At 32.2% G+C, this 57,671-nt stretch carries 51 protein-coding genes, 2 pseudogenes and 1 riboswitch (1 of these 54 running past the window's edge); of the genes and pseudogenes, 9 read left to right on the top strand and 44 right to left on the bottom strand.

What is annotated here, in order from left to right; translation table 11 throughout:
- Positions 1 to 846, top strand: the end of a protein-coding gene (gene pepF, locus ACFVR2_RS22455) for an oligoendopeptidase F (protein ID WP_387367024.1). It extends 966 nt beyond the left edge of the window; 846 of the gene's 1,812 nt are visible here — the last part of the coding sequence; the start codon falls outside the window, past its left edge; the stop codon is at positions 844 to 846.
- 53 nt (positions 847 to 899) lie between these two features.
- On the opposite strand, the gene ACFVR2_RS22450 is transcribed toward pepF, so the two are convergent.
- From ACFVR2_RS22450 to ACFVR2_RS22430, 5 genes are all read right to left on the bottom strand, one after another.
- Complete coding sequence (locus ACFVR2_RS22450; RefSeq protein WP_387367021.1) at positions 900 to 2,288, bottom strand: amino acid permease; 1,389 nt, start codon at positions 2,286 to 2,288, stop codon at positions 900 to 902.
- Positions 2,289 to 2,554: 266 nt separating this feature from the next.
- Entirely contained in the window at positions 2,555 to 3,202 is a 648-nt protein-coding gene (locus ACFVR2_RS22445; protein ID WP_387367018.1) for a nitroreductase family protein, read from the bottom strand.
- 11 nt (positions 3,203 to 3,213) lie between these two features.
- Positions 3,214 to 5,049 carry an ABC transporter ATP-binding protein gene (locus tag ACFVR2_RS22440; protein ID WP_387367015.1) on the bottom strand — a complete coding sequence of 612 codons (1,836 nt, stop codon included), beginning with the start codon at positions 5,047 to 5,049 and terminating at the stop codon, positions 3,214 to 3,216.
- The gene (locus ACFVR2_RS22435) at positions 5,030 to 6,769 is read right to left on the bottom strand and encodes an ABC transporter ATP-binding protein (RefSeq protein WP_387367012.1); all 1,740 of its coding nucleotides are present in this window, start codon (positions 6,767 to 6,769) and stop codon (positions 5,030 to 5,032) included. The genes ACFVR2_RS22440 and ACFVR2_RS22435 overlap by 20 nt, the downstream gene beginning before the upstream one ends.
- A 148-nt stretch (positions 6,770 to 6,917) precedes the next feature.
- Positions 6,918 to 8,699, bottom strand: coding sequence for a M3 family oligoendopeptidase (locus ACFVR2_RS22430; RefSeq protein ID WP_387367009.1), 1,782 nt, complete (start codon positions 8,697 to 8,699; stop codon positions 6,918 to 6,920).
- Between the two features lie 628 nt (positions 8,700 to 9,327).
- Between ACFVR2_RS22430 and ACFVR2_RS22425 the strand changes: the two genes are divergently transcribed.
- Positions 9,328 to 9,888, top strand: coding sequence for a 3D domain-containing protein (locus tag ACFVR2_RS22425; protein ID WP_025671360.1), 561 nt, complete (start codon positions 9,328 to 9,330; stop codon positions 9,886 to 9,888).
- Between the two features lie 11 nt (positions 9,889 to 9,899).
- Here the strand turns inward: ACFVR2_RS22425 and ACFVR2_RS22420 are convergent, their stop codons facing one another.
- Positions 9,900 to 10,274, bottom strand: coding sequence for a hypothetical protein (locus ACFVR2_RS22420; RefSeq protein ID WP_387367006.1), 375 nt, complete (start codon positions 10,272 to 10,274; stop codon positions 9,900 to 9,902).
- Positions 10,275 to 10,426: 152 nt separating this feature from the next.
- Here ACFVR2_RS22420 and ACFVR2_RS22415 point away from each other — a divergent pair, with 152 nt between their 5' ends.
- The gene (locus tag ACFVR2_RS22415; RefSeq protein ID WP_387367003.1) at positions 10,427 to 10,561 is read left to right on the top strand and encodes a hypothetical protein; all 135 of its coding nucleotides are present in this window, start codon (positions 10,427 to 10,429) and stop codon (positions 10,559 to 10,561) included.
- Between the two features lie 346 nt (positions 10,562 to 10,907).
- On the opposite strand, the gene thrB is transcribed toward ACFVR2_RS22415, so the two are convergent.
- The 8 genes from thrB to ACFVR2_RS22375 all read right to left on the bottom strand — a co-directional run bounded on the left by thrB (position 10,908) and on the right by ACFVR2_RS22375 (position 23,011).
- A complete protein-coding gene (gene thrB, locus ACFVR2_RS22410) occupies positions 10,908 to 11,816 on the bottom strand; it encodes a homoserine kinase (RefSeq protein ID WP_387367000.1) in 909 nt (302 codons plus the stop codon).
- A complete protein-coding gene (thrC, locus tag ACFVR2_RS22405; protein WP_387366997.1) occupies positions 11,813 to 12,871 on the bottom strand; it encodes a threonine synthase in 1,059 nt (352 codons plus the stop codon). The genes thrB and thrC overlap by 4 nt, the downstream gene beginning before the upstream one ends.
- Complete coding sequence (locus ACFVR2_RS22400) at positions 12,864 to 14,168, bottom strand: homoserine dehydrogenase (RefSeq protein WP_387366994.1); 1,305 nt, start codon at positions 14,166 to 14,168, stop codon at positions 12,864 to 12,866. The genes thrC and ACFVR2_RS22400 overlap by 8 nt, the downstream gene beginning before the upstream one ends.
- A 132-nt stretch (positions 14,169 to 14,300) precedes the next feature.
- Complete coding sequence (gene metA / locus ACFVR2_RS22395) at positions 14,301 to 15,206, bottom strand: homoserine O-acetyltransferase MetA (RefSeq protein ID WP_387366991.1); 906 nt, start codon at positions 15,204 to 15,206, stop codon at positions 14,301 to 14,303.
- A gap of 129 nt (positions 15,207 to 15,335) precedes the next feature.
- Entirely contained in the window at positions 15,336 to 18,713 is a 3,378-nt protein-coding gene (gene metH / locus ACFVR2_RS22390) for a methionine synthase (protein WP_387366988.1), read from the bottom strand.
- Entirely contained in the window at positions 18,710 to 20,536 is a 1,827-nt protein-coding gene (locus ACFVR2_RS22385) for a bifunctional homocysteine S-methyltransferase/methylenetetrahydrofolate reductase (protein ID WP_387366985.1), read from the bottom strand. Before ACFVR2_RS22385 ends, metH begins: the two co-directional genes overlap by 4 nt.
- 81 nt (positions 20,537 to 20,617) lie before the next feature.
- A riboswitch (SAM riboswitch) is annotated at positions 20,618 to 20,721 on the bottom strand.
- Between the two features lie 112 nt (positions 20,722 to 20,833).
- Positions 20,834 to 22,699 carry a squalene--hopene cyclase gene (gene shc, locus ACFVR2_RS22380; RefSeq protein WP_387366982.1) on the bottom strand — a complete coding sequence of 622 codons (1,866 nt, stop codon included), beginning with the start codon at positions 22,697 to 22,699 and terminating at the stop codon, positions 20,834 to 20,836.
- Between the two features lie 24 nt (positions 22,700 to 22,723).
- A complete protein-coding gene (locus tag ACFVR2_RS22375) occupies positions 22,724 to 23,011 on the bottom strand; it encodes a hypothetical protein (RefSeq protein ID WP_387366979.1) in 288 nt (95 codons plus the stop codon).
- 278 nt (positions 23,012 to 23,289) lie between these two features.
- Here ACFVR2_RS22375 and ACFVR2_RS22370 point away from each other — a divergent pair, with 278 nt between their 5' ends.
- Positions 23,290 to 23,742, top strand: coding sequence for a hypothetical protein (locus ACFVR2_RS22370; RefSeq protein WP_387366976.1), 453 nt, complete (start codon positions 23,290 to 23,292; stop codon positions 23,740 to 23,742).
- A gap of 230 nt (positions 23,743 to 23,972) precedes the next feature.
- Here ACFVR2_RS22370 and ACFVR2_RS22365 read toward each other — a convergent pair whose 3' ends face one another.
- From ACFVR2_RS22365 to ACFVR2_RS22300, 14 genes are all read right to left on the bottom strand, one after another.
- Positions 23,973 to 24,248 (bottom strand): DUF3892 domain-containing protein, encoded by a 276-nt coding sequence (locus ACFVR2_RS22365; RefSeq protein WP_387367389.1) that lies wholly within the window; start codon positions 24,246 to 24,248, stop codon positions 23,973 to 23,975.
- Between the two features lie 246 nt (positions 24,249 to 24,494).
- Positions 24,495 to 25,046 (bottom strand): NADPH-dependent FMN reductase, encoded by a 552-nt coding sequence (locus ACFVR2_RS22360; RefSeq protein WP_387366973.1) that lies wholly within the window; start codon positions 25,044 to 25,046, stop codon positions 24,495 to 24,497.
- Positions 25,047 to 25,157: 111 nt separating this feature from the next.
- Positions 25,158 to 25,340, bottom strand: a complete 183-nt coding sequence (locus ACFVR2_RS22355) for a MarR family winged helix-turn-helix transcriptional regulator (RefSeq protein WP_387366970.1) — start codon at positions 25,338 to 25,340, stop codon at positions 25,158 to 25,160.
- Between the two features lie 488 nt (positions 25,341 to 25,828).
- Positions 25,829 to 26,206 carry a cysteine-rich CWC family protein gene (locus ACFVR2_RS22350; protein WP_387366967.1) on the bottom strand — a complete coding sequence of 126 codons (378 nt, stop codon included), beginning with the start codon at positions 26,204 to 26,206 and terminating at the stop codon, positions 25,829 to 25,831.
- Between the two features lie 400 nt (positions 26,207 to 26,606).
- Positions 26,607 to 27,311, bottom strand: coding sequence for an HAD family hydrolase (locus ACFVR2_RS22345; RefSeq protein WP_387366964.1), 705 nt, complete (start codon positions 27,309 to 27,311; stop codon positions 26,607 to 26,609).
- Positions 27,312 to 27,887: 576 nt separating this feature from the next.
- Positions 27,888 to 28,322 (bottom strand): hypothetical protein, encoded by a 435-nt coding sequence (locus ACFVR2_RS22340; protein WP_387366961.1) that lies wholly within the window; start codon positions 28,320 to 28,322, stop codon positions 27,888 to 27,890.
- Positions 28,323 to 28,397: 75 nt separating this feature from the next.
- Positions 28,398 to 28,841, bottom strand: coding sequence for a hypothetical protein (locus tag ACFVR2_RS22335; protein ID WP_387366958.1), 444 nt, complete (start codon positions 28,839 to 28,841; stop codon positions 28,398 to 28,400).
- A gap of 87 nt (positions 28,842 to 28,928) precedes the next feature.
- Positions 28,929 to 29,498 (bottom strand): dihydrofolate reductase family protein, encoded by a 570-nt coding sequence (locus ACFVR2_RS22330; RefSeq protein ID WP_387366955.1) that lies wholly within the window; start codon positions 29,496 to 29,498, stop codon positions 28,929 to 28,931.
- Between the two features lie 522 nt (positions 29,499 to 30,020).
- Positions 30,021 to 30,980: a formimidoylglutamase gene (hutG, locus tag ACFVR2_RS22325; protein WP_387366952.1), complete on the bottom strand. Its 960-nt coding sequence runs from the start codon at positions 30,978 to 30,980 to the stop codon at positions 30,021 to 30,023.
- Positions 30,961 to 32,184 carry an imidazolonepropionase gene (gene hutI, locus ACFVR2_RS22320; RefSeq protein WP_387367386.1) on the bottom strand — a complete coding sequence of 408 codons (1,224 nt, stop codon included), beginning with the start codon at positions 32,182 to 32,184 and terminating at the stop codon, positions 30,961 to 30,963. Before hutI ends, hutG begins: the two co-directional genes overlap by 20 nt.
- A 54-nt stretch (positions 32,185 to 32,238) precedes the next feature.
- On the bottom strand, positions 32,239 to 33,897 hold the full coding sequence (gene hutU / locus ACFVR2_RS22315) for a urocanate hydratase (RefSeq protein ID WP_387366949.1): 1,659 nt from the start codon (positions 33,895 to 33,897) through the stop codon (positions 32,239 to 32,241).
- Between the two features lie 17 nt (positions 33,898 to 33,914).
- On the bottom strand, positions 33,915 to 35,423 hold the full coding sequence (hutH, locus tag ACFVR2_RS22310) for a histidine ammonia-lyase (protein ID WP_387366946.1): 1,509 nt from the start codon (positions 35,421 to 35,423) through the stop codon (positions 33,915 to 33,917).
- Between the two features lie 107 nt (positions 35,424 to 35,530).
- The gene (gene hutP, locus ACFVR2_RS22305) at positions 35,531 to 35,962 is read right to left on the bottom strand and encodes a histidine utilization transcription antiterminator HutP (RefSeq protein ID WP_335413874.1); all 432 of its coding nucleotides are present in this window, start codon (positions 35,960 to 35,962) and stop codon (positions 35,531 to 35,533) included.
- 235 nt (positions 35,963 to 36,197) lie between these two features.
- Complete coding sequence (locus tag ACFVR2_RS22300; RefSeq protein ID WP_387366943.1) at positions 36,198 to 36,632, bottom strand: VOC family protein; 435 nt, start codon at positions 36,630 to 36,632, stop codon at positions 36,198 to 36,200.
- Positions 36,633 to 36,970: 338 nt separating this feature from the next.
- On the opposite strand from ACFVR2_RS22300, the gene ACFVR2_RS22295 reads away from it, so the two are divergent.
- The gene (locus ACFVR2_RS22295) at positions 36,971 to 37,951 is read left to right on the top strand and encodes a glycine-rich domain-containing protein (RefSeq protein WP_387366941.1); all 981 of its coding nucleotides are present in this window, start codon (positions 36,971 to 36,973) and stop codon (positions 37,949 to 37,951) included.
- 105 nt (positions 37,952 to 38,056) lie between these two features.
- On the opposite strand, the gene ACFVR2_RS22290 is transcribed toward ACFVR2_RS22295, so the two are convergent.
- The 8 genes from ACFVR2_RS22290 to ACFVR2_RS22255 all read right to left on the bottom strand — a co-directional run bounded on the left by ACFVR2_RS22290 (position 38,057) and on the right by ACFVR2_RS22255 (position 45,700).
- Positions 38,057 to 38,467 carry a phosphate-starvation-inducible protein PsiE gene (locus ACFVR2_RS22290; protein ID WP_387366938.1) on the bottom strand — a complete coding sequence of 137 codons (411 nt, stop codon included), beginning with the start codon at positions 38,465 to 38,467 and terminating at the stop codon, positions 38,057 to 38,059.
- Positions 38,468 to 38,553: 86 nt separating this feature from the next.
- Positions 38,554 to 38,898, bottom strand: coding sequence for a Na-translocating system protein MpsC family protein (locus tag ACFVR2_RS22285; protein WP_097977583.1), 345 nt, complete (start codon positions 38,896 to 38,898; stop codon positions 38,554 to 38,556).
- 390 nt (positions 38,899 to 39,288) lie between these two features.
- A complete protein-coding gene (locus ACFVR2_RS22280) occupies positions 39,289 to 40,023 on the bottom strand; it encodes an SIMPL domain-containing protein (RefSeq protein WP_387366934.1) in 735 nt (244 codons plus the stop codon).
- Between the two features lie 693 nt (positions 40,024 to 40,716).
- On the bottom strand, positions 40,717 to 41,688 hold the full coding sequence (locus ACFVR2_RS22275) for a DUF4822 domain-containing protein (protein ID WP_387366931.1): 972 nt from the start codon (positions 41,686 to 41,688) through the stop codon (positions 40,717 to 40,719).
- Between the two features lie 76 nt (positions 41,689 to 41,764).
- Positions 41,765 to 42,439, bottom strand: a complete 675-nt coding sequence (locus ACFVR2_RS22270; protein ID WP_387366928.1) for an ankyrin repeat domain-containing protein — start codon at positions 42,437 to 42,439, stop codon at positions 41,765 to 41,767.
- Positions 42,440 to 42,865: 426 nt separating this feature from the next.
- Positions 42,866 to 43,408: an RNA 2'-phosphotransferase gene (locus ACFVR2_RS22265; protein WP_387366925.1), complete on the bottom strand. Its 543-nt coding sequence runs from the start codon at positions 43,406 to 43,408 to the stop codon at positions 42,866 to 42,868.
- Positions 43,409 to 43,568: 160 nt separating this feature from the next.
- A complete protein-coding gene (locus ACFVR2_RS22260) occupies positions 43,569 to 44,255 on the bottom strand; it encodes a response regulator transcription factor (RefSeq protein ID WP_387366922.1) in 687 nt (228 codons plus the stop codon).
- Positions 44,252 to 45,700, bottom strand: coding sequence for a sensor histidine kinase (locus ACFVR2_RS22255; RefSeq protein ID WP_387366919.1), 1,449 nt, complete (start codon positions 45,698 to 45,700; stop codon positions 44,252 to 44,254). The genes ACFVR2_RS22260 and ACFVR2_RS22255 overlap by 4 nt, the downstream gene beginning before the upstream one ends.
- Before the next feature lie 328 nt (positions 45,701 to 46,028).
- On the opposite strand from ACFVR2_RS22255, the gene ACFVR2_RS22250 reads away from it, so the two are divergent.
- Positions 46,029 to 46,499: a nuclease-related domain-containing protein gene (locus tag ACFVR2_RS22250; RefSeq protein WP_387366916.1), complete on the top strand. Its 471-nt coding sequence runs from the start codon at positions 46,029 to 46,031 to the stop codon at positions 46,497 to 46,499.
- A 476-nt stretch (positions 46,500 to 46,975) separates the two neighbouring features.
- Here ACFVR2_RS22250 and ACFVR2_RS22245 read toward each other — a convergent pair whose 3' ends face one another.
- The 6 genes and pseudogenes from ACFVR2_RS22245 to ACFVR2_RS22220 all read right to left on the bottom strand — a co-directional run bounded on the left by ACFVR2_RS22245 (position 46,976) and on the right by ACFVR2_RS22220 (position 53,515).
- Positions 46,976 to 47,725, bottom strand: coding sequence for a hypothetical protein (locus ACFVR2_RS22245; protein WP_387366913.1), 750 nt, complete (start codon positions 47,723 to 47,725; stop codon positions 46,976 to 46,978).
- 189 nt (positions 47,726 to 47,914) lie between these two features.
- A complete protein-coding gene (tnpB, locus tag ACFVR2_RS22240) occupies positions 47,915 to 49,048 on the bottom strand; it encodes an IS200/IS605 family element RNA-guided endonuclease TnpB (protein WP_387366910.1) in 1,134 nt (377 codons plus the stop codon).
- Positions 49,049 to 49,082: 34 nt separating this feature from the next.
- A pseudogene (locus tag ACFVR2_RS22235) lies at positions 49,083 to 49,199 on the bottom strand (transposase); the annotation flags it as partial.
- Between the two features lie 736 nt (positions 49,200 to 49,935).
- Positions 49,936 to 50,346 carry a hypothetical protein gene (locus ACFVR2_RS22230; RefSeq protein ID WP_387366907.1) on the bottom strand — a complete coding sequence of 137 codons (411 nt, stop codon included), beginning with the start codon at positions 50,344 to 50,346 and terminating at the stop codon, positions 49,936 to 49,938.
- 53 nt (positions 50,347 to 50,399) lie between these two features.
- Positions 50,400 to 51,380, bottom strand: coding sequence for a group II intron reverse transcriptase/maturase (gene ltrA, locus ACFVR2_RS22225; RefSeq protein WP_387366904.1), 981 nt, complete (start codon positions 51,378 to 51,380; stop codon positions 50,400 to 50,402).
- Positions 51,381 to 52,045: 665 nt separating this feature from the next.
- Positions 52,046 to 53,515 carry a long-chain-fatty-acid--CoA ligase gene (locus ACFVR2_RS22220; protein ID WP_387366901.1) on the bottom strand — a complete coding sequence of 490 codons (1,470 nt, stop codon included), beginning with the start codon at positions 53,513 to 53,515 and terminating at the stop codon, positions 52,046 to 52,048.
- A gap of 246 nt (positions 53,516 to 53,761) precedes the next feature.
- Here ACFVR2_RS22220 and ACFVR2_RS22215 point away from each other — a divergent pair, with 246 nt between their 5' ends.
- From ACFVR2_RS22215 to ACFVR2_RS22205, 3 genes and pseudogenes are all read left to right on the top strand, one after another.
- Positions 53,762 to 54,841, top strand: coding sequence for a site-2 protease family protein (locus ACFVR2_RS22215; protein ID WP_387366898.1), 1,080 nt, complete (start codon positions 53,762 to 53,764; stop codon positions 54,839 to 54,841).
- A 338-nt stretch (positions 54,842 to 55,179) separates the two neighbouring features.
- Positions 55,180 to 55,356, top strand: a complete 177-nt coding sequence (locus ACFVR2_RS22210) for a hypothetical protein (RefSeq protein WP_387366896.1) — start codon at positions 55,180 to 55,182, stop codon at positions 55,354 to 55,356.
- A gap of 27 nt (positions 55,357 to 55,383) precedes the next feature.
- Positions 55,384 to 56,007: pseudogene (locus tag ACFVR2_RS22205) on the top strand (nucleoside/nucleotide kinase family protein).
- 271 nt (positions 56,008 to 56,278) lie between these two features.
- Here the strand turns inward: ACFVR2_RS22205 and ACFVR2_RS22200 are convergent.
- Complete coding sequence (locus tag ACFVR2_RS22200) at positions 56,279 to 56,716, bottom strand: VOC family protein (protein WP_387366893.1); 438 nt, start codon at positions 56,714 to 56,716, stop codon at positions 56,279 to 56,281.
- A gap of 108 nt (positions 56,717 to 56,824) precedes the next feature.
- Positions 56,825 to 57,571, bottom strand: a complete 747-nt coding sequence (locus ACFVR2_RS22195) for a VanZ family protein (protein WP_387366890.1) — start codon at positions 57,569 to 57,571, stop codon at positions 56,825 to 56,827.
- Positions 57,572 to 57,671 lie beyond the last annotated feature (100 nt).

Below are 57,671 nucleotides of genomic sequence, written 5' to 3'. Positions count from 1 at the left end.
ACTTATGAAGAAGCAAAAGAAACGATTTTAAAATCACTAGAAATTATGGGAACTGACTATGTTTCGATTATGGAAAAAGCGTTTGATGAGCGCTGGATTGATTATTCTGATAATGTTGGAAAATCAACAGGTGCATTTTGCTCTAGTCCATATGGAGTGCATCCATATATTTTAATTAGCTGGCAGGATACTATGAGAAATGCATTTGTACTTACTCATGAGCTTGGACATGCTGGTCATTTCTATTATGCAAACAAATATCAACGTGTTGTAAATACTCGACCTTCTATGTATTTCGTTGAAGCACCTTCGACATTTAACGAGATGTTATTAGGCCAATATTTATTAAAACAAACGAATGATCCACAAATGAAGCGTTGGGTCATCCTTCAATTACTAGGTACTTATTATCATAATTTTGTAACACATTTACTTGAAGGCGAGTTCCAAAGAAGAGTTTATGAACTTGCTGAAAAAGGTACGCCACTTACTGCGACAACATTCTGTGAAGTTAAAGGGAATGTTCTGAAAGAATTTTGGGGTAATTCTGTTGAAATTGATGAAGGTGCAAGTTTAACTTGGATGCGCCAGCCTCATTATTTTATGGGTCTTTATCCATATACTTATTTTGCTGGATTAACTGCATCTACTGCTATTTCACGAAGAATTGAATCTGAGGGCCAACCAGTTATTGATGCTTGGATTGAAGTATTAAAAACAGGTGGCTCGAAAAAACCTGTTGAACTTTTAAAAATGGCTGGTGTTGATCTAACAACAAGTGCACCAATCAAAGAAGCTGTTGAGTATGTTGGTTCATTAGTGTCTGAATTAGAGTCACTTTTCTAAAAAAATCAAAAAACACCTAAATTATTTTAATATAAATAATTTAGGTGTTTTTATTAGTTTTTCATTTGTTTCTTCTTCCCTTTTGTTCCATTACTATAAAGAATAAATCCAATACATCCGAATAAAATCGGTCCAAGTACGATTGGTAAATATTCTAATAATGTAGTATCTGGAGCTGGAATAAGTGTTAGTCCGATTGTTCCAACTACCGAAACCATTCCAATTAGTGCAACGATTATAGCTAGTGAATTGCTTTTAATTTTAAACGGTCTGTTTACTTTTTTATCAGTCATGCGAAGTTTAATATAAGCACTAATTAAAAATACATAAGGGATAAAAAATGCCAATGTGGACATTAAAATTAACATATTTAATGCCTTTGAAACACTTGGTACAAAAGCAGAAAGAATTAAAATAAATGTAACTGCAACTGCTTGACCTAATACTAAAATTGATGGCATACCATCTTTATTTTCTATTAATAAATTTTTAGGAAGAACCTCTTTTGCACTTTCAGCAATCATCACACTAGGATTCAAAATTAAAAATGAAAGAGATCCTACAAATGCTAATAAAAAGCAGATACCTAAAATTTGAGAGAGCGAAAAATTCAGTCCAAATTGAGTCGTTATTTTATCTGCAAATAAGTATAGTGCTGTCGCAGTTTGGTCAGATGAAATTGTAATGACAAACTGAAATGCGACTGTTGCTAGAATATAGACTAATGCAATAATAATTGATGTAATAAAAATTGCTCTCGGAAATGTTTTTTGTGGGTTTCTTACATTCCCCGCAATCGTTCCTAACATTTCTGCACCTGAAAAACCAAACATTAATGTTGATAAAAACATAATCGTTCCAAATGATAAATTATTTGGCATGATTGTACTATGTGTAAAATGAGTAGCACTTGGTTCACCGCTAAACATACTATAAAATCCGAAACCAAATATTAAAATTGCTGGAACTAATACTCCAAGTGGCGCCCCAATCGATGCAAGCCTTCCGCTCATTTTAGTACCTTTTAATGTAAGTAAAGTAACAACCCAAAAGATAATACTAGATATAATAGCTGTTTTCATAGGATGACTTGCCATTTGAGGCTGGTTAATTCCATATGCAATCGCAATTGTAGTTGTTAATAATAGTGATGGATAATACGTAAAATTAGCAATCCAAAAAAACCACGAACATAAAAATGAAGCTTTTTCTCCAAAAGCTTTTCGAACCCAAACACCCATACCGCCTTGGTTTGGATAAGTTGAAGATAACTCAGCTACAATTAATCCAATTGGAATAAAATAAATTATCGCTGCAACAATCCAATAAAATAAAGCTGAAGGACCAATTGTTGAAGCAAAAGCAATATTCCGTAATCCTAATATTGCATTTATACTTAAAAATGATAAACCCATTACACCTAATTTTTTAGTCGAATCCATGATGATACTGCACCTTTCAATGTTAATAAATCTTCTTCATATTAATCACTTGAGTAATTATACAGATATATTAATATAAATTCAAATGTTATCTTATACTAGAATAATATTTTGAATTGATGTAAAATTTCATCTTTAAATGATGGGTTATTGATAAAGTTTTGAACTTCGTTAATAGAATAGAACTTCTAGTCAAAATCCAGATATTTCTTTTGTAAAAACACAAAAAAACCCGCGAGTAATTTCCTCGCGGGCTACTTAATTTATTAATCAACGTAACGAATAATTTCTCCAACTTCTTTACGTGCAAGTTTTTTCGCAGGTTCAGATGGATATCCAAGTGAAATAACCATGTTAATTTCACGGTTTTCCTCGATCTCTAAATACGTTCTAAGTTTATCTTGAGCTAATAGGACCGGACCTGTCATTGGACATGTTCCTAAGCCTAATGCATGTGCAGCTAACATTAAGTTTTGTGATGCTAAGCAACTACTTTTAATTCCTTCTTCTTTCCAAACTTCATTTTCAACAAAGCCGATTGGATCAAATATTTTTGTTCTGAATTTTGATTCATACGGTGTTGCTAAACAAATAATTAAAACTGGTGCTTCTCTAAATGCTGTTGCATAAGGACCAAAAGATCTAACTAATAGTTTACCTTCTTTTTCTAATCCTTTTTCTTTTGCTTTTTCAGCAACTTCATGTAGAGAATCCCATGTCATCTCTTCAATTTTTTTAATTTTGTCAGTGTTTTTAATAATGATAAACTCCCAAGTTTGTGAGTTTGTATCACTTGGAGCATAACGTGCGCAGTCGATAATTTCTTCAATTATTTCATTTGAAACTGCTTGATCAGTAAATTTTCGAATGCTTCTTCTTCCGTGAATAATTTCTTTAAACGAATTGTAATCCATGCTTCCACCCTTTATTGTATATGCTGATCTTCATTCATCCCTTGATGTTTTACTAATTCATAGTAAAAACCTTGTTTATCAATTAATTCTTCATGTGAACCTCTCTCTATACACATTCCATTTTTCAAAACAAGTATTTGATTAGCATTTTTAATTGTATTTAGTCGATGAGCAATGACAAAGCTTGTTCGGCCTTGCATTAGTCTTTGTAAAGCTTCTTGAATTTTAATTTCAGTAATTGTATCAATACTACTTGTAGCTTCATCTAAAATTAAAATGGCAGGATTTGCTAGAATAGCTCGAGCAATTGAGAGAAGTTGCTTTTGACCTTGACTAATTTGCTGATCATCTTGTTGTAAAATTGTATCATATCCTTTTGAAGATTTCATAATAAAACTATGTGCATTAGCAAGCTTTGCTGCCTCTTCTACTTCTTCATCTGTTGCATCTAAACGACCATATCGAATATTTTCTCGAATTGTTCCTTTAAATAAAAATGAATCTTGTAAAACAAATGCCATTTGTTGTCTCAAGTTTTTTCTAGAATATTGACCAATACTTACACCATCTATGAGTATATCACCACTATTGATTTGATAAAAGCGTGAAAGTAAATTTACTACTGTCGTTTTACCTGCACCCGTTGGACCGATTAAAGCGATTGTCTCACCTTGTGATACTTTGAATGAAACATTTGTTAAGGTATTTGAATCCTTCCCATAAGAAAAATTAACATTTTTATATTCAACTTCACCTTGAATAACTTTTTGGTCATTAATAATGTGGGATTCATCAATCGCTTCAATATCTTCATCGATGATCGAGAATACTCTTTCAGCTCCAGCAATCGCAGAAAGTAATGTATTAAACTGATTTGATAAATCGTTTAGAGGACGAGTAAATTGTCTTGAATACTCAGTAAATACAACAATTGTACCAATCGAGATATGTCCTTTATAGGCAAAGTAGCCGCCAATACCTGCAATGATTGCAAAACTTACATTGTTTAATACATTCATGAATTTTGGAATTAATCCGGCAAAGATAAATGCCCAAAATCCTGAGTTTTTCAATTTTTCATTTTTATTTAAAAAATCTCGAATCATTTTATCTTCTTGAGAAAAAGTCTTGATGATTCTTTGCCCGGAAACTGTTTCTTCTATAAATCCATTTAACTCACCTAAGTTACGTTGCTGGATTTTATAAAGTTGGCCAGTACGGTGCGTAATCCATTTTATACCAATTATTAAAACTGGAACAATTGATAAAGTCAATAAAGTTAAGATCGGACTATACCAAAGCATAACTGAAACAGTACCAACTAAAGTTATAACACTTGAAAATACTTGGATGACTGAAGTATTTAAAGTCGAACTTACATTTTCCAAGTCATTCGTTACACGGCTCATTAACTCTCCATGTTGTCTTTTTTCAAAAAATGACATTGGTAATTTATGAAACATATTAAATAATTCTGTTCTCATTTTTGTTACAGTGTTTTGAGCAATATCGATCATCCAAAAATTTTGTAAAAACAATGATGCAGAATAACCTAAATAAATAAACACTAAAGCAACAATTAACAAACTTAAACCACTTAAATTATTTTTTAGAATATAATGGTCGATTGAATAACCAACTAATACTGGTCCTAGTAAACCGAGTACAGAGCTTGCTAAAACCATTACAAGTACGACAGCAAGTTTACCTTTCATTAATGCTAGGTAAGACCATATTCTTTTCAATGTTGAGGAAACGTTATCTGCTCGAGAAGCTTCCTTTTTCTTTTTTTCCTTTGATAATTGTAATTGTTTATATTGGAAAGGTTTAGTTAGCTCCTTTAACATTATGAATTTCCTCCTTTCCATATTGTGAATAGTAGATTGCTTTATATAATTTTGAACTCTTTAATAAAGATTCGTGTGTACCCTCTTCTACAAGTTCGCCTTCATCAATAATTAATATTTTATCTGCATTTTTAGCAGTGCTGATTTTTTGCGTGATGATTAATGTAGTACACTCGTAATTTTTTAAAGCTTCAATCAAGCTAGCTTCGGTTTTTAAATCTAATGCACTTGTACTATCATCAAGTAATAAGATACTAGGTTTTCTAAGAATTGCTCTTGCAATAGAAAGTCTTTGTTTTTGACCACCTGAAAGGTTAACACCTTTTTGACCAATTAAACTTTCATATCCATTTGGAAAAGTCAAAATTGAATCGTGAATTTGTGCATGTTTAGCAGCTAAATAAACTTCCTCATCTGATGCACTTTCTCTACCCATTAGTAAATTTTCTTTAATTGTTCCTGTAAATAGTAGTGATTCTTGTGGTACATATCCAATTTGTCCTCTTAGTTGCTTACTGTTCATTTTACGTATATCTTGATCATCAATTAAAATTGTTCCAGAATTAACATCATATAAGCGAGGGATTAACTGGAATAAAGAAGTTTTGCCTGAACCTGTTGAACCCAATATTGCAATAGTTTGTTCTGGGTAAGCAACAAATGAAATATTTTTTAGCACTTCTTTTTCAGAATTAGGATAACTGAAAGAAACTTGATGGAATTGAATTTTTCCTTCCAATCGATTTACTAGTTGGTTTCCTTCATTCTTTTCTACAAAGTCTTCTTCAATCGTTAATATTTCATCGATTCGTTCAGAAGAAGCTCTCATTCTTGAAAACGCACTAATGATAAATGAAAAAACAGTAAATGATGAAGTAATACGAGAAATATAATTTACGATTGCAACAATATCTCCAATATTTGTTTCGTGTGAGTGTACTTTACTATTTCCAAACCACAATACGATCAAAATAGAAGCATTCATAAATAGAAGCATGACTGGCATCGTAATTTCCATAGTTCGTAATGCAACAGAGGTTTTTTGTTTTAAATTTTGATTTATATGTTGAAATCGATTATTTTCATGGTCATTTCGCACAAAGGCTTTAATTAATTTCATTCCAACTAAATTTTCTCTAAGCACACTATTTACAATATCCACATTATCTTGAACATTCTTAAATAGTCTTCTACCTTTTTTTACCATCCAATTTAGGAACATAAATAAGAAAGGTAAAATTAAAAATAGAATAAACGAAAGCTTCCAATTCAAAATTAATGCCATTACGACACTACCAATTACAATTAATGGCGCTCTCAAAATAATCCTTAAACTCATAAAAACTGCACTTTGTAATTGTGATACGTCATTTGTCAATCTAGTAATAATTGATGAAGTTGGTAAATAACTAAACGTTGTGAATGAAAAAGTTTGTACTTTCTCAAATAGTGTTTTCCTTAACGTAAATGAATAGCTTTGAGCAATATGAGTAGCATAAAAAGTATTTAATACTCCTCCAATAAAAGCAACGATCGATAACACGATCATGACGATTCCCCATTTTGTAACATAAGCCATGTCTTTGTGAACTATTCCATTGTTAATGATATTAGATAAAATATATGGTTGAAATAATTCAACTACTAATTCTAAAAGTAAAAAGACTATGCTTGCGAAAATTGTTATTTTATATGGTTTTAAAAATTTAAAACTATTCACTTTAGTCACTCCCCTACTAAAGAGGTAATGATTAAAAACCCCTCCGTATTTTCTTATCTCTTTTTAATAAAACTACAAAAACCTTAATAAAAGCATTTAAAACAGGAAAAGAACTCGTAATTAAACGAGTCCTCCTCATAAAAAGTTATCATTCAGTGATCGATAAAAATTCTTCAACGTCTTTAAGAGATAGTTTTACTGCCTTCTCCCAGAAATCACGTTTTGTTAAATCTACACCTAAATGTTTTTGAGCTAATTCTTCAACTGTCATAGAAGCTGTATCTTTTAGAAGGGCAATATATTTCTGTTCATAGCTCTTACCTTCTTCCAATGCTTTTGCATAGATTCCTAATGAGAATAAGTATCCAAAAGTGTATGGGAAGTTGTAGAACGGCACACCTGTAATATAAAAGTGTAGTTTTGATGCCCAGAAATGTGGATGATACTCTTCTAAAGCCCCACAATACGCTTCTTTTTGAGCTTCTTCCATCAGTTCATTTATTTTATTTTTACTTACAACACCATTTTTACGCTCTTCATAAAAACGCGTTTCAAACAAGAAGCGAGCATGAATATTCATATAAAATGCAACACTACGTTGGATTTTGTCTTCTAATAGAGCTAAACGCTCTTGATCTGAACTCGCATTTTTAACAGCTGCATCAGCTACAATCATTTCTGCAAATGTAGAAGCTGTTTCAGCAACATTCATTGCATAATATTTATTAAGCGTATGAACGTCTTTCATCGCAAATGAATGGAAAGCATGACCTAATTCATGTGCTAATGTCGAAACATTTGAAGGTGTTCCTGAATATGTCATGAAAATACGAGATTGACCGCTCTCAGGGAATCCTGTACAGAATCCACCTGGACGTTTACCTGCACGATCCTCTGCTTCAATCCAAGAGTCTTCGAATGCCATTTTTGTAAAACTAGTTAATTCATCACCAAATTTACCAAATTGATCTAATATGAATTCTGCACCTTCAGAATATGAAACGGAAGAATCAATATCAGCAACAGGCGCATCTAAATCATACCAACTTAATTTCTCAACGCCTAGTAATTTAGCTTTTCTTTCTAAATATTCAACAAATGGAGCTTTATTGTCGATTATCGCGCCCCACATTGAATCAAGTGTTTCTTGACTCATGCGATTGATTGATAATGGTTCTTTTAATACATTATTCCATCCACGTTGTCCATATACACTTAAACGGAAACCTGCAAGATGGTTTAATATTTTAGCGAAGTAATCTGACTCATCGCCCCATGTTTCTTCCCATTTTTCGAAAATCTCTTTACGAACATTGCGTTCCTTAGAAGAAAAGAGATTTGATGCTTGACCAACAGATAAAAGTTTATCATCATGTTCGATCTGCATTTTTCCAACAACAGTATCGTACATTTGGCCCCAACCATGATATCCGTCAACTGAAAGGGCAGTAATTAATGCCTCTTGTTCAACTGATAATAATTCACTAGCATTTTGACGACGCTCATTTAAGGCGAATGAAATTTCCTTAAACTCATCAGTTTCTAAAATATTTTTCCAAACAGAATCTTCAATTTTAGTTAATTGACTATGGAATTTTGTTAAAGAAGTAGAAAATGTTGCATAAAGCTGCGTTAATGTTCCTCTTAATAAATTTGCCTTTTGATCAGCCATATTTTGAGCTTGTAAACAGCTAACAAATCCACCAGCTTGCGATAATTTCTTGCCTATTACTTCAATATTACCTATGATATCAGCTAATTCCTCGACTTCATCACTAGTTTTAGGAGCAGAAAACAAAGAAACCTGTCTCTCTATTCCTTCTACTAAATTAGTAATTTCTATTATGTATGTTGCAAATGCAGGAGATTCACTGCCTCCTTTAAAGAAAACATCTAAATCCCATGTAAGTGAATATGTATTTGTTGACATACGACCCCACCTTTTGGTTTTATAAGTACATTTGTTATTATACATTATTCAAAATATTTAGTCTAATCATACTACTTTTTACCATTTTTAAATCCTACCCAAGCTTGTTGAATTTTGATTTACACATACTTTTTGTCTATTTATGAAAATATGAAATGATAACATATTTCCTTTTGAAGATAGTTTTTAGTAAATTTTAGCAGTTTTTAGTACTTTAATTTAGGATCTGTAACACATTAAATATGAAGTAAATGTTACAAAAACTCTCGAATTGTTACATAGTTTTTAATTCTAAATTAATAAAACCGATCTTATTTGTGGTAAAAAAGTATGTTTTTCTACTCTATATAATAACTTATTGAACAGTTTTTACTGTTTAACCTTCTCCCTATTATCTTATAATTACTTCCTTAAAGTCCTTTAAAATCAAGCATCTTAGCTCAAAATATAGCGATAAACATTCTTAAATAGGTAATATGTCGAAATAAGCTGTAACTATTATGCAGAATTTATAGAATATTATAAAAAAAGGTAATATATTTGTAATATAAAATAAAACTACTGAAATCTTACTGTCACATTTCCATGGTAAAGTATTATACATAGAAGATGGACAGGAGCGGGAAATATGAAAAAATTAATGACATGTTTTGTTACTACTGTTATTCTAACAATGGGATTTACGACAAATACATACGCAGCAACTTACAAAGTTAAATCTGGAGATACTTTATCTGCTATCGCAAAAAAGCAAAAGGTAACAGTCTCTCAGATTAAATCTTGGAACCATTTAAAATCAGACCTTATTAAAGTAAATCAAGTATTGCAAATTAAACCTGCAACTAAGAAAAAAACGACAACGACTAAAAAAACAACAGCTAAAGCTGCTACACCTTATAAAGTAATTAAAATGAAAGCTACAGCTTACACTGGTAGCTGTAAAGGATGCAGTGGTAAAACAGCTACTGGTATAGATTTAAAAAAGAATCCAAAAGCAAAAGTTATTTCTGTGGATCCAAAAGTAATTCCACTAGGTTCTAAAGTATATGTAGAAGGCTATGGCTATGCAATTGCTGGAGATACAGGCGGTTCACTAAAAGGAAATAAAATTGATGTATTTATCCCAAGTCAGAAAAACGCCCAAAAATGGGGAGTTAAAACAGTTACAGTAAAAGTTTATAAAAAATAAAAAACGAGCCCTTAATTCGGGCTCGTTTTTCTATTTCTAATTCCATTTGGATTTAAGTCAAATAATCGTCGATCTAATTCATATAAGAATTCATTTCTCTTTTCCTCATTCGATTGAATCTCTAACATCTTTAATTTTACGATTAATTTTCGAATACTTTTTCTTTGAGAAATTTCCAATGCATAGATTTTGTATGGCTCAAACCAAGGTTCCTTTTCTAATAAGTAAATTTTCCCTTGAATTAATTCATCATCTTGCTCATTAAAAGGATAACCAAAAAACTTTTTTGGCAAATAATCAAAGATCCAGTCAACAACTATTTGAAAGATTAATTGAAATAATATTCGAAAAATAAAAAATAAAATTTTCAATACAACCTCGTGCATGGTTTTATCCCCTATTCCTTATACTACCAATAATTTTATCATTTCTTTAGTACAATCAAAATAACAATTTAATTACATAATCTTTTAAAAGCATATTTTCCGTTTAAGAAATAAATAATAAAATTAAATATTTGTTTTGGAGATGAAACCGAATGAATGATAAAAGATTTACGATAACTGGAACTAATATTAACGATGTGAAAAGAAAAAATGCAAGTTCTGGTTTAACTTATAATCAAGTTAAACAATTACTTGCAGAAAAATATATGAAAGAACGAGAAAAATAAAGTATTAGTGATACCTTATTCTAAATTATTGTTATTTCTCGTGATTTTCAAGTAATTTATTCACAGATCATGCTCTTATTTACTGTTTTAGTGATTTTATTTGCAGATTCGCAATTTTTATTTGCACCTACACAGATTTAATTGTAGTTTCAATCTTTTTATTTGCACTTTCACTGATTTTATTTGCAGTTCCACCTTTTTTATTTGCACTTCAGATTTATTTGCACTTACACAGATTTATTTGCACTTTCACTGATTTTATTTGCAGTTCCACAATTTTTTTGCACTTCAGATAGATCTCAAAAAATACGAAACCACTCAACTTTCCATAGTTGAGTGGTTTCTTTTAATTCGAGTGGATTGAATGTTTAACTGTTGCACCATTGTTTTCTATTTTTATTTCACTTACATCACAATTTGGAAATAAACGTGTAAAATAGTTGATTGCTTCAGGACAGCCTTCGATTGAAACAAATGCTAGTACTGTCGGACCGGCACCACTTAATACAAATCCATGCACATATTCAGGTAATTCGATTTGTTTTAGGGTGTCTAGTTCTTTTACAATTTTGCATCGATATGGTTCGTGAAACAGATCTCGTTTCATCATATCGCCTGCTAATGGCCAATTTTCTGATAATAGTGCTAAAACTAATATATTACTATAGCTGCTAGATTGGATCGCATCCTTATATGGAATCGTTGATGGTAATATATTTCTTGCATGCACAGTTTCTAATTCGTATTTTGGAATAATTGCTACTACTGATACTTTATTTAATTTCGAGTGTTGGATATAAGCTTTTCCATCTATAAAAGTCCCAATAACTAAGCCGCCATAAAGTGAAGCACCGACATTATCCATATGACCTTCTATTGAAGTTGCGATTCTAAGCTGTTCTTCTAGAGATAATTGAAGATTACAAAGTTCATTCGCTAGAATAATGCCACCTACTATTGCTGAGGCACTACTTCCTAAACCTCTTGTTAACGGGATATTACTTTCAAGCTTTAAATGACATGTTGGCAAAGATTCATGATTTGCTTTTGCAACATCAATTGCTGTTTTTAAGATTAGATTTGTCTGATCAAGTGGAATATCTTTCAAATATTCACTAAATCCCTCACAGCTATATTGATCGTGATCATATACTTCAATTGTTAAGTATCGATCTAAAGCGATACCAATCGAATCAAAACCAGGTCCTACATTTGCAGTGCTTGCAGGAACTGTTATTTGGAAAAGTTTTTTCATATCGAAACCACACCTTGTAAATGTTCTAATACAATTTTTTCTTCATTCGGTAACAATATTGGTTCAATTTTACTTGATTGAATTGCGATATCTGGATCCTTTAATCCATTACCTGTTAAAATGGCTACTACTTTTGAGCCTTTTTTGATTACACCTGACTGTACTTGTTTAAACACACCTGCAATACTTGCACATGAACCTGGTTCTGCAAATACGCCTTCTTTTGATGCAATCCATTTATATGCTTGTAAGATTTCTTCATCTGATACGCTATCGATTGCACCTTGTGATTGCTCAATTGCATTTACTGCGTGCTCCCAGCTTGCTGGGTTACCAATTCGAATAGCTGTTGCAATTGTTTCGGGATTTTCAATCTTCTTATTATTAACAATTGGTGCTGCACCTTCTGCTTGAAAACCATGCATTTTAGGTAATTGATAACCTTTTGAAAGGTTGTATTCATTAAATCCTTTCCAGTAAGCCGTAATATTCCCTGCATTTCCAACTGGAATTGCTAAAATATCAGGAGCTTTTTCCAATTGCTCACAAATTTCGAAAGCAGCCGTTTTCTGCCCTTCTATTCGATATGGGTTTACAGAATTTACTAGTGTAATTGGTTCAGACTCGCTAATTTTTCTTACCATTTGTAATGCGTGATCAAAATTTCCATCGATACTAATTATATGTGCTCCATACATGACAGCCTGCGCAAGTTTACCATATGCAATTTTACCATTAGGAATAATTACAAAACATTTCATACCAGCTCTTGCCGCATAAGCAGCGGCGGCGGCAGATGTGTTACCTGTCGATGCACAAATAATTGCTGAACTTCCTGCTTCCTTTGCCTTAGCAACTGCCATTACCATCCCACGATCTTTAAATGAACCAGTTGGGTTTAGCCCTTCTAATTTAACAAATAATTCAATTCCCCACTCTTCTGATAAGCGAGGTAAAAATAGTAATGGCGTATTTCCTTCATTTAAAGTTAATTTTGGTGTTTCTTCATTTATAGGTAAGAAACTTGAATATTTTTCGATTAATCCTTTATACATCACGATCTTCACCTGCAATTCGATAATAGCTACGTACTTCATCGACTACATCAGATGTTTCTAAATTTTCAATTACTTTTTTGTATGCTGAATATGAAGCATGGTGTGTTACTAAAATAATTTCAGCAAGACCTTTATGCTTTAATGGAACTTGAATAATTTTCTCAAAGCTTATATCAGATTCTGTAAAAATTGAAGTGATTTTTGCGAACGAACCTAATTGATCTTTTACTGTAAAGCGGAAGAAAGATTTAAAAGAAATCTCATGATCTTCTTTTAATTCTTTTGGATATTGTGGTAAAACAGCACTTGTACCGTTTACTCCTAATCGCATATTTTTCATTACTGCAACTAAGTCTGATACAATCGCAGTTGCTGTTGGTAAACTACCTGCACCCGGACCATAGAACATCGTTTCTCCTACAGCTTCACCATATACATAAACTGCATTAAATTCATTGCTAACAGATGCCAATGGATGATTGTGTGCAATTAAAGTTGGTCCAACACTAACTTCAATTCGATTATCGTTTCTCTTTGCATAACCGATTAATTTCATTGTATAACCAAAGTATCTAGCAAAATCAATGTCTTCTGAAGATACTGAACTAATTCCACGTACTTGCACATCTTCTAGTTCAACATCCATTGAAAAACCTAATTTAGCTAAAATTGTCATTTTTCTCGCAGCATCTAAACCTTCAACATCAGATGTTGGATCTGCTTCTGCAAAGCCGAGTTCCTGAGCTTCTTTTAACACATCGTCATAGGCCTTACCTTCGTTGCTCATCTTTGTAAGAATAAAATTTGTCGTTCCATTTACAATTCCCATTAGCTTAGTTACACGGTCTGAAGCAAGACCATCTACTAAACTACGAATAATAGGAATCCCACCGGCAACGCTAGCTTCATAGAATAAATCGCATTTATTTTCATTTGCTACACGGAGTAATTCAGTACCATATAAAGCCATTAAATCTTTATTAGCTGTGACTACATGCTTTTTATTTCGAAGAGCATGAAGTATGTATTCTCTAGCATCTTCAATTCCACCCATTACCTCTACAACAACATCTATATCAGCATCATCTAAAATTTCATATGCATTTGTCGTTAATAAATCCTTCTGAATTGAAATTGATCGTTCCTTTTCAGGATCCTTAACAAGAACCTTTTTTACTTGTACAGAACAACCAATTTGATGGGCCAATCTGTCCTGATGATTTTCAACAATTTTTACAACACCACTTCCAACAGTTCCAAGTCCTAATAGTCCAATAGATATACAGTCCTTCATATGATCTCCTCCGTTAAAATTTGATATTATTTCCATTATGGGAATGTTTTATGAAAATAGCAAACATTTTTTTAAATTTTCCAATTATTTTTATTTATTATTTGACGAAATTATGAAACATAAATTTTAAAATCATAAATTGTAAGGGGTTTCTTGGTAAACATAATAATTTAACCAATTTGAGAAAAGTAGGTTAGCATGGCTTCTCCAACGAACAATTGGTGGTTTTTCCGGATTATCATTTCGAAAATAGTTTTTTGGAATAGTAATTTCCGCTCCTCTTTGTACATCTCTTTCATATTCAGATTTTAATGTATTAATACAATATTCATGATGTCCAGTTGCGAAAATTTGCTTTCCGTCCTCACTAGTAACAAGATGGACACCTGCATCATCTGATAGACTTAAAATCTTCAACTCTCCTATTTTATCGATGTCTTCCTTCTTAACTTCAGTGTGTCTTGAATGCGGTACATAATACTCGTCATCAAAGCCGCGTACTAGTTTCACAAAGCGATCCTCTACTGTATGTGGGAAAACGCCAAACATTTTTTTATCTAATGTATATTTAGGAACTCCGTAGTGATGATAAAGACCTGCTTGTGCACCCCAACATATATGCAATGTAGAAGTTACATTTTCTTTTGTGAAATCCATGATATCTTTAAGTTCCGACCAATATTCAACTTCCTCAAACTCCAGTGTCTCAACTGGAGCACCAGTAATAATAAAGCCATCATATTTTGTATTTTGAATTTGTGAAATTGTTTTATAAAAGCTTGAAACATGCTCTTCTGAAACGTTTTTTGGCTTGTATGTTTCAGTACCAATTAAATCGATATCTACTTGTATAGGTGAATTTGCAATTAAACGTAATAATTGCGTTTCGGTTTCAATTTTAGTTGGCATTAAATTTAAAATCCCTATTTGAAGCGGTCTTATATCTTGCGACTCCGCTCGCTCTTTGGTCATATAGAAAACATTTTCTTTCGTTAGTATTTCCGTTGCAGGTAGATCTTTGTTGATAATTACAGGCATTTTTTCCACTCCTCTTTTTTCTTAGGAAAAAGGTAGTAGAATGATGCATGAACTATTTCTACTACCTATTTGAAATGTTTAAACTAAATTTTGGTTTTATTGAATCAAATGAATAATTATTCTCTCTTTTTAAACTGAAAAATATCTTCCATCTTTATGTGAGAATACCATTGCAGTTACAGATGCTTCTGGTAGCATCATAAATCCTTCTGTCAGATTAATCCCAATTTCATTTGGGTTAATTAACTTAAATAGCTTTTCTTGATCCTCAAGATTTGGACACGCAGGGTAACCAAATGAAACTCTGATTCCTTGATATCTTGCTTTAAAACGCTCAGACATCGTGAAATCTGGACGATCTGGGAATCCCCATTTTTCTCTCATCAGCATATGAGTTTTTTCAGCTAAACCTTCTGCTAATTCTAAAGCTAATGAGAATAAAACGTGACTCTTTAAATACTCTCCTTCTTGTTTCAATCTTTCGGCAATATTTCTTACTCGTGGTCCCGATGTTACAGAAAAGAATCCAACATAATCCATTTCTTCACCAACAGGATTTAAAAAGTCGCTTATACAAAGGTTTGGTTCTTTTCTTTGTCTCGGAAATTGAAAACGTTCAATCGGTTTTTTAGTTTCAGAGTCATAGATTATAACATCATTGCCATCACTTTGAGCAGGGAAAAATTGATAGATTACTTGGCAGTCAAAATATTCATTTCCATCTTTTAAGAATTCTTGAACTAACTCGTATAACTCTTGGCCACGTTCTTGATTTTCCCATTTACCTTTTACCCCCAAATGATGTCCTATTAGCATTTGATAATTAATAAAAGGTGCCACTTGTGCTACTGGAATATTTTTTATGACCGTTTTGCTTAATGATGAAGGAACTAGGCAATCTGACTTTTGTATTGCTGATCTCTTTGTACTAACTTCAGGAACAGGCAATTCAATAACATTGTCTATTTTTTTAATTGCCTTTTTCTTTTCTTCCAATGCTTTTAATTCATTAGGATTAACAATTTTATTTGCTAAGTCTAAACCAGTCATCGCGTCATTTGAGTAAACCACTAATCCATCGTAAATGGGTTGAATACGGTTTTCAGTAAATTTTCTAGTTAATGCAGCGCCACCAACTAATATTGGTGTGTCTATCCCTGCACTTTTTAAGTCACCAGCTGTAATAACCATTTGTTGAGCAGACTTTACTAATAAGCCTGATAAGCCAATAATGTCTGGTTTGTTTTCACGAATCTTTGTAATTAAATCATCTGGTCGAATATTAATGCCTAAATTGACAACATCAAATCCGTTATTCGTCAAAATAATATCTACTAAGTTCTTTCCAATATCATGAACATCACCTTTAACTGTCGCTAAAATGACTTTCCCTTTTCTAGAGCTTTCAGTTTTCTCCATAAATTGCTCTAAAAAGTTTACAGATGCCTTCATTACTTCGGCACTTTGTAATACTTCCGCTACGATTAATTCATTATTATTGAAAAGTCTTCCAACTTCATCCATACCGGTCATTAGTGGACCATTAATAATATTTAACGGTATGTCACCACGGTCAAGGCAGGCTTGCAGATCTTCTATTAATCCTTGCTTCGAACCTTCAATTACACACGCCGCTAATCTTTCTTCAATCGGAAGCAGTTCTTTTGGTTTTTCTTCTTTCTTTACTGAATTTCTAAAATGCTCAACAAATTTATCTAAAGTTTCTTGTGACGTGTGGAATAATAAATTCTCAGCAAGCTCACGTTCTTCTGCAGGAATTGAAGCGAATCGTTCTAGTTTCTCAGTATTTACAATCGCATAATCAAGACCAGCTTTTGTAGAATGATATAAGAAAACTGCATTTAACACTTCACGACCAGCATTTGGTAATCCGAATGAAATATTACTTAAACCTAAAATTGTTAAACACTCTGGTAATTCATCTTTAATTAATTTAATTCCATCAATTGTCGCTTTTGCAGAACCGATATATTGCGTATCACCTGTTCCAACAGGGAAAACAAGTGGATCAAAGATGATGTCTGTCGCACGCATTTTATATTTTTCTGTTAATAGTTGATAACTTCTTTTTGCAATTTCCAATTTTCTTTCTGCTGATACAGCCATCCCATCTTCATCAATCGTACCAACTACAACTGCAGCACCATATTTATGAATGAAAGGTAAAATCTTCTCAAATCGCTCTTCCCCATCTTCTAGATTAATCGAATTAATAATCGCTTTACCTTGAATATAAGTAAGTGCTAATTCAATTACTTTTTCATCAGTTGAATCAATCATGATTGGAACTTTTACTTTATTAACTAACTGCTTTATGAAATTTTCCATATCTTCAACTTCATCACGATCTGGATCTGCCATACATACGTCGATAACATGGGCACCTTTTTTCACTTGAGCTCTAGCAATCTCTGAAGCTTCTTCAAATTTTCCGTCAGCTATTAATTTTTTAAATTTACGAGATCCAATAACGTTTGTTCTTTCACCGACGAAAAGTGGTCTCATACTATCATCATAGCGAAGTGATTCTAAACCACTAACAGCGTGATCCTCTCTTTTTTTAGGTTGACGAGGTGTTATTCCACTGATTGCTTCTTTCATTGCTCGAATATGTTCAGGAGTTGTTCCACAACAACCACCTATAATATTGATCCATCCTTGTTCAGCAAAATCACGTACTTTGTGCGCTAAAGATTCTGGTGATTCATGATAATGGCCATCTTCATCTGGTAAGCCAGCATTTGGATAACAAGATACAAATGTCTCAGATAGCTCTGACAATGAACGAACATGATCTCTCATAAACTCAGGTCCTGTTGCACAGTTTAAACCTACTGATATAGGCGAAATATGTTCAATGGCTAAATAAAAAGCATCAATTGTTTGACCTGCTAATGTTGTCCCCATTGGTTCAATTGTTCCGGAAATCATAACTGGTAATTTTTTATTTAGCTCGTTAAATGCATTACTAATTCCAATACAGGCAGCTTTAACATTTCTCATATCTTGACAAGTTTCAACTAATAAAACATCTACGCCACCATTTATTAATCCAGTTGCTTGTCGATTATATGCAGTAATTAATTCATCAAAAGTCACACCACCTGTAACACTGATTGCTTTTGTTGTTGGCCCCATAGCACCCGCTACATATACCTCTTTACCCGATGCCACAACTGCTTGTTTTGCAATCCTTGCTGCAATTTCATTTAGTTCAATATCTAAATGCTGTAAATTATAATCGGATAAAACAATATTAGTTGCTCCAAATGTGTTCGTTTCGATAATGTCAGACCCTGCATCTATATACTCCTCGTGAATTTCTTGTATAACATCTGGTCTTGTAACAACTAAATATTCATTACAACCATCGTATTCTTCTCCACCAAAGTCTTCTTCTGTTAAGTTTCTTTGCTGGATCATCGTTCCCATTGCTCCATCAAGAAGTAATATTTTTTCTTTTAATGCTATATCTAAAGTTTTCATAGTTGAATCTCCTCTTTATTGCTGCTTTTAGTAAATTGAATTAAGTCCTCTGTTATTTCATACTTCAAAAATGGAGTGATAAAATAAATCCCATTAAATTTATCCTTAACATAATCAATAAGCTCTTTTGCAATTTTTTTCCCTTCATCAACTGCTCTCTCAGGTTCAACAGATGAAATTCTATTTCTTACCTCTTCAGATAAAGTAATTCCTGGAACTTCATAATGGATAAAATCAGCATTTTTCTTACTAACTAGTGGCATAATTCCAATAAATATTGGCTGTTTAATATGACGTGTTGACTCATATAACTTATCAATCGTTTCAAAATCATAAATTGGCTGAGTTAAAAAATAATCTGCTCCCGCCTCAACCTTTTTCTCAAGCCTTTTAATTGCGGCATCAAACTTTCGAACATTCGGGTTAAAAGCTGCTGCGACAGAAAATCTCGTTCCATTTCCTAAACTTTTACCGGAATATAGCCTACCATCGTTCATTTCCTTAATCATTCGAATAAGTTCAAGTGATGCTACATCGTATACTGAAGTTGCACCTGGAAAATCTCCTACCCTTGCTGGATCACCGGTAATAGCAAGAACTTCATTTAATCCTAATGTAGATAGCCCCATTAAATGAGATTGAAGTCCAATCATATTACGATCTCTACAAGTTAAATGGGTCAAGACTGGTACATCCAATCTTTGAAGCAGTGATGCCATCGCAACATTCGAAATTCTAGGTGAAGCTAATGGATTATCTGCTAGCGTAATTGCATCAGCCCCTGCGCTATGTAATGCTTTCGCTCCTTCAAAAAACTTTCTCGTTTGTAGTGTTTTTGGCGGATCTAGCTCTGCAATGATCGTCGTTCTCTTTGTTGCCTTTTCTGGTAAAGTTTCATTCTTTTGTTCTTCTTGCTTAGGAATTGTAATTTTAATTGTTCTGTTTTTCACATCTTTTTTTGTAACCGGTTGTAAAGTATCAATCTTACTTCGTAAAGCAGCGATATGCGCTGGTGTTGTACCACAGCATCCACCGATTAGTCTTACACCTTGTTCAATAAATGGTTTTGCCATATCTTCAAAATATTCTGGATTCGATTTGTATACGTATTTTCCCTCATTGTATAGTGGTAATCCTGAATTCGGAAATGCCGATAAGTAACCATTCGTTGGTAATGAAACAGTATTTAATGACTCCAGCATATGAAGTGGTCCAAGATGACAATTGATTCCGACTACATCTGCACCTAAATCAATTAAATTAGGAAGAATTTTTTCAATATATTGGCCACTTTGCATGATGCCAATTTCTTGTAGTGTAACTTGTGCAATGATCGGTAAATCTGTTCTTCCTCTTAATAGATTTACAGCATCATATAATTCATTTTCATCATAAAATGTCTCAAGCATGATCCCATCTACGCCTTCTTCTAGTAACGCTGAAGCTTGCTCAAGTAGCATCATTTCTCGTTCTAAAGGTGTAGTAAAAGTAGAACCTACGTATTTCATTCCACCTATACCACCAATTACTAAAGCTCTTCCTTTTGATGCCGCTCTAGCATTTCTAACAGCCATTTGATTAATTTGCTTAACAAGCTTTTCCAAACCATATTGTCGCAGTTTTCCAGCATTAGCACCGTACGAATTTGTTTGAATTACTTCTGCGCCAGCATCTATATATTGTTCATGTATATGAATGATTCGATCACGCTCAGTAATATTAAGTTCTTCAAAACAGCTGTGAAGTCCGCCAGAATACAAAAGTGTTCCCATTGCGCCATCACCTAAAACAATTCCATCTTTTAACTTTTCCAATAAGCCCATTCAATCACTTCCCGTTTATATAAAATAAAAAACGCCATTCCCTCAAAAAAAATGAGAGAATGACGTTTAAGTACAGATCACGCCTTATCTCTCATGTTTTAAACATGCTGGATTTAGCACTTTTTAGCTTTCGCTAAAGTTGCCGGGTTTCAAAGGGCCAGTCCCTCCACCACTCTCGATAAGGATTATTTAGTTATATTCAATATAAAACAGTTTACTATATTTATATGATAAAGAAAAGACATTTATGGAAAGATTTCCAAAAATAAATTTATTTTGTTTACATAATAGTATTATTTAACTATTTTTATAGTGTGCTAGTGCTAATAGCGGATAAATTTCATTATAGCTATGGTAATGAATGTAAAACTGACCAGGTAATCCTAATCCGGTTGGATAAGTTAATGCTTTATTAGGCAATTCACTTTGGGTAGTTAAAAATTTAATCCCTTTTCTAATTACTTCATCCTCTTTATTACGAATCGATAGTAAAGTATCGACTGCCCACGCTGTTTGACTAGGCGTACTATATTTTAAAGGAACATATTTATTTTTAACAGGTGAAAGACCTGATTCTCCCCAACCTCCGTCTTCATTTTGAATACTAACTAACCATTTCTCAGCTTTTTTAATTGCCTCATGATTTTTAGGAATCCCTACAACTCTAAGACCAGTAATTGCTGCCCAAGTTCCATAAATATAACAAATTCCCCATCTACCATACCAACTACCATTTGATTTTTGGTTTTTTAAAAGCCAATTAACCGTCTTTTTCACAATCGGATCATCGTTTGAAATCGTCGTATAGTGTCCTATAAATTCTAATATACGTCCAGTTAAATCTGCAGTAGACGGATCGATGATTGCATCTTTTGCATTTTCAATTGGTAAAAATGTTAACCATTTATTCGTTACATTTTTTTCGAATGCTCCCCAACCACCATCGTCATTTTGAAGTCCAAGTAAAAAATGAACTCCCCTCAACCAACTTTCATGAATCGTGTTTTGATCCAAAGCACTTCTTGCAAGCGCCCTTAAAACTGCTCCTGTATCATCATTATCTGGGATAAAAGAATTTACATCAGAAAAGCCCCAACCACCAGGACTTAAATTTTTAGCATGAACCTTCCAGTCACCATTCATATTTTGTTGTTTCTTGATTAAGTAGTTGATCGATTTCGCAACAATCGGATCACTTATATGGTAACCAGCTTCTTGAATTGCATATGACAATAATGCAGTATCCCAAACTTTTGATGGCGAATTTTGAATATGAAGTCCCGCTTCTGTATCGGCTGCATATGAAAGAAGTCCTTGTAGCGCATTTTGAATGACAGATGAAGTAGCTTCATAACCTAAAGCCATTAAAGCATAAATCATATAAAATGTAGAACTGGCATAGCTGTAAAAAGTTCCATTTGTTTCAATACGATCTAGTATAAATCTTTCTGCCTTTTCATATCCTTTTTGGTGAAAATAGAGAGGATATGACGCTAGCTTTTTACCTTCTTCAAGTAAAAATTGGTAAAAACTCCCTCTCTCTTCATAAAACCATTCTACTTCACTAGTTTCTAGAAGATGATCAATATTTAAATCGTCATCCAATTTCACTTTAAATCGCTTATTAATACAAAGAATCATTGGAACTAAATGAACTCTAGCATAATTACTTAAATCAAATAAACTTAACGGCATTTTATCTGGCAGTAAAAAATAGCTCATTGGAAAGTAAAATAATTTAGGATACTCAATTAAACCATGAGTAGCCAGAATCATTTTTAACATAAAATGCGTTTTTTTTATACCACCGTTTTCACGAATAAATTTTTCAGCTTTTTTCATACTTGAATGTTCTTTTGTATACTTTTTTGAGATTAATAAAGCTATGTAAGCTTGTACTGTTGCATTTAAGTTACCATCTTTTTCATCCTCGTATAATTTCCAAGCTCCATTCGGATGTTGAAGATTGATAATACGATCAATAATCCCATCAATTACCTTTTGATTTTTGTATTCAAGATCATTCATTAATAAAATCATAAAACTATCCGTTAATAATGAACCTTCAAAACCATATTCCCAAGAACCTTCTTCATCTTGTTTCGTTCTTAGACGTTTGATCCGCTCTTCAATATTTCGTAAAACAATATTTTCGAGGTCCATTTTACCACCTCAGTTCAAATTTTTTTAAGGCTGATGGTATTTTTCCATTCTTGTTGAATGCTCAATTTCAATTTCTTCAATTTCATCAATATCTTCCAATGCCTCGATTTCTATTTTTTTACTAAAATAAATAATTGAAATAATAAATGCTAATAAGCTAAACGGTAACACCATTATTTTAAATCCGAACCAAGTAAATGAATGTAAAATATGAAAATAGCTACCAAGTAACAAGCAATAAGTAAGTAATAGCAGGTCGATCACAATTACACCGCAAAATGATTTTACTATTTTTATTAAAAAAGGATTCAACTAGATCACACTCCATTACTAATCTATGATTTAAATGTAAAATAATGAATTATTCTATGTAATTAGTACCTGATTCTTGGAAAAAACAACTATTTACACTGGATATATCAGGGAAATAAAAAATTTACTTTTAAAAATAGATAACTCTTTCAAAATGTTTCCTTTGAACTTTTTTCTCTAAAGTATTTTAAAAGTTAAATAATCTATTAAATGTCTAATCAGAATCTATTAAAAATGAATATAGTGAAAGGTATAATAGAAAAGGAGTGTTTTTTACTATGGCAGCAGAATTTGAAGAATTCAAAGATTTAAAAGAAGAAATTCAAGAGTTACTTGCAGCAGCTAATCCAGACGGCGCTATCAATTTTAATTTTATCAACATTGAAATTAAAGAGAATCGCATCCAAGTCGAACAAAGAGCTGAAGGCGGAGGACAAATTAATCGAAATGTTGGAATGAACGCAAATCAAGGCGGACAAAATGCTAGAGACAATAGTCATACAGCAAATGATCATTCACAATTCGCTGATGGAAATGGTAGAAGTGGTATTGCTGGAAGAGATAATGATGAATTAGGCGGACAGCAAGGAATTAAAATCAGAGAAAGCAGAATCAAAAGAAGCAGAATCAGAACTGATTCCGAACACACTGAAGGAGCAGTAACTGAAGACCAAGATGTTGAACAATTCCAATTACCAAGTTTAAATAGACTTAACAGAACAACAGAATAACCGAATTTCGGTTAGTAGATGACTCATTATTTTGAAGTCATAAAGTGTGGACAAGCTCTACTAAGATTTCAATAGAAAAGGACTAATCTTGATTGTGAATGTTGAGATTGAAATCCGATTGCAATTTATGTTCACTCTCTTACATATGTCATCAATTGAAGACATATGAGTATATCTTTTAAAAAACCCACGAGGAAAATCCCTAGTGGGTTATTTAAAGGCCATTCAGTCTAAAATTCTGGTAAATTACTTAAATTATTTTCTGCAATACCATCCGGTTCACTTCTGAGGATGTCGCGACCATACTTATGGATTACATCCACATGTGCTAAATTTCCACTTTTTGCTTCCTGCAAAGCTTGAAGATAATCTAGTTCACGATTTAAACTTGTTCTGAAACCAATTAAATCACCATCTTCATTTTTACGAACAGCAACAATATGTTCTTTGTCTTGATTTACTGAATCCTCTATCGTTTGTTCGTCATCACTTTGATTTCTATACATTTCGTATGCTTCTTCAAATCGATCCTGTGTCATATTTGTATCCTCCTTTTTTCATTAGTTTTGCCATTGATGTAGGATGTAAAACTAGTTGTTGTTCGACTAAAGAATGAGTTAGTTGAAGTGTAAAGGTTAACAAACTATTTATTGTAGAGTGCATTCTCGAAAATGAATTTATTAACTAGATAAAAAAAATATCAGACACTTTTATAGCGTCTGATATTCGTAACATAGTTCACTTTATAAAGACTATTGTCTCAAGGTTTTTAATGCACCACTCCATGCAACAACTTGGTCAAGCATTGCATTTACATTATTAAGGTGTAATTCAGCTGGCTTAAAAGTAGTATAGTTTTCAAAATCGGTAAATAAGGACAGTGTAGGGTGAACACGTACATCTGCAATCATTAGCTCACCCATTATTCCTCGTAAATGTTCTGCTGCACGGGCACCGCCAGTTGAACCATAACTAACGATCCCTGCTGCTTTGTTATTCCAGGCTTCACGAGCTAAATCAAGTGCATTTTTTAGGGCTCCTGTTATACTGTGATTATATTCTTGAACGATAAATACGAATCCATCCAAGCTGTTAAGTTTTTCGTTCCATGCTGCAATTCCTGGATCAGTCCCATCAGTTGTTCCTAAAAAAGGCAATTGATAATCAGCAATATCTACAATTTCATAGTTTACATCTCCTCGTTTGTCAGCAATTCCTTTAACCCATTCTCCAACTTGTGGGCTAACTCGTCCTTGTCTTGTACTTCCTAAAATAATACCCACATTTAATTTTTCATTTGACATTGTTTTTTCCTCCTATTTAACATATTAAAATTTATTTTTCCAAATTTTGTGCACCAATTCCATTCTCTTAAATAAATCAATTAGCTGTTCTTTTTCATCATTCGATATAAATCATAAATTTTGAGAAATGGTTGGAACCTGTTTGGGAAAAACTTCGTCAAATAACGTTCTTCCTTCTTCTGTCAGTACGACATTAGAAGCCCTTCTATCATTTGGGTTTGGTTGTCTTTCTACAAGACCCTTCTTTTCTAACTTAACAACGAGTAAGTAGGTGTTTGCTTTATCACTTGGCATAAATATAGCTCGAAAGAATTTTAAACCCTTCAGTCTATTATGTATACTTATCGTTTTTAATTACCTTTTTGGATAATATTACCATAAAGTAAAGATTTCTCTATAATTGGTAAATATCCTTTTATTTTCAAAATTTTTATTGATACCTGCTTTTTACATAAATAAAAAATCCTTAAATTTGAAACTCGTGTTGTTCAACTATCGCATGCTTTCGCTGAACAGGAACTTAGTAGCTGATTAATAGATCAGCTACTATTTTACTACTTGGGGAAAATTAATCAGTTCAGTAATTTTTTTAAGAGGTCCAATTTATGAAGAATAATAGAGGTTCATTTATCTTTTTTCTCAGTCTGTTATTGCTATTCTACTAGGTATCTGGGGAATAATAGGAAGTAGCACTTATTTTTAAACTAAAATACACTAACGCATGCGTGAATATCACAAGTCACCTTCCATTGAGCCTTGTTGTAAATATTCATATTCCATTATTAACACCTCTGATTATTATTACGTTCTTCTGTGCATCTTAGGTAATTAGCACATTTCTCTTTGAAACACTTAGTTACTATTCCTGGTTTAAGTTTATCTTTAAACTTCTCATAGCAGTAACATACTTCATCGTCCTGTTTAGGTGCATTCTTTCGACCAAAGACCATTGGTCCGATATCAGAAGGTTTTAGGTCTCCTATTCTGTTATCTTCTTTGTACTTATCTAAACACGACTTACATATACAAGATCTTCTTACCTCTTCTGGTGATATCTGATTAAAGATCTCTCTTGGGAAATACTCATCATTACACCAACAAGTCTTCCCACTTGAGCACTTATTCTCATTACCACACATAGGACAGAGCTTAATTGCCATTAAATACCCTCCTTAACAATCTGGTTACCAAAAGGAAATACCTTTTTAATCATTTAATTGGTTTACCAAATTTATCCATTTAATTATATCATTCCATAATAAACTAAACTGCTATTTTGTTGAATAAGAATTCTGCCATCACAATTGATTAAACTCTAAATTTTCACGACAAAAAACCAGAAAAGTTTATTACAACTTTTCTGGTTTTGTCACTTTCTACTCAATAATTACAATAATTCAACTTAGATTTCCAAATCCATTTATTCTATTCATCAAAATGCTAGATCAATTATCATCGATAAGTGAAATAGTGTATGCATTAATTCAACAACATGATTGACTATTCCAAAGAGTTGTTAATTATACTATAGATAAATAAAATGACTGAAAAAAAAAGCCCTTAAAGGTTTACCAAATTACCAAATAAAAGTAATTTTATTTCGACTAATGACTTAATACTCTCTATTCTGTGATTATGCTCAATTTCGTCATAAGACCATGAATCTCTAATAATATGAATTGCTTTCATACCTGCATCTAAAGCAGGTACAATGTCACTTCTAAGAGAGTTCCCGATCATTACTGGATTACTTAGTTTTTCATTTAACTCAAGATAAGTATTTATATCTTTTTTATTAGTAATAAATACGTTATCAAAATGTTTCACTAAGCCAGTATCCATCACCCGCTTTGATTGTACGTCTTTTTCACCTAAAGTCAATATAGTCATACTTGCCACATCTTTGTGATTTGATAATACTTCTATTATAAATGTGTCATTTTGCAGTGGTATATTTACTTTAAATATCGTTTTTGCTAAAGATTGTAATTGATCAATGACAATGCTTGATATCTCTAAATTATTTCTAGTTGCCAATAAATCTAAAGTTGAATCCCATGCATAAGGATATCTCCCTTTACTGAAACCCATATCTTTAATTAATTCCAGATCGATTTTATTGAAAACTTCTTTAATGTCATTTATTAAAACTTTTTCATCTAGCGCTTGCTGCACTAAATTCGCACATAAATCTACATTATGCCGAAATGCAGCTTGGGTTTGAATTAATGTATCGTCTAAATCAAAAATTAAATCATATTTCATAATTAATTTATCTCACTTTCTAAACTGAACCATATTGTTATTAATTTTCACATTTGCCTATTTATTCGGCTTTATTAATTATATATGCTAATTTGCTGAGTGTCCCTAATTTACTCTTAAAATAATATAAAAGTATACCTAAAGTTTTTTTCCAATTTACTGTAAAATTTTATTTACATCCATTAGCTAATATTCTTTTAACAAAAAAGAGGAAGATCCTTAGATCATCCTCTTTTTTGTTACTCTAATAATGAATCTTCAACTACATAGTATATCAATAACTAAGAAAAAATTAATTTATTGAGAATAAAAACAATTAATAACAAAGTAAAATACATTAAAATTTCTTTAGTTTTCCATTTATCAACAAAATAAACAATGATAAAAACATATAGAACAGACAAAATTAACATAATGAAATCGGATAAATGAAAAAAGTATTGTAAACATGAAAAAACGATAACAATTAAAAATACATGAAGACCCTCGAGATCTTTTTTACCTTCTTCTTTGACTTCATCACTCATAGCTTTTCACCTCATTTGAAGAGAAAGTTATATTATACTAAAATATCAGTCATACATACCACGCATCTTCAGTGAATTCATTCCACTCCACTTTAAAACTTTTCGCCTTGAGTTTAATGCTACAAAAATTATGTGTTTTCCAGTCAGTACCAAAAATTTCATAGATGAAATCTTGTTCAACTAGTTGCTGTTTAACCTCTAAAAATTCCATTCCATCTAAGTCTATAAGTTTGACTTCTTTTTCCTGATCATCATTTATATAGATAATTGCTTTACTCATTTTTACATTATAGAATGTCAATTTACATTTATCTGTTGATTTCGCTACTTTAAAAGGATTTAGGGGATGATCATTAGAGATGTAAATAAACTCAAAATCGATAGTAACAATATCTTTTTCTATTTTTATTTCTTCAACGATACAATCGTGAAAATCTAAGTAATCAAAGTAATCGTTTGTTGTTTGATATTTCCATGGGTTCATGATCCATCCTCCTTTTCTTCAACGAACGACTCGATTTAGATGAATAAGAACATTGTAATATTATGTATTTTATAACTAGTCCCAATGATTAAATAATACTTCACCTATTCTATTAGGTTTCCAGTAAGCTATTTGTTTTAATTCTGCACTATTTAATTTATTCTCACTTTTTAAAATGAGTGGTTCATTCAACTCACTTGTACTCAACACTATATAAAATGGGCTAAACTCTTCTTTTAATTGAGGAACATCTAAAAAATTTATTTCACCAAAATTAACTGCTGAAGCAAAAGCTAAAAATGGATAATGAGCATTCAAAAGAATGTAAAAATATTTATTGGAAACTTTTACTTCCATTGCAAAAAAATTTGTAGCAACTTGTGATTCTCTAAAATTCAAAATTGTTCCTTTATTTTGGTTTATTATACTAAAACACAATTTTTTAAATTGCATACCATCAGTATTGGGAGGTACATTTTGTTTTTCATAGAAGCCAGTTATACCATTAAGAAGTATCATAGTTACCACCTTAATTTTCCAATAATTTTTTACTAGATATAATTAAAATAATTACTGCTATAACCAAATGTAAAGCTCTTAAAAAACTTATTCTTCCTTCAAATGATAAGTTACCTGCACAACTCCAGAAGAAAACGTTCTATTATTCATCATAATAAAATTCTTTCTCTGTTTTATGTCAGCAAACAAAGGTTTTCCTTCAGCCAATATTATAGGATGAATTGATAATCTAAATTCATCTACTAGCCCTAAATTTATAAATGATGTAATAAGGCTTGATCCGCCATACAACCAGATGTCTTTACCGGGCTTTTCCTTCAATTTATTTACTTCTTCAATTATATTTTTATTAATAAATATTGCTTTATTTTCATCTTTTGTTTGAGTTCTGGAAAATACATATTTTTCCTTACTATGGACTAAATTCCACATTTCTTTATCAGATTCAGAGTCATCAATACTTGGAGTATAATTTCCCCACAAATCATAGCTTTTTCGACCATATAAAATAGTATCTATTTGATTCAAGAAATTTGTGAATTCCATTTCAGGATCCATTATGCACCAATCAATTTCTCCGTTTTTCCCTTCTATAAAACCATCTAATGTAACCGCTAAATCTAAAATTATTTTTCTTTGTTTTATGCTATTTACCAAAACTGTTCCTCCTACTTTCTTTTATACATTTTTTAACTTTGTAACTCTCGCCGAATATTTGTTCTTATTTTGATTATAACAAGCAAGCTTGGTGCTATCAAATATCGATATATTGGATTAAAAGAACTAAAAACATCAGGATTTGCTATTTTAGAACGTGTATTCTAAGTTTATTTGCACTTTGGTTAATTTTATTTGCAGTTTTGAAATTTTTATTTGCACTTTTCACAATTTTAATTGTAGTTTAGTTATTTTTAATTGCACTTTTCCCAATTTTAATTGCAGTTTCTATATTTTTATTTGCTCTCACACATCTCTTATTTGCACTTTGACCTTTATTTCTACCTCGTGGCTCTTATTTACACTGTTATAAAATTTATTAACAGTCTCACTTCTCTTATTTGCACTTCGACCTTTATTTCTACTTCATGGCTCTTATTTGCACTGTTTCAAATTTTATTTCCACCACTACCAATAAAAAGCAAAAAACCCGTAAACAACGAAGTTTACGAGTTTCACATTTTACTTATTTAACAGTTTAACCTTCTCAACAAGAAAGTTTAAGATAACATGTGCTGCGATTCTGCTTGTCATGTCACGGAAATCGATTGTTGGGTCAAGCTCAACAATATCCATTCCAGTAACTTTTGGATGTGATGCTAGATAACAGATACCATCTAATAGAGTTTGACTGTCCATTCCTCCAGGTCCAATTGCTGGGCAACCAGGAGCAAATGCTTGGTCTAGTACGTCCATATCTAGACTAATGTAAATTGCATCTACTTTGTCTGCTAAATGATTGATGCTCTCTTTAATAATTTTTGAGATTCCTAATTCGCGAACATCGCGCATTGAATAGATTGTTACTCCGTTATTTACACCGAATTCAGTGTATGGAGCACTATTTGAAAAATTTCGGATTCCAATTTGAACTAAATGTTCACCTTTTAGAATGCCTTCGTCAATCAAGCTACGGAAAGGTGTACCGTTTGAACGTCCACCATCTTCAGTATTTCTTAAGTCATGATGAGCATCAAATTGGATAACTCCTACTGTTCCTCGTTCTTTTGCAAAAGCTGAAATGCTTGGAAAGCTTATTCCGTGATCCCCACCTAAAATGATTGGCATCGTTTCTTTATATTGACCTAGCAATTCAGAGATTGTAGATCTAATACGATTTCTTGACTCTTCAAAATCAGTCACATGCATCGTAATATCACCAAAATCAGTTACATTGAAATCCTTTAAATCAATTTGGTCTTCAATATGATAAGTACTGTAGCTACTTATCATTTTTCGAATTGAAGCAGGTGCGAAGCTTGCGCCTGAATGACTAATTGATGTTTTAGACAATGGTACACCGATAATTGAGAAATTTGATGCTTCTGTTCCATTCCATGCAGAGATGATTTCATTTGCTTTTGTTACTTTTGAATCAATGAAATTTGCATCTCCTGCTTTTTTAAGATGTGATAGCGACATCGTGTTCACCCCTACTTACTACTAATTTACCATTCTTAAATACTGATTCTACATGATTTACACCAAAATGGTAAGGTACATAAGTATAGTTTGGTACATTCCAAATAACAACATCTGCCTTACGACCAATTTTTAGTTTACCAGCTTGGTCTCCACGATTAATCGCATATGATGAGTTAATCGTAACGGCATTCCAAATTTCTTCAGGCGTCATTTTTAGTTTAAGCATTGCAATTGTCATGATTAATTGTAAATTTTCAGTTGGGCAGCTTCCTGGGTTGAAATCAGTTGCTAATGAAACTGCTACGTTATTTTCAATCATCGCTCGTGCAGGTGCAAATTCAGGTTTATTCAAATAGAAAGTAGTTCCTGGTAAAATGACACCGATTGTGTTGCTCTTACCAAGCATTTCTACACCTTTTTCAGATGCTCCACATAGATGATCAGCGGAAATAGCGCCAATTTCAGCTGCCATTTCAGTACCACCTAGAGGATCGATTTCATCGGCATGAATTTTCACGTTAAAGCCTTGTTCTTTTGCTTTTAATAAAAATTCTCTAGATTGTTCAACTGAAAATACACCAGTTTCAGCGAATACATCTACAAATTCGGCAAGTTCTTCTTCTTTAATAACATCTAATAAAGAAAGCATTTTTTCTAAGAAAGCTTCTTCATTTCCTTTATACTCTTTAGGTACTGCATGTGCACCTAAGAAAGTTGAAACTAAATCAATATCATGCTCAGCTTGTAATTCCTTAGCAACTCGAAGTTGTTTTAATTCAGTTTCTTCATCAAGTCCATACCCACTTTTTGCTTCAACTGTTGTTACACCGAATGAAAGCATTGTGTTTAAATGATGAATCGTTTTCTTTTTTAAATCCTCATGTGAAGCTAATTTAGTTTGACTTACAGTAGAATGGATCCCGCCACCCATTTCTAGTATTTCTAAATAAGAAGCACCTTGTAATTTCAAACTAACTTCATGCTCACGTGATCCTCCAAAGACCACGTGAGTATGAGGGTCAACTAATCCTGGAGTGACTAGTTTTCCCTGGCAATCAATTACTTCTTTTGCATCAATTTTCTGTTCGTTCATTTGTCCGATATAAATAATTTGCCCATCTTTCCATGCGATTTCTGCATTTTTTAAAACAGGTAGATTACTCATGTCTTTACCATGAATTGGACCATCGCCATGATCCATCGTTAATAATTGACCAATATTTGTTAATAGAATATCTGCTTTCAATTCTAACACCTACTTCATCATTGGGATGTTTACGCCTTTTGCTTTCGCGGTTTCAACAGCTAAATCATAACCTGCATCAACGTGACGAACTACACCCATTCCTGGATCTGAAGTTAATACTCTTTCGATACGTTTTGCAGCTGCATCTGTACCGTCAGCAACGATTACCATACCAGCATGTAAAGAGTAACCCATACCTACTCCACCACCATGGTGTACACTTACCCAGCTTGCGCCATTTACACCATTAATAAGTGCATTTAGGATTGGCCAGTCAGCTACTGCGTCACTACCATCTTTCATGCTTTCTGTTTCACGATTTGGAGATGCTACAGATCCACAATCTAAATGGTCACGACCGATTACGATTGGAGCTTTTAATTCGCCATTTTTAACCATTTCATTAATGATTTTACCGAATTTAGCACGCTCACCGTAGCCTAACCAACAAATACGTGATGGTAAACCTTGGAATGCAACCTTTTCACGAGCCATACGGATCCAGTTACATAAATGCTCGTTATCAGCAAATTCGCGTAAAATGACTTCGTCTGTTTTGTATATATCTTCTGGATCACCAGAAAGTGCTACCCAACGGAAAGGACCTTTACCTTCACAGAATAATGGACGAATAAATGCAGGTACGAAACCAGGGAAATCAAATGCATTTTTAACGCCTTCATCTAAAGCAACTTGACGAATGTTATTACCGTAATCAAATGCAATTGCACCACGTTGTTGCATCGCTAAAATTGCTTCAACATGAACTGCCATACTATGTTTTGCACGTTTAATTACTTCATCTGGATTTTGAGCGCGAAGTTTCTTTCCTTCTTCCATTGTCATTCCAATTGGTAAATATCCATTTAATGGATCATGTGCTGAAGTTTGGTCAGTAATTAAATCTGGTACAAAATTACGTTCAACTAATTGAGGTAAAATTTCAGCAGCATTACCTACTAAGCCGATTGCTAAAGCTCTTCCTTCGTTTTTAGCTTCAGTTGCAAGTTGTAATGCTTCTTCTAAATCGTGCGTTAATACGTCACAATATCTAGTGTCAATACGACGTTGAATTCTAGTTTCATCTACATCAATACCGATTACAACTCCACCATTCAATGTTACAGCTAGAGGTTGAGCTCCACCCATACCGCCAAGTCCTGCTGTAATTGTAATTGTACCTTTTAAGCTGCCACCAAAATGTTGTTTAGCAGCTTCTCCAAATGTTTCATAAGTACCTTGTAAGATTCCTTGTGTACCGATGTAAATCCAGCTACCAGCAGTCATTTGACCATACATCATTAAGCCTTTTTCATCTAATTCACGGAAGTGTTCCCAAGTTGCCCATTTTGGAACTAAGTTTGAGTTTGCTAATAAAACTCGTGGTGCATCTTCATGAGATTTGAATACTGCAACTGGTTTACCTGATTGAACTAATAATGTTTCATCGCTCTCTAATTTCTTTAATGATTCAATAATTGCATCAAAGCTTTCCCAGTTTCTTGCAGCTTTACCGATTCCACCGTATACAACTAAATCTTCTGGTCTTTCTGCTACTTCTTCGTCTAAGTTGTTTAATAACATACGAAGGGCTGCTTCTTGAACCCAACCTTTCGTGTTTAATTCAGTACCTATTGGCGCTTTTAAAGATCCTTTTGTGATTTCCATTTTAATTCCACCTCTTCTTATATTTGTGTTTGTTTTGTATAGTTTTTTGCTATGAAATTTTCTTTTAAATAAGTTGTTAATTTTTCAATGTCTTTCGAGAATACGCGATCTCTAGTAATTGATGGAACTGTTTTACGAGCATCTTCCATAAACTTTCTTGTTGTTTCAGACATTTTGTCAATTCCTTTATATTCAACACCTTGCATTGCACAAATACATTCGATTGCTAAAACTCTTCTAGCATTTTGAAGAATTTGGTATGCATGACGTGCACCGATTGTACCCATACTTACATGGTCTTCTTGGTTTGCTGAAGAAGGAATTGAGTCAACACTTGCTGGATGTGCTAATGTTTTATTTTCAGAAACTAAAGCAGCCGCCACGTATTGCATAATCATTGCACCAGATTGTAATCCTGGTTCTGGACTTAAAAATGGTGGTAAATCATTTAATTGTGGGTTTACTAAACGTTCGATACGTCTTTCTGAAATATTCGCTAACTCAGCAACACCTAATTTAAAGAAGTCCATTGCAAATGCGATTGGTTGACCATGGAAATTCCCACCAGAGAATACATCATCTCCAAATAATAATGGATTATCAGTAGCTGCATTCATTTCGATTTCTAACTTCTCTTTTGCATAGTTCAGTACTTGCCAGCTTGCTCCATGAACTTGAGGAATACATCTTAATGTATAAGCGTCTTGAACTCGGATTTCACCTTGTCTAGTCGTTAATTGGCTTGTTGCTAAAATATTGCGGTAACGTTCTGCTACTTCAATTTGTTCTTTATATCCACGAGCAATATGAATTCTTTCATCAAAAACATCTGTAATGCCATTTAATGCTTCAAATGTAATAGAAGAAATTAATTCACTTTGATAAGCTAATTCTTCACCTTCAAGATAAGTAAGAATACCCATTGCTGTCATTGCTTGTGTACCATTAATTAAAGCTAAACCTTCTTTAGCTTCTAGAGTAATTGGTAAAATTCCTTCTTTCGCTAAAGCTTCTGCTGTTTCCATACGTTTTCCTTTATAGAAAACTTCACCTTCACCAAGTAAAACTAAAGCTAAGTGAGATAAAGGAGCTAAGTCTCCGCTTGCACCTAATGATCCTTGAGATGGGATAACTGGGTGAATTTGAGCATTAATTAATGAAAGTAATTTTTCAACTACTACTAAACGTACACCAGAATGACCTTTTAACATTGTATTTGCACGAAGTACTAACATCGCCCTTGAAACTAATTCAGGGAATGGTTCACCAACACCACATGCATGAGAAGCTATTAAGTTATATTGAAGTGTTGAAACATTTTCTTTTTCAATTAATACATCACTAAATTTTCCAAAACCTGTTGTGATACCATAAACGACTTTGCCATTATTTACGATTTCTTCAACCTTTTCTCTACATGCTTTTACTGCAACTAAGCTATCTTCACTCGCTTTTACATATGCCATTTCGAATAAAATACTTTTCATTTGTTCCATTGTTAAGCTATTACCAGTTAAAGTTACCATTAAAAAACACCTCCGAATTTTGTCAAAAAAAACACAGAAAGAGGCTATGAGACGTAAATAGTAACTTACGAATCATAGCCCCCTATCATCTAATAAACTATGGGCGATTATATGTGATTAATGCCAAGTCCTGCTGATTCATGCTCCGATCCTTTAATTGGAGCACCAATCGTTCCGTATAATGCAACTGCAATCCAGTCACCTTCGTTCACGTTTTTATAAGGTTTACCTCGAACAACAGCAAATCTAAGTCCCACTGTTCTTAGAACATCACCTAATTGAACATGACCTCTTGTTACGCCTTGAATTGCTTCAAGTGTGGCATGATATAATGAATGAACTTCTCTATATAGAGCTCCATTAATTACACCATTTTGTTTGGCAGCGGTTTCAATCGCAGCAACGACCTTTTGAGCATCCATTGTACCGACTTTACCTACACACCATACAAGGTTTTCATTTTTCATTAATTCTTCTTCTTGATCAGTCAAAGCAAGCATCATAGCTGTTCGACCAATTCGTTGACTTTGCTCTGCCATTTCGCTAATACCTCTTACTTACTTTCTCTAATAAACTAGTATCTAATTACATTATATGCCAACAATTAGTAAACTTCAATATTTTCAGATTATTATTTTTAAAAAATATTTTTTTATTGAAACTTGCGGAAATATTCAAAACATTCACTGATAAATTATTATTTAAGAAAACTTGTCCATTTGTCATCTTTTAATTACTTGTTGAATAACAGAAAAAGGGATAATTCGCCGATTATTAAGATTTTTTTCTTAACACTAGCTGCCAAGAAACACCAAAACAATCAGTCACCCATGTAACCTTACTAAAATCATTCATTTCTACTGGCCCCATAAGTACTTTCCCATCACTCTTCAAGCCACCAAAAATTAAATCAAACTCCACATCGTCATTGCATTCTAAATAAAAGGAAACAGCCCAAGTAAAATCAGGACAATGTTCTTTTTCCATATCCAAAACCATAAAAGACTGCCCTAAAATTTCAATTATGCCATTCATGATTTTCCCCTCTACACCTCGATCATCTTTCGTAAATCTTCGAAGAGAAACGAGTTTTGAATTTGGAAAAGTACGAACATAATAATTCATTGCTTCCTCCGCATTCCCGCTAAACGTAAGAAATGGAATAATCCTTTGCCCTGTTACGACCGGTATTACTTGTTCTTTTGTCATCTTTAAAACCCTCCAAACAATTTGTAATTACCTAAAAAACAAACCAGTTCGAAATCATCTATTTCCGCTGGAGATTTAGCTTTTAAAAAATGTAAATAATAAATAGATTGTACCATATTTTTACAACATCAAAAAACTTCGCAGCTAATTGAAATAAATGCGAAGTTAATAAAGGATGATCATACTATTAATGATATAACCGTCTGCCAATTGGATCCCTGTCCCCTAATCTTATACAGGATGTTAAAATCCAAAGTATTTCCTTATTTTAACAATTTTGTTTTTTGTTTATTTTTTAATTATATAATTGAACTAAAAATAAATAAAAGGAGGTTTATATGAAAAAGTTTTTCGGAAGATTTTTTAAAAAGAATTTAAAAAATGATAATGCATTTTATAACAATCTTTATAATCAGTTTAATCAAAACGACTTAATGGTAAATTCTAACTTAGCTAATTTATCGTTGGTTTCTAGACTAGAAAACGCATGGAAAATGGGATTCCTAGCTGATGTTAAAGAAAGAGTTATGGAAAAAGAAGGTTGGAGCAATGCAAAGTATACCTTTATTGAGAAAGAGTTGAAACGCTTTTTCTTAATGGCAGCCATCTTTGAAAACGTTCCAATGTATAGTCAAGAAGTAGATAAAATCTGGCACGAAATGATTTTATTTACGAAAAGTTATCAAAACTTCTGTCAGTCTTTTTGTGGTGAAATGATACACCATGAACCAAATATTCATAAAGATGATTTAACCATTACGGATGTAGCTGATGCTAGAGCTGTTTACAATTTGTTTTACAAAACTCTGTTTGAAACGACTTCTGTAAATACCTATATTTTAGGAAATCTAAATGTTTATTATAAAAATACTAAGGTACTAGAATATTTATCGAGCAAAACAATCCAAACAATAAGTTTTGTATCTCGTATTAATTCACAAACTAAAAATAAGGTTTTAGAAGAGTTTGCTAGAATTCAAAAAAATTTAGTAGAAATAGAAAATGAAGAAAAAAGAACTAAGGCACTTAAAAATACAACAAAATTACCTAAACACCAATCACCAAAATCTTACCCAAGTTCAGCTAATCGTTCTTCTTCTAGCAAAAAATCAGATGATAGCCATTTTAATTCAACATTTTTAGCTACAAATTCTTTTTTTGCATTAAATGAAAGTTCAAATGATTGTTCAAGCAAGAGTGATAGTCAACATCATAACTCGCACTCTTCATGCTCTAGTTCATCACATTCTTCATGTTCTAGCAGTTCTCACTCTTCTTGTTCAAGTTCAAGTTGTTCAAGTTCTGGTTGTTCAAGTTGATCTATTGATACTGTCATCCAAGTTAATCTACTTTAACTCAACCTTAAGGTTGGGTTAAACTGCTTTATTTTTAGTAAACTTTTTTTGCTCCTATTTAGAGTCGATTTATCCATTTCTCGTTTCCCCAAAAGGTAAAATAATATAGCTAATTGTAAGGACTAAAATGATAATAGCTAACCAAAAATTATGATCCGATTCACCATTATTTACAATAATAAATCGGATCGTAGCTGTAATCCCAATATAAAGAAGATATCGTATTGGAAAATGATAGTTTTCTTTGAAATATTGAACAATAATCGAAATAAATCCAAAATATAAGAAAAATATTAAAACTTTGCCAAAAATTTGATGAACATTTTTATTTCCTAATAAAACATCGTTAAAAATATAATAAAGCTCTCTAAAAAGAAAGTACGCAAGAATCAAACTTAGAAAAAATAAAGATATATTTAATACAGTTTGATAAAGTTTGATCAGCATTTTTCGGTTTTTAAACCAGCTCGTTCCAAGCATTTGTCTCCCCCATTTATTCCCTATAAAAAGATTCTTTATTTGATTTTGTTGACACGAAAGTTTAACACTAAGCATTTTCGCTTCTTCTATATAATATTTCGATCGAATACAAAAACCGAAATGCCTATATTTTCTTCAACTTTCATATCTGAAAATAGATGGACTAATTTTGCGCCCACAAGTTCTTCTAAACCTTCGGGTGGGTTATTTAAGTACAATTCTTGAATCATTTTTGTTCGTGCAGTATGAACCATTTCTGCCCCGTTCATAGTTCCGGAAATAAATTTTTCAGTTGGAGTCAAATTACCATATAATGTTGAAACGGCCATGTTTTCAACAAACACTGTATGAATTCGCTCCGGACCTTTTCCAAACAAATCTTTCCGAAGTTTTCTCATCATATCATTAAATTCATGTATTTTTTTTGACATTACTTATTCGCCTCAATTTCAATTTTTAAATGTTATAGCTTATCTTTGCACAGTATTCTTTAACCTATTTACTCAGACTAAGAAATACTGTTTTAGTTTCTATTTCGTTTCTCACAACTTCATTTCACTTCCCAACTTTTTGGAAAAAAAAAATTCCACCAGGAAGACAATTAGCCCATTCAGAGGCTTTCTGTCTTCTTGGTGGAATAGTTAATTAGCAAAAAATTTACTAAAATACCAATCCAATTTAAGTTAAATGAATTTAGTAGATCCATAACAAATACATTATCACGTTTCCATATCATCCGGATTTATTATATCTCTATCTGTTTAAATAAACAATCATAATGTTAATTTTATATATTTCTGTCTAATTTAAATTTTAAACAATTAATAACTAACATAATTAAACATTGCCTGCACTGAAGCAGTTATTTTTATTTGTCCCTCTTGAATTGGTGTTGTTGGACCACTGAATGCTGCTGCAGTCATTGTTAATGAGGACATCGGACGGACAATTTGAATACCTTCTTCAGCCAACCAGATAGGTATGTTATTAATCGATAACCCTAGCGACTTTGCGATGTTTTCTGCATTCGTTTTTGCATTTAACGTAGCCTTTTGTAGTGCTTCTCCGTAATACGGATCGGGATTTGATACTTCGAATGTAAGATTCCGTACTTCATTTGCTCCATTTTCAACTGCAACGTCAATCACTTTCCCTACATTTGCAAGATCCTTCACGATTACTTTAAAAATATGACTCACACGATAGCCCTTAAAAATTTGCTGTGAATCTTGGTAATCAACAATTCGATCGATTGTATATGAATTTGTTTCAATTTCGTCTTGTTTAATTCCAATTCCTTTTAATGCTTCTATAATTTTATTCGAAATGATTGCATTCTCTGATTGAGCTGTTTGTACTTTCATATTTTCTACTACTGAGCCTAATAGTACAAACGACTGGTCGGGCTTTACATATACTTCACCTTTTCCTGACGCTTTAATCGTATAATTACTATTCATATTGTGTGATCGGAAAGCACTTTGATATTGAGGGGTTGAATAATCATACCGCATACCTGTTAAGTTATAATTACTTAATGGATAAATCTTCCTCACATCCTTTTAAGACTAAAAATATTGTATTTGTGCCAATTTATTTTATGTTTAAAGACCTATTTCTGTGAATAATGAATCACGAGAATATTCAGATTATGTACACATTTCGAGCGGACAAAAAAAGCCTGTAAACTTTGGGAACACCCTTTAGTCTACAAGCTTTAACAATTTAATTTTCAGTCGAAGATATATGGATTACCACTGATGTTTTTTCTCATTTCATCAGTTATTTTATGTTTAGTTCATCCAAATCATCATTAGTTTGTTCTTTTGGCTTTCCTGTTTCTAATGGTACTTCATATACCGGTACGCTATCATCGTAATATGTAGTATTATTTTCCATGTTAATTCCCCTTTTCAAATAATAGATTAGAAGTTAGTAAGACATTAATATGTATTTGCTTAAATCTATCCACACTTTAATTAAACAAGATAAAAGCTTTAATTACTATTGGGGGAAATTAACTAATTTTATCCTGAAAAGAATTCTAAAATAACCAAATTTTGGTTACTTTCTGGTGGAAAGTCCAATAAATTCAATAAAAGTGTATTGGGGGAATTTTTAAAAAATACTAAAAAAATATTATTAAAACCATAAATAATCTTAGTAACATTTTCAAATATTACTAAGATTATTTAATGACCTTTAAAAAAAGAATGGATTTCTCCATTCCTCTTTTGAATATTCGTTTTTTAGAAACTAAATACTGGTTTAAAATCACCTTTATAAGGTTCATGCTCAACAAATACAGTTATATCCTTACCATCTTTGTCTTTACCTGTTCTTTTGTAAGTAAATTTATTATTGTTAAGCTCAGTCAGTTCAAGAACAGCACCATACTTATTTGTTCCGATTGAAACATGTGCTCTAATTTTATTTTCGTGGGCAATATCGAAATATCCGTAGTCACCACGGCTTTTACCTGTTTCAAGATTGAAAAACTCATATTTATTAGTGTATCCATCAAATTTCGCAAGACTAATAAAATTCGTATTATATTTCGTTACGTCATTCCCATTTTCATCCATTACTTTTGTACCGTTCCAAAGTGTTTTACCTAAAATTTTATCACCATCAACGTTTTTTACAATCTCGCCTGTTTTAGAGTCTAATTTTTTATCAGGATCTGTAAAAGAAAGCTCTTTTGCTTTATAAGGAACATGTTCTACATACACTTCTACATCGTTACCGTTTGCATCTTTTCCCATTCTTTTATAAGTAAATACGTTTTTATTTAGTTTTGTCATATCGACTACAGCTTGGTAATTCATTGATTCAGAAATTAAAATTCGTTTTTTACCATCATTTGTAATAAAAAATGTTCCTTTATCCCCACGACTTTGACCTGTTTTTGCATCAAAAAATTCGTATCTACCCGATTTTGCATCATATTTAGCAAGACCAATAAAATTTGCATTTTCTTTTGTTAAGTCATGATGATTTTTATCATAAACTCTAGTACCTTGCCAATTAGTACTACTTAAAATTTTAGCCATTTCCTGCCCTTTTGTTAATTTGTTCTTTACTTTTTTGGGAGCTTTGTATACTCTTTCTTGCTTTTGTTTACCATGCTCTACTTGTGCGTTAGCAGCAGTATTATAACCTGTTACTACTAGAGATACTCCGAGTAATATTGATGAAATTGTTTTTGTTTTTTTAATCATTTTAATTGTCTCCTCAAATTTTTTTTCGTTATTTATATAATCTCCAATTATTCATACAATTGGTCATGGACTTTAATTATCTAGCACCTGCTTTTAGCAAAATCTCTTCAATCTCTTTAAAACCTCTCTCACGTGCATGCTGTAAAGGGCTAACATTTTCACGATCAGACAAATTTACATCTGCTCCGTTATCAATAAGCAATTGCACTGTTTGCTGTTGTTTTTTATTCCCATCGTTCAAAATAATTGCTTCTAAAAGGGCCGTCCATCCTAAATTATTAACATGATTAACATCAATCTCGGTATTAGTAAGAAGTTCATTGACGACATCTACATATCCATGTTCTGAAGCGGGAATCAATGCTGTTCCTCCATACCTGTTCGTAATTGTTGGATCAGCACCAGCTTTTATTGTAAGTTTTAGAATATCAATAAAGCCTTCAGCACCAGCATATAAAAAGGGATTGTTTTTCATATGATCTCTAATATTGACATCCGCTCCAGCTTCAATCAGTACTTTTGCAGTTTTGAAATCGTTATGATAAGTTGCAATCATTGTGGCAGTTTGTCCATTAGAATTCTGTGCATTAATATTCGCACCATTCTCAATCAACTTCTTTACGAAATCAGTTTCTCCTCGTTTAGCTGCTTGAAATAACTGTTCGTTCACTTTTTCTTCCCCCTTAGCAAATGAGGAACATCCATTTAGCAAAAGTATGCAGCTGATTATTACTGCAAGTAACTTCCACATAAAGTACAACGTCCTCCTTTTCCATTACAAAACAACATGAAAATATCATTATATTCCTGGGAAATTTCCCTCCAATCATTTTCATTAGTTAGACCTTAGTTCGTCTGAAATCTATGTTAATCCTTAAATGAAAACTCCTTCTAAACAAATTATTAAAAAAGTATAAAATTTTTAATAATATTTCTTTATAGGTTGCTTTAATGAATTGATATGTATTTTTTTGAAATAAAAAATGACTGTCAAGTAGACAGTCATACAAAATAAATTGAATGAAATGAAGCAATATCCTATTTGTAAAATAATATAAACTATTTTACAGACACAAGCTTAGACATTTCATACACAAGGATAATTGATTTACAAATATTTTTCTTTGTTAAAATTAACAAACTATTACTAGTTCATTTACTACAATGTTAAAAAATTTCAATTTTTAATAATATATTTAGGTGAAATATAATCAGACAACCACACTTCATTGTCAGCATAAAAAAATTTAACACCATTCTCATAGGCATTTTTAGCATCTATCTTTAAAATTACTAATTCTCCCCTACGCTTTCCAGCCAGTGTCGCGAATTCAACCCCTTCAGATAAATGAACATAATTACGTCCCATTGGTTTTATTCCTTCATTGAGAATTAGTTCTTCAACTTTTTTATTTGTACCATGATATAGAATCTCAGGTGGTTTTTTCGGCTGATATGTTATTTTAGTTTTCGAGTGCCCATAATTCGCTTTAATTCTACCATCATTTATTGTGTATCGCTGTTTTGAACAATTCTTTACAACCTGTGTAATATTTTCTACAGTGACACCGCCCCAGTTTATTTGACTATTTATTGCGTCAACCAATTCTCGTATCGTACATGTCCCATCTTCTTTTAAATTCAACCCAAATTTTAAAGGGTCATGTCTTAAAATTTTACTCATAAATTTACTTAGTTTTTCTTCATCTTTTTGATTCATTTTTATTTCTCTACCCCTATTATTCAATTATTTTTATCTATAAAATTCTACATTAATTATTTCATTCCTTTTACTAACAAACTACTTTATAGTAAAGTTACAAGGCAAATAACAACATAAAATAAAAAAACCGCCACAAAGTGAGGGTTTTTAAATGTTGCTATACATTAAATCGATATCCCGCTCCCCAAACTGTTTCCAAAAACTTAGGGTTTGTAGGATCTCTTTCTATCTTTTCACGTAATCTACTAATATGGACAGTTACCGTTGAAACGTCTGCAGCTGATTCGAGGCCCCAAACCTTTTCATAAATCTGTTCTTTACTTAATACCTGGTTCGGATTCATTACAAAAAATACCATTAAATCAAATTCTTTCGTCGTAAATGGTACTTCTACTTCGTTAATAAAAACTTTACGAGCTGATCGGTCGATTGAAATACCATGTACGAAAATTGTTTTTGAAACGGTATTGTTCCCTGCCAATCTTTCATATCGCGATAAATGTGCCTTTACTCTTGCTACTAGTTCACTTGGACTAAATGGTTTTGTAATGTAATCGTCTGCACCTAAACCAAGACCTCTAATTTTATCAATATCCTCTTTTTTAGCAGATACAAATAAAATAGGAATGTTTTTGACTGCACGTAGTTCTTTACAAATTTCAAAACCATTTTTTCCTGGAAGCATGATATCCAAAATGATTAAATCATAATTGCCTTTTAGTGCATGTTGAAGTCCTTCATCGCCATTATGTTGAATATCAACACGAAAATCATTTATTTCTAAATAATCTCTTTGTAATTCTGCAATGCTTATATCATCTTCAATCAGTAATATTTCTTTCAATTTTTCTCACCTTTCTTTAAGGTAAAGAATATACTTGTCCCTTTACCAATTTCACTAGATGTCCAGATTTCCCCACCGTGCTCTTCAATAATTTGCTTTGCGATTGCAAGACCTAACCCGCTACCGCCAGTTTGAGAATTTCTTGATTGTTCTGCACGGTAAAAACGTTCAAAAATAAAGGGTAGTGCTTTAGGATCGATACCTTGCCCATTATCCGTTACTTGTACAATAAATTCATTTAATTGCTCATGTAATGAAAACGAAATTTTCTTTTCTTCTTTGTTCATATATTTCACACAATTGCTTACTAAGTTTGACAATACTCTTTTTAATTTTTCTCGATCCGCATTCACATTGATTGATTTATTCAATAGACTTACCTCTATATTTATGCCTTGCTGAAGTAAATCCAAATAAATTTCTTCGACGTAAGACTCAATATACTTATTAATCTCGACTGTTTCAAAATGAAATGGTTCTTTTTTTAAATCAAGCTTGGAAAATAAGAAGAGTTCATCAATTAATGAATCCATATCCTTTGCTTTAGAATAAACGGTCGATAAATATTTTTCCATTTTCTCAGGTGTATTTGCTACACCATCTTTTATCCCTTCCACATATCCAATGATTGAAGTGATCGGTGTTTTTAGATCATGTGAAATATTGGACAAAAGCTCTTTACGATTTTCCTCATATTGAATTTGGAGATTAATCGATTCTTTTAATTTTATTCTCATTTCCTCAAATGCCTTATTTAATTCACCAATTTCATCATTTGAATTCGTATCAATTTCGAAATTCAAATCACCAATTTTAATTTTTTCCGCTCCTTTTTTAAGCTTAGAAATTGGCTTAATGATGCTACGTGAAACTAAATAATTTAGCATGCCAATAATCACGATAAATAAAAAAAGCAATAATCCTAGTAAAATTGGAAACAGATTTCGTATAACCTCAGTATATGAGCTTGCTTTCTTTAAGACAAAAATACTACCTTGGCTTTGATTTGGAAAATAAAAATCAAATTTCACATACGTAAAAAACAAATCATTTATTTTAATCGTATCACGAGTATTAATATTCGTAGCCTCAAACCCAGGAAGAGCCTGTTTCAATGCTTTTTTATCAATAGACGGGGAAGCGTACTCAACATTTTTTCCTTTTCTAACTACGATGCCGATATTTTTTTGCTCAATCCTTTTAATTTCCTGCTTATTAAGTAATTGAATTGGATTATGTTTAGCAAGTAACTTCAGATCAAGAAACACACTTTCTTCAACTGTAGTCAAAGGTTTTTGTACATAAGTCTTTTTGTAAAGATTTTCTACTGACTTTACATCTCCTGTTATAGCAAAAATAATTAAAAAACCTGCTGCCAATAATAATGTGATTGAAAAAAGAATCACCCCAATATATGACAACAGAAACCTCATTTTAATTGACATTTCTTTCACTCACTCAGTTATTAGATTTTAATCAGACCATTTTTTATTCTTAGCATGTAATCTACTTTCGTAAACTTCACATTCAAAAATAAATGACCATTTTCTTTTGAAATTAAGTGAACTATATCATATAAATCTTAAAAAAGTGTAAATTTTTTGTGAAATAAGTCTAAACACCACTTATATTTTATATCTATTTTCCCATCAAAATTGATATTCATTTCGGTCGTTATAATTAAGTTTTTCATAACAAATTCGAAAAATAGTAAAAAGTCATCAAATTATCATGATTGTTAATATGTAATAATAGATTGAAAGGATGTGAAATATGAAAAATCAAAAAGAACGATTAGAATCAAAGGATTTAAGGATTTATCAAATATTAAATGCAAGGAGCAAACTATCTGATGAGGATTTAGCATACTTATCCTATCTAGAAACAGGGTTCATACGTGAAAAGAAATTTGATGAATGGACTTCAAAACTATCAGATAACTGGCTTTTTCTTAACGATTTATTGTTCGAATGTTACAGATCCGAATTCCAAATTGATTCGATTGGTATAAACGGAGAAACCATCTATTTATTTGAAGTGAAAATTTTGAAGAAGATTATTAATTATATAGAAGGAGATCGCTGGTATAAACCTCCAAAAACCGAAATAAAAAATCCTTACGAACAACTTAAAAGAACCGAATCCATGTTACGAAAATTACTAAATGAACACAAACTTCATTTTAAAATAAAACCTCATTTAGTTTTTGTAAACTCCGAATTTTTTTATACAATGCCCCCATGAACCTACCCATTATTTTTCCATCACAATTAAATCGCTTAATAAACGAATTAAACATGCAACATTTCAAATTAAATGTTAATCATTTTCGACTTGCGGAAGTATTATTAGTCTTTTAGTTTTTTAACTTAGTTTTAATAATTTTCATATTGACTACTTTATGAAAATAAAAAGGTAAAAAATCACAAAAAGATGGTTTTTGTTGTTTTTTGTAAGATTTTTCAAGCTAGAAATTGTGGGATTTGTAGGAATTCATTTCAAATTACATGATTTTTTTTATTAAAAACATTCTTCCAAAACAAAAAGCTATACTTCAAAAAGAAGTATAGCTTCATAGATTTGCACTAAGAAATTAGATTAATCTAGTCATATTCTCATAAAATCAGTTTAATGTACTAATAATCTCGGTTAACGTTTTACCATTAGTATTTTGTTTAAAAATACACCTCTTTTAAAGAAATGCATTGCATGATTATTTTTTAATGAAAGAGGATTCGATCATATTTGATTTCCTTACTAAGTGTTTCCCCATCTTTTTCAATAGGAATATAGCAAATTACCATACCACCTATCGTTTTTTCATTTGGAATATTAAAATGAATCATCGTTTTTGCGCTTTTCCAAACATCAATTGTTGTTGGTAGTGCAACAAGATCATCCTGCCGATCGTAATTTCCTGCTATTATTCCACTGTTTTCATTCTTTATTCCATCAAACGTACATAGCTCTACTCCAGTATAATCTGTTTTGAATGATACATTGTAATAAGTATTTTTTTTATCTTTCCATCTCTCTATTTCAAAATCGTGATTTTTTGTATTCGTTAACAACATTTCATCCATGTGTTCAATAGTTGATTCTTTTTTTGTAATTGCTTCATTATTAAGTTTGAATTTATATTCACCAGATGCTTTATAACCATCCATTTCGACAACATAAATACCGCTTCTTTGTATATTAAAAGAACCTTGATATTTTGCCTTCTTTTTAATTGAAGTTGTGAAAACAATATCTCTCGTTTTTTTATTATAGATAAATAAATCCACATAACCTTTATTGACAATAAATGAATAATCAACATAGTACACGTCCCCTTTATGTGCACTAAATGAAGTTAATTTTTCATAATCATCCAATTCAAAAGAGTTGTCATTAGATGATTGCATCGTACAACTTGACAATAATACTAATATTAAACTTGCATACACAATAAACATTTTCACTCTCATTTTCTATCCCCTTTGTTTAATGACTAACTTTATAGTCACTTGAACTACTCACCACTTAACACCCTTTTAGGTTGTTTGAAGTAGGAGATTCTTGGGAACAGAGCATACTTGCTAGTGTATTTCTTTGCCAGCAGAGGTTTCTCTTATTTGCCAAGCTATCCCCGTAGATTCCTACGGTTCTTTGATTAATTATACCAAAGCCAATGCTCGTAAGCCTTCAGCTAGAATATTTTTACTGGCATTTATGTCTCGATCGTGATGTTCGTGACAAAAGGAGCAGGTCCATTCCCTAATTTCAAGAGGTTTCTTACCATCTTGGTGCCCACAATCGGAACATATTTGGCTGGATGGAAACCAATTACTCACTTTCATGATTGTTTTTCCGTACCACGTAGCTTTGTATTCTAATTTCGTAACAAAAGCAGACCATGATACATCAGAAATCGATTTGGCTAATTTGCGATTACGTAGCATTCCTTTCGTATTCAAGGTTTCAATACAGATTAGATCGTGGTTTTTGATAATTTCTGTACTCAACTTGTTAAGGAAATCGTCACGCTGATTCAATACTCTTTCGTGTAATCTAGCGACTTTTCGTTTTTGTTTCTGATAGTTTTTTGCATCTAAAAGGTTAATCCCATTCTGTTTAGCATGTAACGCACGTCTTGAAAGTTTTCGCTGTTCACGTTTTAGTTTCTTTTCCATTTTGGCAGTAAACTTATTGTTGTCAATCTTGCGACCGTCAGAAAAAATGGCAAAATCAGTAATGCCTAAGTCGATACCAATCGATGATTCAGCTTTCACCAGTGGTAGTACGTCTACTTCTGCAAGAATGGATACAAAGTATTTTTCACTTGGATTTCTTCTAACGGTAGCACTCAGAACACGACCATGTACTTCGCGACTTTTAGCAAAGCGAACAAGACCAAGTTTAGGAAGTTTCATTTTGTTTCCGACAACGGCAATATTTCCGTTTGTTTCTTTTGTTGTATAGGATTGAACTCGATTCTTTTTAGACTTAAAGCGTGGTGCGTTATTCTGCTTTTTGAAGAATCGTGAATACGAATCTGCGAGGTTTTTCAGTGAGGATTGAAGAGCAATACTGTCAACTTCTTTGAGCCATAATAATTCTTTTTTCAGCTTTGTTAATTCAGCAGAACAAAAATTGTACGTTAATCCTTTGCCAGTTTCTTTGTATGTGTCGTTCCATTGTCCTAAAAAGTGATTGAATACAAAACGACTACATCCAATCGTTTTGGCGATTAGTGTTTCCTGTTCTCTAGTTGGATAGATACGGAATTTATATGCTTTATTCACTAACATTGTTTTCACCTCACTTCATTCCTTGATTTTTAATCTATTTCTTAACTACATTGATAGGAGAACCACCAGTAGTTAGTAAGCAAAAACTTCTTGACCAAAACATTTCTTCCCATAGCTTTTTTCTAATTTGTGGAAAGGCACGTTTGATCATGATAATTGCTTTCTAATTTCACTTTAATATCAGCCTTTCTTTTATTTAAGACTGAGCATATCATTGAGTTATGAAGCAGAAAACAAAAAAGCCTTTAGACTTACGCACGCCTAACCGACATTCATCTCCCACCTATTCCTGGTATTATCAGACCTTCACGTAATTGAGGAAGGAGTCTTCCTGTCGGATAATGATAAAGATAAAAAGGCAACAAATTCATCACCTCTTACCGATGGTCTATGACCGTCTGGTATGATCAAATATGTTTCGTCTAGTTCTTTTTTTGTTAAATTTGGAAATTTATCTTTCAATCCGATTTGTTTTGCAGAAATATATCCATCTTGCTATACTATTACACACAGTTAAAAAGGAAAGCGATAATATATTAAAAATAGTGAATTCATTTTCTTATTCATTATTATGCCTTCGTTATTTAAATGATAATTGATTCCATTGAATTCATCTTTTCTAGCATTTTGGACAGAAAGTATATTCCTACTAAATCTTACCAAAAATGAGCATTATTTAGTTCGTAGTAATGTGTCAAATATACAACATTTAGACTATATCATTTTCTTAATTTCGCAGGACTATTTACTAGTTTGGTTTTGGAGAAGACAATAGCCCAAATTTGCAAAAAAAAAGAAAGTAGGGAAATCTCTCACGAGACTTCCCCCTTATCAAACCGTACATGCCCTATTAAGGCATACGGCTTACCCATATGTTGTAATGATTATCATGAGGATGCATTCCAGGCGTTTTGCATCTTTTGGAGACGAAGATGGTTGTAATATTCTTCGCCTTTTTCTTTTGCTCTTTTAATTCTATTCTGTAACCTGCGTTTAGCTTTTATCTTCCATTCATTTAAATACTGTTCTTTTGTATAGCCATACGCTTTATTTAAGTACAGCCAGTAGGAGGGAATCAGATTAATCTTTAGAAAGAATGTGTTATTCCACAAACTTTTCATCTTCTCCCCTTTTCTTTGGGTTGGATGTTTATGAATAAACGCTACTCTCAGTCGCTTTCTTATGTATCCATCTAGATTTCGAAGCCTTTTTCTCGTCCATCTCGTTTTACAATGACTTGTCTGACCTAGTTCTTCATTAGCCTTAATCGCTTTGATGATCGTCACATAATAATTCACTTTACCACGTATAATTGGATTTACTCGATTAATCCACTCTTCTTTGTTCAGAGTTAATGTCTTTCGAGTCTTTTCTTTATTTTCAATCGAAAGTCTTTGATTGATTCTTCTTTAGGGGTTACATGAAATATAGGTTTATTATCTTTCTTATTCGGTCTCCAATGATGAAATGTAAAACCTAAGAAATCGAAATCGTCCTTCTCAAAGTTGACTACTCTAGTTTTCTCTTTTGAAATCTCTAGTCCTAATTCTTTCAACTTTTCTTTAGTTAAGGTCGCTGCTTTTTCGATTGATTCCTTTGATTTCGCAAATAAAAGAAAGTCGTCCGCATAACGAACGAAGCGAATACCGTTTAAATCCCATTCCCAATCCAATTCATTAAGGTATACATTCGCTAGTAAAGGAGAGATTACACCACCTTGAGGTGTCCCGTAATCAGAATGAATTAGTTTGCCTTCTTCCATATGACCAACCTTTAACCACTGTTCAATTAGACTTAGGACCGTTCGGTCCGAGACGTATTTCTTTAATACTCCAATTAGTTTCTTGTGTGGAATATTATCGAAGAAGCCTTTAATATCACAATCATAGATGTGGTTGTATCCTTGTTCGATGTTCCATAGAATAATCTGTAAAGCTCTTTGGACTCCTCGATTTGGTCGGTATCCTACCGACCAACTATGAAATAGAAGGTCTTCAAATTTTGGTTGGAGTACATTAACTAAACTCTGTTGGACAATTCGGTCTTCAATTGTCGGGATTCCCAAAGGTCGTTTCTTTCCATTTTTCTTAGGTATGTATACTCTTTTGACTGGTTGTGCTTTGTAGGTTTTCATTTTCAACTTTTCAAGTAGTGACAGTATATTTCTATCTAAGTTAGATTCATAACTTTCGATTGATTCTCCGTCAATACCACCTGTACCTTTGTTCGCTTTTACTTGTTCAAAACTTTGAGTTAATTTACGGTCGAATAATAATTGACCATAAACACTGTGTAATTTGAATTTCCACTCTTGATTCATTACGTATTCCATGCCTTTCCTTGATGTTCATCCAAACGGTTTTACCTCGGTAACTTGATTGTTAACATTCCATCTTGTCCATGACTTGGAGCCATAGGTCGTTCCCCTTCCGTTCATTCGATGTTATGGTCATCGAACTACTTCCGTACTATGAGAACATCTGACTTCTCCACCCGTTCGTCATCACTTCGGATTACCCTTATAGATTAGAACCCTGCCTGTTCGGTAAGGTGGAGACCTCACGGGGTCATCGCATTTTCCTTCAAGACATACCCTGCACCATCACGTTATAAGCCACATTTTCTCGCTCTGACTTCTAAAGAAAATGCCGTTTTAGTGGGTTTCCTCACTTTTCGCAGAGTCACCAACTTATCCCGCCGCCGTGCTTCACACTTCTTGCATTAGGGTCTATCTTATCGTCTACGGGTCTCTCGATTTACCGCATCTCCTTCAGACAATACCTCGCGATAATGCCCTAGATTAGACTTCTCGAGCTAGGTCAGTCTCCTCGAGTATGGATTTTCACCATCTGGAATTCATAATTTTATCCTTCATCCAGTCGTTACACCGAAGTGTCGTCTCTGTCTAGAAAAGAAAATGAAGGGTGCCGACTAGGTCAGCACCCTATGCGACTGCCCGTCGCACAAAAAGACCATTTAATTGATTGGTCTCCAAATTTATTTAAGATTTCTTTTTAAAACTTTCCCAGTACTATTTTTAGGTAGTTCTTTTACAAAATAAATTTCCTTAGGAACTTTATAATAAACAAGTGCTTTTTTGCAAAAATCAATGATCTCACTTTCTGAAAGTGAATCATTTGAAACGACTAAATAAGCACATACACTCTCACCTATTAATTGATTAGGTTTTCCGACAACCGCTGCTTCGATAATATTAGGATGCTGATAAAGGCGCTCTTCTATTTCTCTAGGGTAAACATTATATCCGTTCGTTATAATAACATCTTTTTTTCGATCTAATAAAAATAAATATCCATCTTCATCTTTTTTACCTAGATCACCCGTTTTAAACCAACCATTAAAAAATGCTTTTTCAGTTTCTTCTATATTATTTAAATACCCACTCATCACGTTTGGTCCAATCGCAACAACTTCTCCTACTTCGCCAGTTGGAACTTCTTCTCCATTTTCATTTACTATTTTTGTCTCAACACTAGGTAGATCAAGACCAACTGATCCTGGTTTACAAATACCACGATATGGATTAAAAGTAAGTACTGGAGCTGTTTCAGATAATCCATAACCTTCCACTATAGACACATTGTATTTTTCTTGGATCGACTGTAATAATTCGATTGGTATAGATGCCCCACCAGAAATACATGCTCTCAAACTACTAAAATCGTTTGCTGTCGCATTTTTTAATTGATATAGATAATTATAAATCGTCGGTACTGCAGCAATTAAAGTAGCTTTTTCTTTTTTTATTACCTCAACTAATTCAGCTGGATTAAACTTCGGAATGATGATCGTTGATGCTCCATTTAACAAAATCATATTTACACATAATGTTAAGCAAAATGAATGAAACATTGGAAGGACCGCGATCATTTGATCATTTTCGCTTAATTCGATTAATTTAGAAAAATCATTTGCATTTTCAATTAAATTAGAATGAGACAACCTTGCACCTTTAGGATTGCCAGTTGTTCCTGATGTATACAGAATAACAGCCGTATCATCTTTAAGGGTTTCAATTTCTTCTAATTGATTTTTTATTTTCACTGTCGGTTGTATTTCATCTATTAAAATAATATTTAATAATGTAGGACACAGATTTTTAACACTTTTAAGTTTTTTCTCCTGTTCACTAGTTGAAATTACAAGTTTTGTAGAAGAGTCATTTAAAATATAGCTAAGTTCACTTTCCGTAAAAGCTGGATTTAACGGAATTACGATTGCACCGAGTTTTAATATTGCTAAATAAGTTTGAATAAACTCAGGAGAATTTCCTAATAAAATCGCAATTTTATCTCCTTTTCCAATCTTATTTTTAATTAAAACTTGAGTCAGATATTCACAAGATGAAATGAGTTCTTCATAATTCGTTGTATTACCGTTGTATTTATATGCTATGTTTTTCCTTTTATTTTCCGCTACTTCTTTGATGATTCCATATATATTCATTACTTTATCAATCCTTAGTTAATTTCGTTGTTAGTATTTCATCCATTTAAATATTCTTGAAAACACAAAAGTTAGAAAGAGATCTTTCTAACGATCAATTGGACTAATCTATATTCATATTTAAATCTTAATTTTTCTTTTAAATTCAATAAAAGTACCGACTTTAGTCCTTATATTCTATTAGTTTATAATGATATAATTTTAATACTACATAATCATATCATAATTAGCGAGCAGGTGAAATGAATGGCACAACCAATAATCAATAGTAAAACGAAAAAATCGTTAACAAGAATTGGTGTAGTAATCGCAATAATAGGTACTAAATTAAAGCTAGTATTACCGTTATTAAAAGCTGCAAAATTTTTATCTTTCTTAAGCATGATCTTATATTTATTTGTATACGGATTTACATTTGGATGGTATTTTGCTTTCGCTCTTGTTTACTTATTAATTTGTCATGAAGGTGGGCATTTAATTGCTGCGAAACAAAAAGGTCTACCAACTTCACCAGCATTTTTTATTCCTTTTGTCGGGGCGGTTATTTCACTTAAAGAAATGCCAAAAGATGCTGTAACGGAATCTTATGTAGCGTTTGGTGGTCCGTTTTTAGGATTAATTTCAGTTTTACCAGCAATTCCTCTCTATCATTACACACATAATGAATTTTTCGGATTAGTAATTGCTTTAGGCTGTATACTTAATTTGTTTAACTTAATTCCGATTTCTCCTTTAGATGGAGGGCGAATTTTAAGTGTTTTACCTCCAATTTTTTGGTTTATCGGAATTATGATGATGCTAGTATATTTATTTTATCAACCTAACTTTATCGCATTTTATATTATTATTTTAGGTATTACTACATTCATTAAACGAATTCGAGAAGCTTACCAGTTAAAGGTAATTAAAGAAAAAATAAAACTATATGAACATACAATTAAACAATTTCAATTTAGGATTTTTAATGACTATTCTGATCGTACGATTGTAAAACGTTTCTTTTTCCCATTTTTTGAAGATAATAAGAAATTAGAATTAGAAATTCATAAGGAACGTCTTGAAATAAACTATCTAATTCGATCTGTTCGAGCACGCCTCCATGAACCAGACTTAGACTGGAGAACTTATATTGATGAAAAGATTCAAGAAATTAAGCATAAAAAGGTGGCACCTTTGCTGAAACAACAGGAAACATTAGAAACTTATTATGTTTCTAGTAATCGTAAAAAATGGCAAATTTTTATTGCCTATATCATTTTAGCGAGTAGTTTAGCTTTACTTGGATTTTGGAGTTTTCGTTTAATTGAACATGTTTTAGGTAGATAAAAGAAAAAGAACCTATTTTGAAAATACCATTCAGGATAGGTTCTTTTCTTTTAATAGTTTAATATTATTTGCTTTTATGTATGCTCGCTTGCTATTCTTACTGTTTTTATTTACCAAGGGGGTTTTGAAGAATAGTAAAGGCCTAAGGAAACAATTAATAATATGCCGTTGTTAGAGCTAAATGGTAGTTTAATTCAATAAAGGTAGAGGAATTTTGTGGCAAAATATGGAATAACTTTAAAAAAGATAGAACTGAATGATTTTTATTTTACATACTTTTTTGTGTAAATTTGAGTTTTGTTTATATTACATTTAAAAATGGCAGGAGGTATACAACAATGTTTGGATATGTAATTTTGGGATTTGTTATTTTAATAATTGCATTTGGTTTCTTTATGGAAAAGAAGTTTGGAACTGGCTCTCCAAATAAAAGTGATAATCAAACATTAAATGAAGAAATTGGGAGAGAATCAACAAATCCTAATAATTCGAATAATATTAATGGACCATATTAAAAAGTGCTTCGCTAAACAGGAGGATTTATGTTAAGGAGCAAACTAATTTCTGATTTGGTAAATAAAATATTGTGCTTAAAAATAAATCATCCAATTCGAGTAGGAGTTAGTGGTATCACAGCATCTGGTAAGACAACAATTGCTAATGAAATTGCTGAGGAACTTAAACGTAGGAAAAAGAACGTGATTAGAACTAGTATAGATAATTTTCATAACCCGAGAGAGATTCGTTAAAAACTCGGGAAGGATTCTGCTTTAGGTTATTATGAGTCTGCGCATGATTACGAGTCTTTTAAGCAAAAACTTTTAATTCCTTTAAGACCAAATGGCAACCTACATTATCAAACAACTTCCTTCGACTTGCTTAAGGATGAGTATGTTAATTCAGATTTAAGAGTTGCAACCAATGATATGATTTTTATAATAGATGGAACATTTTTATTTAAGAGGGATTTATGTGACCTGTACGATTTTAAAATATTCGTAGATACCGAATTCGAAATTGCTAGAAAAGGAGGAGCAATCCGTGAAGAACGAGCATTCGGAAGCTTTGAAAAAGCTGAAGAAATGTTTATTAAAAGGTATCATGCAGCTTCGAAACTCTATTTGGATCAACACTCACCTCAACTTAATGCCAATGTAATCTTTTAAAATAATGATTTAAATAATCCGAGTTTCATATCTAAATAATAAATTGCTGTCTTAACTCATTAATAATAACTTCCTAAAAAATAAAATTGTACCGCCTCTTATGACTAAATAAATCTACTAAAGGCTATCTATCTAGACATCCTTTTTTATTTTTGGCTCAATAAAAAAATCGACTAAATAGCCGATCATGTTGTTCTACTATTGCACCCGATAGTTTAAGAAGAAATCTTTAAAGTTAGGGATCTAAATCATTTAAAGTACCATTCAATATTTAACTGATTTTCTCCGCTAACTCTAAAATAATCCCCTCTGGACCACGAACGTAGCATAACCTATAACTTTCTTCATATTGCTGTATCTCACTAAAGATTTCGTTGCCCTTCTCTTTCAATCTTGCAACAATAGCATCAATATCTTCAACAGCAAAGCAAATATGTCGGATACCTAGCGTATTTGCAAAAGGTTTCTGAATATCTGTTTCATCTGACGGCGTATAAAATTTGACTAATTCTATCCATGTCTTACCATCTGGCATTCCTAATCCTACACATGCCGTTTTAACATCTTTAAGCCCGACTATTTTGTCTAACTGTTTTCCATCCAATTCCCATTCCGCGTGCACTTCAAGTCCTAAATCAAGAAAAAACGCTTTAGCCTCTGAAAGATCATTTACGTTTATACTTACATGATCAATTCTATTGATTTTCATATCTTATACCTCCTATGTTCCTGTTATTTTCAATATCCGTGTCGTTTAAGGTTTGTTTGATATTCTAATTCCCTTAAAACAGAAAATATCCTTCTTCAACTACTTTAATTAAATATCAAGATGATTTGATCGGCTAAATACTTTTTTTGTCTTACCCAAAAATAGAATTAAAAGTTTATAGATGAGATAACCTATGATAGTCCCAATTACATTACAAATAACATCGTCAATGTCTATTATCCTTCCTAAACCAACTCCGAAAAAATTTTCTAAAAATTGTAAACTTTCAATACTAAGGGAAACAATCAATCCGATCATTAAAATTTTTTTAAGTCTCTTGCAATCTTTCCATATTACAGGGACAAGGAAACCCAGAGGCATAAACATCACTATATTGCCTCCTACATTTCTTACAATCAGCTTAATCATAAAAAATGTGTCACCACTATATGCAATTCCTACTTCATTAATATCTCTCATTATTGAGATAAGAGGTATGTAGTTTATAGACCAGTATGGAAATTGAAAGTTCCCATGTGGAGTTATGTATAAAGGGAACAATGTCACTGAAAAAACCATAAGTGAATATAAAACAAGCAAAAGTCCTATTATTTCTTTATACCAATCAAAAGTCTTTTTGTTTTTCATTTTTAGTACAAAAATAATTGCTCTTAAAATTAAATAGCACAAAATTACAAAAACTATAACTATTTCTCCAATAAATAATCTCAAACCAATCACCTTTTCCTTTGCTAATATACAAAATATCTGTTTGTAATATCGAATATTTTTATAATGGTAAAATATTCCTTTAAATAATTTCTCTTTAATAACTAAAAATCCCTTTTTTATCAAAAATCCTTATTGATACAGATAGGTAAGGGTTTGAAGTTATCGCTCCCTTTTCCCCCTGTTCACACCGTACGTGCGACTTTCACCGCATACGGCGTTCCAA

It is taken from the genome of Gottfriedia sp. NPDC057991 (assembly GCF_042886615.1).
Classification (GTDB): Bacteria; Bacillota; Bacilli; order Bacillales; family Bacillaceae_G; genus Gottfriedia.
Note: the sequence above shows the minus strand (reverse complement) of the source record. Positions and strands in the feature narration are given on the sequence as shown.

What these genes read in the sequence shown, in the direction of transcription:
- ACFVR2_RS22420 (WP_387367006.1), bottom strand. Translation starts at nt 10,274, where the DNA reads ATGCACGAGGTTGTATTGAAAATTTTATTTTTTATTTTTCGAATATTA.
- ACFVR2_RS22295 (WP_387366941.1), top strand. Translation starts at nt 36,971, where the DNA reads ATGAAAAAGTTTTTCGGAAGATTTTTTAAAAAGAATTTAAAAAATGAT.
- ACFVR2_RS22370 (WP_387366976.1), top strand. Translation starts at nt 23,290, where the DNA reads ATGGCAGCAGAATTTGAAGAATTCAAAGATTTAAAAGAAGAAATTCAA.
- ltrA (WP_387366904.1), bottom strand. Translation starts at nt 51,380, where the DNA reads ATGGAATACGTAATGAATCAAGAGTGGAAATTCAAATTACACAGTGTT.
- hutG (WP_387366952.1), bottom strand. Translation starts at nt 30,980, where the DNA reads ATGTCGCTATCACATCTTAAAAAAGCAGGAGATGCAAATTTCATTGAT.
- thrB (WP_387367000.1), bottom strand. Translation starts at nt 11,816, where the DNA reads ATGAAAAAACTTTTCCAAATAACAGTTCCTGCAAGCACTGCAAATGTA.
- ACFVR2_RS22450 (WP_387367021.1), bottom strand. Translation starts at nt 2,288, where the DNA reads ATGGATTCGACTAAAAAATTAGGTGTAATGGGTTTATCATTTTTAAGT.
- ACFVR2_RS22270 (WP_387366928.1), bottom strand. Translation starts at nt 42,439, where the DNA reads ATGTGGAAGTTACTTGCAGTAATAATCAGCTGCATACTTTTGCTAAAT.
- ACFVR2_RS22200 (WP_387366893.1), bottom strand. Translation starts at nt 56,716, where the DNA reads ATGAAAATCAATAGAATTGATCATGTAAGTATAAACGTAAATGATCTT.
- ACFVR2_RS22345 (WP_387366964.1), bottom strand. Translation starts at nt 27,311, where the DNA reads ATGAAATATGATTTAATTTTTGATTTAGACGATACATTAATTCAAACC.
- ACFVR2_RS22335 (WP_387366958.1), bottom strand. Translation starts at nt 28,841, where the DNA reads ATGATACTTCTTAATGGTATAACTGGCTTCTATGAAAAACAAAATGTA.
- ACFVR2_RS22265 (WP_387366925.1), bottom strand. Translation starts at nt 43,408, where the DNA reads ATGAATCAAAAAGATGAAGAAAAACTAAGTAAATTTATGAGTAAAATT.
- ACFVR2_RS22285 (WP_097977583.1), bottom strand. Translation starts at nt 38,898, where the DNA reads ATGTCAAAAAAAATACATGAATTTAATGATATGATGAGAAAACTTCGG.
- ACFVR2_RS22415 (WP_387367003.1), top strand. Translation starts at nt 10,427, where the DNA reads ATGAATGATAAAAGATTTACGATAACTGGAACTAATATTAACGATGTG.
- ACFVR2_RS22425 (WP_025671360.1), top strand. Translation starts at nt 9,328, where the DNA reads ATGAAAAAATTAATGACATGTTTTGTTACTACTGTTATTCTAACAATG.
- ACFVR2_RS22245 (WP_387366913.1), bottom strand. Translation starts at nt 47,725, where the DNA reads ATGAGAGTGAAAATGTTTATTGTGTATGCAAGTTTAATATTAGTATTA.
- ACFVR2_RS22350 (WP_387366967.1), bottom strand. Translation starts at nt 26,206, where the DNA reads ATGGCAATTAAGCTCTGTCCTATGTGTGGTAATGAGAATAAGTGCTCA.
- ACFVR2_RS22445 (WP_387367018.1), bottom strand. Translation starts at nt 3,202, where the DNA reads ATGGATTACAATTCGTTTAAAGAAATTATTCACGGAAGAAGAAGCATT.
- ACFVR2_RS22385 (WP_387366985.1), bottom strand. Translation starts at nt 20,536, where the DNA reads ATGGGCTTATTGGAAAAGTTAAAAGATGGAATTGTTTTAGGTGATGGC.
- ACFVR2_RS22210 (WP_387366896.1), top strand. Translation starts at nt 55,180, where the DNA reads ATGTTTGGATATGTAATTTTGGGATTTGTTATTTTAATAATTGCATTT.
- ACFVR2_RS22365 (WP_387367389.1), bottom strand. Translation starts at nt 24,248, where the DNA reads ATGTATAGAAATCAAAGTGATGACGAACAAACGATAGAGGATTCAGTA.
- metA (WP_387366991.1), bottom strand. Translation starts at nt 15,206, where the DNA reads ATGCCTGTAATTATCAACAAAGATCTACCTGCAACGGAAATACTAACG.
- hutU (WP_387366949.1), bottom strand. Translation starts at nt 33,897, where the DNA reads ATGGAAATCACAAAAGGATCTTTAAAAGCGCCAATAGGTACTGAATTA.
- ACFVR2_RS22300 (WP_387366943.1), bottom strand. Translation starts at nt 36,632, where the DNA reads ATGACAAAAGAACAAGTAATACCGGTCGTAACAGGGCAAAGGATTATT.
- ACFVR2_RS22400 (WP_387366994.1), bottom strand. Translation starts at nt 14,168, where the DNA reads ATGAAGGACTGTATATCTATTGGACTATTAGGACTTGGAACTGTTGGA.
- ACFVR2_RS22250 (WP_387366916.1), top strand. Translation starts at nt 46,029, where the DNA reads ATGAAAAATCAAAAAGAACGATTAGAATCAAAGGATTTAAGGATTTAT.
- tnpB (WP_387366910.1), bottom strand. Translation starts at nt 49,048, where the DNA reads ATGTTAGTGAATAAAGCATATAAATTCCGTATCTATCCAACTAGAGAA.
- ACFVR2_RS22220 (WP_387366901.1), bottom strand. Translation starts at nt 53,515, where the DNA reads ATGAATATATATGGAATCATCAAAGAAGTAGCGGAAAATAAAAGGAAA.
- ACFVR2_RS22275 (WP_387366931.1), bottom strand. Translation starts at nt 41,688, where the DNA reads ATGATTAAAAAAACAAAAACAATTTCATCAATATTACTCGGAGTATCT.
- ACFVR2_RS22290 (WP_387366938.1), bottom strand. Translation starts at nt 38,467, where the DNA reads ATGCTTGGAACGAGCTGGTTTAAAAACCGAAAAATGCTGATCAAACTT.
- hutH (WP_387366946.1), bottom strand. Translation starts at nt 35,423, where the DNA reads ATGGTAACTTTAACTGGTAATAGCTTAACAATGGAACAAATGAAAAGT.
- metH (WP_387366988.1), bottom strand. Translation starts at nt 18,713, where the DNA reads ATGAAAACTTTAGATATAGCATTAAAAGAAAAAATATTACTTCTTGAT.
- ACFVR2_RS22340 (WP_387366961.1), bottom strand. Translation starts at nt 28,322, where the DNA reads ATGAACCCATGGAAATATCAAACAACAAACGATTACTTTGATTACTTA.
- hutI (WP_387367386.1), bottom strand. Translation starts at nt 32,184, where the DNA reads ATGGATCATGGCGATGGTCCAATTCATGGTAAAGACATGAGTAATCTA.
- ACFVR2_RS22430 (WP_387367009.1), bottom strand. Translation starts at nt 8,699, where the DNA reads ATGTCAACAAATACATATTCACTTACATGGGATTTAGATGTTTTCTTT.
- ACFVR2_RS22255 (WP_387366919.1), bottom strand. Translation starts at nt 45,700, where the DNA reads ATGTCAATTAAAATGAGGTTTCTGTTGTCATATATTGGGGTGATTCTT.
- thrC (WP_387366997.1), bottom strand. Translation starts at nt 12,871, where the DNA reads ATGTATAAAGGATTAATCGAAAAATATTCAAGTTTCTTACCTATAAAT.
- ACFVR2_RS22215 (WP_387366898.1), top strand. Translation starts at nt 53,762, where the DNA reads ATGGCACAACCAATAATCAATAGTAAAACGAAAAAATCGTTAACAAGA.
- hutP (WP_335413874.1), bottom strand. Translation starts at nt 35,962, where the DNA reads ATGGCAGAGCAAAGTCAACGAATTGGTCGAACAGCTATGATGCTTGCT.
- shc (WP_387366982.1), bottom strand. Translation starts at nt 22,699, where the DNA reads ATGGACCTCGAAAATATTGTTTTACGAAATATTGAAGAGCGGATCAAA.
- ACFVR2_RS22360 (WP_387366973.1), bottom strand. Translation starts at nt 25,046, where the DNA reads ATGTCAAATGAAAAATTAAATGTGGGTATTATTTTAGGAAGTACAAGA.
- ACFVR2_RS22355 (WP_387366970.1), bottom strand. Translation starts at nt 25,340, where the DNA reads ATGCCAAGTGATAAAGCAAACACCTACTTACTCGTTGTTAAGTTAGAA.
- ACFVR2_RS22440 (WP_387367015.1), bottom strand. Translation starts at nt 5,049, where the DNA reads ATGTTAAAGGAGCTAACTAAACCTTTCCAATATAAACAATTACAATTA.